Origin of the sequence: Streptomyces sp. NPDC087310, assembly GCF_044744405.1 — a bacterium.
In the GTDB taxonomy this organism is placed as follows: Bacteria; Actinomycetota; Actinomycetes; order Streptomycetales; family Streptomycetaceae; genus Streptomyces.
In genome coordinates this window covers 1-57,671 of record NZ_JBIUYF010000005.1, presented here as the reverse complement: position 1 = coordinate 57,671, position 57,671 = coordinate 1, and the positions used below count along the sequence as shown (strand labels likewise).

Below are 57,671 nucleotides of genomic sequence, written 5' to 3'. Positions count from 1 at the left end.
TGCCCGAGCAGCCGCAGCGCGGCGCGCGCGGCCCGTACCAGCCGCAGCCCGCGCACCCCGGCCTCGGCGTACGGCCGTACGGCGTAGGCGAGTTCGGCGGTGAGCCGGGAGGGCCGGAGCAACGCGTCGCGGGCCCGCGCCAGCTCCGTACGCATCCCCGGGTCCGCGACGGCGAGGAAACCGCCGGTCTTGGCGCCCACGTGCTTGGAGAGGCTGAACACGGCCGCGTCCCCGTACCCGCCGACGGGCCGGCCCCCGATCTCGCTGCCGATGGCGTGCGCGGCGTCCTCGATCAGCGGGATGCCCAACGCGTCGCAGCGGGCGCGCAGTTGGGGCGCGGGGTCGGGGTTCCCGTACAGATTGGTGGTGAGCACGGCGGAGAGCCCGCGCCAGACGGACTCCGGCACGGCCGCGGCATCGATCGACCCGTCGCGCGCGTTCAACGGCGCCTGCACGGGGCGCAGTCCGGCGGCGAGCACGACGAAGAGGATCACATCGTCGTTGACCGGCGACATCAGCACCCGCCCGCCGGGCGGGCACCAGTGGCGCAGCGCCACATACAGCCCGAGCCGGCACGACGGCATGTACAGACACTCCCTGCCGAGGCGTTCGCCCATCAGCGACTCCAGCACCCCGTACGGGTACGCCGAGCGCGCCGGGCGCACCGACGGCTCCGCCGGGCGGCCCTCCCCACGAGCCATTCCGCATCCCCCCTGCCCCGGCTCAATGTGTCCCATACCGGACGCCCCGTCAATAAGGCACGACCCCACGTGACGTCCGGCAGCGCTCTATCGGATCGGCTCGGACGGGCTCAGCTCAGCTCAGCGCAGCTCGGCGCGGAGAGCGGTGATGAACCAACTGAAGACCGGCGCGAGCGTCGGCGGTACCGGCCAGCCGTTGACGGTCGACAGGAGTTGCCAGTAGCGCTCCGCCCTCGGGTCCGCTCCGGACTCCAGGCGGGCGACGAGCCACCGCCGCAGGTCGGCGTCGTCAGGGCGGCCGAACGTCTCGGCATAGAGAGCGGCGAGGGAGGCGACGACGGGCGCCGCCCGGTCGGACACCGGCCGGATTCCCGCCGCGAGAGCAGCGCCGACCTGGTCACGGACCGCCGTGGTCAGATCGTGGTGCAGGCCGGTCGTGTCGCCCTGTGCCCGCTCCGCCGCCTGGTGTTCCGCCATGGCTCGTACGGCGGTCCGGAAGTCCGTGTCCTGGCAGAGTTCGCCGAGTTCGACCCACGCCTCGACCTGTTCGGGGGAGGGGTCCTCGGGAAGTTGCGGCATGGCCGATCGCATCATGGCCACGAACTCCGGGTTGGCGTCGAGGCCGCCGAAGGTGTCGTCGATGAAGTCGGTCACCAGTCGCTGTCGTTCGGTGTCGGAGAGCTTGGTGAGTCTGTGCATGAGTTCCAACTCCTCAGGTGTGGGGCCACGCCTGGCCACCGCTCTCAGCACCGATCGCCGAAGTCGGAGCGTACGGATCTGCACGTCCAGGGCGTCGGCGTGGGCCGCCGCCACCTCAGGCACGGAGACCTCCCGGTCGAGAACCTTCCTGATGGCGGGAAGATCCAGACCGAGGTCGCGCAGGGTCCGTACGAGATCCAGACGGGTGACGGCGTCGATGTCGTAGAGCCGGTAGCCGGCCGGGCTCCGGCCGGTCGGCGGCACGATTCCCGCGTCGGAGTAGAACCGAATGGTCTTCACCGTCAGCCCGGTCCGTCGGGCGAGGTCACCAATCGCGTAGAGCGTGTCGCCGTTCATGACCTTCACCTTGGTGTCTCCCCTTACGGGAGACTCAAGCGGCCGGAGCTCTCCTGTTTTTCACGGATGCAGCGGGACGCGGTACACGGATACGTGGGAACGCGCATCGGCGGTGAATTCGGCCCCCACCCAGTCCGCGTGCCTGCTCTCCAGCTCGAATCCGGCGAGTTGGGCCATCAGGTCGAGTTCGGCCGGCCAGATGTAGCGGTGCGGGCTGCGGAAGAGCTGTGCCTCTCTGCTGTCGCCGAAGTGGAAGTGGTGCGACACGACGTGCTGACGCAGCACGTCGTACGTGTCCAGACCGATGTACCCGGTCTCGGAATGCCAGACGGTGGCCGCCTGGCCCGGCGGCAGTTTGCGCAGTTCGGGGACCCAGAGCTCGACCACGAACCGGCCGCCGGGGGTGAGATGGCGGGCGGCGTTGCGGAAGCACGCGACCTGTTCGGCCTGGGTGAGCAGGTTGGAGATGGTGTTGAAGACGAGGTAGACGAGTGTGTACTCGCCGGGGGCCGTGGCCGTCGCCATGTCACCGACGATCACGGGGATCGTCGCCTCGTCGGCCTTGGTGCGCAGGCGCTCGACCATCGGACGTGACAGCTCGATGCCGGTGACGGGCACCCCTCGCCCGGCCAGCGGAACCGCCACCCGGCCCGTCCCGACCGCGAATTCGAGCGCCGCTCCGTCACCCGCGAGGGCGGCGAGGCGGTCCACGGTGGGTGTCAGGATCTCGGGCGCGAACATGCCGACACCGGGTGTGTCGTAGCGCTGGGCGGTCTCTGTGTCCCAGATCTCTTCCTGCTGCATGCCTCCCACGTTCGGCACCGACCTCTGCGATGTCCAGTGATTTTACGTGAGGCGGTTGGGCGTCGAACCGGCCCGCGCATAGTCACGCCGTTCGGAAAGGCGGCCCAAGCGACGGGCCTTCTTGAACGCCGTGACGATGCGCGGGTCGGGGCAGGGGGATGTTCGGGTGGGCCGGTTACGGCCGCATCCGGGCCGGCATCGCACCGTGATCCCGGCCGCCCGCCGGGCCGAAGCGCACCGCCCGGGTTCCCCGGGCGGCAGGCCACGGCTCGTACGACGAACGGGCGCTGGGCTCAGCGCGCGAGGTGCCCCAGCGTCGCGCGGACCTGGTCCAGCGGGGCGTCCCCGACCGGGCGCAGGACCACGGTGTCGGCGCCCGCGGCCCACAGGCTCTCGATACGGCGGGCCGTCGTCGCCGCGTCGCCCGCCGCGAGGAAGACCTCTTCGGGCGGGATGCCCAGCCACCCGGTGTACTCCTCGATCACCGGCGCGACGGCCGCGGCGACCCGGTCGGGGTGGTCGTCCACGTACAGGTGCGTGAAGGCGATGAGTTCGTGCGGGCGCGGCGTGGTCGCGGACGCGCGGCCCTTCGCGATCGTGTCGAGCGCGGCCTTCAGTACGTCGGGACCCTGGCCCTCGGCCATGACCGTACCGTCGGCCACGCGCCCGGAGAGTTCCAGCGAACGGGGGCGTACGACACCGGCGACGAGCGGCGGCGCCACCTCCGGGGGGTGCACCAGACGTACGCCGTCGATGTGCACCGCGCGGCCGTCCACCGTCGTGGTCTCTCCGGCGAGCAGGCTCCGTACCGCCGTGATCGTCTCCTCCAGCAGCGCGAGCTTGGTGGGGGAGGCGGCGCCGACCTGGGCCATCCAGTCCGGGGAGCCGTGGCCGATGCCCGCGATGATCCGGCCGGGGAACACCCGTGCCAGCGTGGCGACTTCCATGGCGAGGAGCGCCGGGTTGCGCAGCGGCGCCGGCATGATGCCGAGGCCGACCCGCAGCCGCGTGGTGGCGGCCAGCGCGAGCGTCGCCGAGGAGACCGAGCCCGCCCAGGCGAGATCCTCCACGACCCACAGGTCGTCCACGCCGAGCTCCTCCACCGCGGTGGCGTACGCCGTGAGCTCCTCCGGGCGTCCGTCTCTGTCGAACATCACGCCGATACGGCGGGTGGCAGCGAATTCACTGGTCATCCGATGACCCTACTGAGCCCGGCGCGGGAGTTCGGCGGGTTTTCCACGACTGCCGCAGACCGACGCAGACCGCCGCCAACCGCCGCCGACTGACGCCGACCGCCCGTCCGTCACCGCGGCGCCGCACCGGCCGAACGACCCCGACGGACCTACCCTGTTGTGCGCGAGGGCGATGCCGGATTGGATCAGGGGGACCACCATCCAGCGAAGGGGACCCAGTTGACAGCCCGAAACGGTGTCAGATCCACGCAGTCAGCGTCCGCGAAGGTTATACGTATCGCCCGGACCGTACTGCCCACGCTGGCCGCGACCTTCGGCCTTCTCGCGGCCGCCGGCGGCACGTACACGGCGAGCGCCCAGCAGCCCGCGGAGTCCGCTCCCGCCGCTCCCGCCGCGCTCGCCGCCGAGTCCCTCAAGGTCATGGACTGGAACATCCAGGGCGGCCAGGGTTCCGACGGCGTCACCGACATCCAGCGCATCGTGAGTGTGATCGGGGCTCAGAACCCCGACGTCGTCACCCTCCAGGAGCTGCACGACAACACCGCCGTCGGCGGCCCCAACCAGTGGCAGGTGCTGCTCGACGCCTTCCCCCAGTACTTCGCGCACTTCGCCAAGAGCGACACCAACGCCCTGGGCGGCGTCGCGGGCAACCTCATCCTCAGCAAGTACCCGATCAAGGAGAAGCTGACCTTCCAGCTTCCGCAGTACCCGAGCGGCACCACCGCCGTCCTGCGCAGCCTCGGCGGTGCCCGGCTCGACGTCAACGGGACGGACGTACGCGTCTACACCACGCACCTCTCCGCCGGCGTCGGGACCGAGGCCACCGAGCGGCGCAACCGGCAGGCGCGCGCCGTCATCGACAAGGTGTCCGGGGCGCTGATGACGACCCCGATGCTGCTCACCGGCGATCTCAACGTGCGCCCCGACAACCAGATCAGGCCCTGGTTCGCCGCCGCCGAGTGGATCGACTCCTGGACCCGGGTGAACGCCAACACGGGCAGCGGCGCCGTCACCCACCCCGGGGACGGGCTCGACGACTCCCGTATCGACTACATCTACACGACGCCCGCGTTCGACGTCGGCGGTGCCCGCACCGTGACGACCAACGCCTCCGACCACCGGCCCGTCATCGCCGACCTGACCGTCCGCGCGGCGCCTGTCACCAGGACCGGGTCCGTGCTCGCGGGCGCCGACTCCCTCGCCGGATGGGCCCATCTCGCGACGCAGGGCGACGGCGGCGCCACCCTGCGGGTCTGCGACAACAAGGCGGACGGCTGGGGTGTACGCGCCTACGTGTACAGGACCTCGGGCGGCGCCCAGGTCCTGACCGGGGCGGACGGCGCGTACGCCGACCAGTGCACCACCTTCGCCACGGCGGCGGGGGCCGTGACGTCACCTGTCGTCAAGGTCTGCCTGTACCAGGCCGGTGTGGAGAAGGACTGCCGGCAGCGGCAGCTCACCTGATCGGGAGTGGGAAGCAGGTAACCGGGACCCGACAGCCGGATGCGCCCGTCCCCTCGTTCAGGGGGCGGGCGCACGGCGTGACGGAAAGGGGCAGCGAGGGGAGGGGCGCACTCCGGCCCGCTCACTCCTCCAGCGTCAGACCCTTTCTGAGCTTGACCAGGGTCCGGGTGAGCAGCCGCGACACGTGCATCTGCGAGATGCCCAGCTCCTCCCCGATCTCCGACTGCGTCATGTTCGCGACGAAGCGCAGGGAGAGGATCGTCCGGTCGCGCGACGGCAGCGTCGCGATCAGCGGCTTCAGCGACTCGACGTACTCGATGCCTTCGAGCCCGTGGTCCTCGTACCCGATCCGGTCGGCCAGCGCGCCCTCGGTGTCGTCGTCCTCGGGCTGTGCGTCCAGCGAGCTCGCGGTGTACGCGTTGCTCGCCGTCATGCCCTCGACGACCTCCTCCTTGGTGAGGCCGAGGCACTCCGCCAGCTCGCCGACGGTGGGCGCGCGGTCGAGCCGCTGCGCCAGTTCGTCGCCGGCCTTGGCGAGGTCGAGGCGGAGCTCCTGGAGTCTGCGCGGCACCCGTACCGACCACGACGTGTCGCGGAAGAAACGCTTGATCTCACCGATGATCGTCGGCATCGCGAAGGTGGGGAACTCGACGCCTCGGCTGAGCTCGAAGCGGTCGATGGCCTTGATCAGGCCGATCGTGCCGACCTGGACGATGTCCTCCATCGGCTCGCTGCGGGAGCGGAACCGGGAGGCCGCGAACTTCACCAGGGCGAGATTCAGCTCGACCAGGGTGTTACGGACGTACGCGTGCTCGTGGGTGCCCTCTTCCAGGGCCTCCAGGCGGGCGAAGAGAGTCTTCGACAGGGCCCGGGCATCCACCGCGCCCACCTCGTCGAAGGGCGGGATCTCGGGCAGGTCCATGAGCCCGTCGGAAAGGCCCTCGGACGGCCAGGTGACGTCGGACGGAGTGACGTCGGTCTCAAATGCTGCGGGCGGAGTTGCCGACGGCGCGTTCTGGGTACGCGGTTCGTCGAGCCGGGGTGACATGGTCTCCTCCATACGTTCTCGGCATATGGCTGCCGAAGCCGATACGTGTTGCTACGGTTTGCGGCGCCTCCAAAGCCGGTCGCGGTGGACGTGTCCCTACTAGCCCTACCCGGTAGGTACGTACCGTTGCAAGTGTTAATTGCGGCATATGTCCCTATTGTGGGGGAGTTTGGGTACCGCCTGACGTGTGAAAGGCGTAATGTTCGACGGACGTCATCAGCTTGTGATGACGTCGAGACGGACCACTGTCGGCATGATCGACACCATCGGCGAAGAGGGACGGGCATGGACCGCCAGACGGTCGGCAGCACGAACCGGGGCCGGCTTCAGGTCGGAGTTCGGGCCGAGGGCCGGAGCGAGGTAGTGACGGCGGCCGGTGAGTTGGATCACCATACGGCCGAGCTGTTGCGCGAACCCCTGGACGACGCCCTTGAGCGGGGCCGGGTACGCCTGGTGATCGACTGCTCACACCTGGAATTCTGCGACTCCACCGGGCTCAACGTGCTGCTCGGCGCCCGCCTGAAGGCGGAGGCCGCCGGAGGCGGGGTCCACCTGGCCGGGATGCTGCCCGTCGTCGCGAGGGTCTTCGAGATCACCGGCGCCGACGCGGTCTTCACCGTCCACGACTCACTCGCGGACGCCCTGGCCGACTGAGCACCGGCCCGGAGCGGGCCGGACCCGGTTCGCTCCGGCCCGCCCGCTCCGCGGCGACCCGGTCCGAGCCCGGCCCCGCCCACCGATCCGGCACCCCTTTCATGGCGTCTTTTCCGCCTTGTCGTGGCGCCGGAGGCCCGTGTGTTGCATGTGTCACGACGTCCGACCGGTGAAGTGGGTGTTGTCACGATTCGGAGGGGCAGAAGACCCCGGGCAGGCCCTGCGGGATCCTGTTGCTCGCATGATTGATGAAGTTGCATTGAAGATGAAGTTGCATGGAAGACGTACTGAAATTGACGTCGTACTGAAGTCGTACTGATGAACTCACGCATTGGTGAATCGGTGAGGTGAAGCGCTGATGAGCACCACCCGGCAGCCGCCGCCGGGCGACCTCGGCCCCGAGTCGGACCGGCCGGGGCATCCCCCCGTGGTGTCCGACGCGCGGGTGCGGACGCTCGTACTGGCCGGCGCCAGCGGTGTGGTCCCGCTTGCGCGTGACTTCACCCGCCAGGCGCTCCACGACTGGGGCTGGCTCCCGGCCGCGACCGCCGACCGCCGTGCGGCGGCGGAGGACGTGCTGCTCGTCGTCTCCGAGCTGGTCACCAACGCCTGCCTGCACGCCGACGGCCCCGAGGGGCTGCGCGTCGCGTTCACCGCGAAGGTGCTGCGCCTGGAGGTCACCGACCGGGGTACGGGCCAGCCCGCCCCCCGTACGCCGCACCGCGCGGGCCGCCCCGGCGGGCACGGCATGTTCATCGTGCAGCGCCTCTGCCTCGACTGGGGTGTCGTCAGGACGCCCGGAGCCGCCGGCAAGACCGTGTGGGCGGAGCTGTCAGCCCCGGCGTGACGCGCGTAGCCGTACCCGCCCGTACGTAGGCCGTACGCGGTGCCGTGCGCAGAGCACTACGCAGCCTGTGCGCGAGCGTGCGCCGGAGCCGCCGCACCGATGACCGGCGCGGCGGCTCTTTCCCGTACCCGTGGGTACGGGGACCCCAGGATCAGTGGCTCAGCGGATGTCGCCCATCAGCGACCTGACCTTCTTCCGGTACATGAAGACCGCGACCCCCGCCAGCGTGGCGAGCAGCGCCTCCAGCGCCACCACGCCCGTACGGCTCAGGTCTACGCCGCCGATCGAGAGCAGCCCGGTCACCGAGTCGCCCGCCGTCACCGCCAGGAACCAGACGCCCATCATCTGGCTCGCGTACTTCGTCGGCGCCATCTTCGTCGTCACCGACAGGCCCACCGGGGAGACGCACAGCTCGCCGACGGTCTGGATCAGGTAGATGCCCACCAGCCACATCGGGCTGACCAGGGTCCCCCCGCCCGCCATGACGAGCGGGATCAGGAAGAAGAAGAACGAGACGCCGATGAAGAACAGCCCGGCGGCGAACTTCACGACCGTGCTGGGCTCCTGGCCCCTGCGGTTGAGCCACAGCCAGAACCAGGCGATGACCGGCGCCAGCGCCATGATGAAGACCGGGTTCAGCGACTGGTACCAGGACGTCGGGAAGTTCAGTCCGAAGAGCGAGTCGGCCGCCTTCGTCGTGCCGAACGCCTGGACCGTCGAGCCGCCCTGGTCGTAGATCATCCAGAAGACGGCGGCGGCCACGAAGAACCAGATGTACCCGGACATCTTGGTCTGCTCGGCCGCCGACAGCTCCTTGTCGCGCTTGATCCGGATCAGTACGGCGGCCGGGATGGCCAGGCCCGCGAGGGTCAGCGGGACCATCGCCCAGTTGAGGGTGAAGTGGCCGCTGAGGACGACGGCGGCGTAGAAGACGGTCGCGATCAGCAGCCAGGTCATCCCCTTGCGCAGCCAGGTGGCGCGCTCCTCGCGGGAGAGCGGGGTGGGGACGCGGCTGCTCTCCGGGCTGAGGTGCTTCGTACCGAGCAGGAAGACGGCCAGGCCGATACCCATACCGACCGCGGCGAGCGCGAAGCCGAGGTGCCAGCTGTACTTCTCGCCCACGGTGCCGATGATCAGCGGTGCGAAGAAGGCGCCGATGTTGATGCCCATGTAGAAGACGGTGAATCCGCCGTCGCGCCGCGGGTCGTTCGGGCCGTCGTAGAGATGGCCGACCATCGTGGAGATGTTGGCCTTCAGCAGGCCGGAGCCGAGCGCCACCAGCGCCAGGCCGGCGAAGAAGGTCCCCGAACCCGGCAGGGCGAGGGTCAGATGGCCCACCATGATCGTGCAGGCCGCGATCGTGACCGTCTTGCGCGGCCCCCAGACCCTGTCCCCCAGCCAGCCGCCGGGCAGCGCCAGCAGGTAGACCATGGACAGGTAGATGGAGTAGATGGCCGTGGTCGTGGCCAGGTCCATCGCCAGCCCGCCGCCCTGAAGCCCCTTCGAGGCATCGGGTCCGCCGGAGATCAGGTAGATGGTGAGCAGTGCTCTCATGCCGTAGAAGCTGAAGCGCTCCCACATCTCGGTCATGAAGAGGGTGGCCAGGCCGCGGGGGTGGCCGAAGAAGGTCTTCTCCGTGCCGCCGGGTGCGCCGGGCGACTCGGGCGAATCCTTCGTCAGGCTGGACGCCATGGATCGATCCTTCGTGGGGGGTTGGCACATAAAAAGGACCTTCGGCGCTCAGCAGGCCAAAGGTCCCCAGGTGGTACTACAGGCGTCTCGCCACCATACGGCACCACAGAGCATGATATGGAAGGACTTGAGAGATGGATCACAGGTTTTCGTGCGGCTGAATGCCTACATTCGAAGGCTGATCATCAGATCGCACCGTAGGGCCGAAGGCGTGACGCCGAGACCCCTCCGCGCCTTGTCCACCGGGCGCCGGACGGTCCGCCGCGCCCCGGCGGACGTCGCCGAGCACTTCCCGGCTGCCGCCTTTTGCGGTCTACCATCACCCCATGACCCGTGTACTGCTCGCCGAGGACGACGCTTCCATCTCGGAGCCGCTGGCCCGCGCCCTGCGCCGGGAGGGATACGAGGTCGAGGTCCGTGAGGACGGTCCGACCGCGCTGGACGCCGGACTCCAGGGCGGCATCGACCTCGTCGTCCTCGACCTGGGCCTGCCCGGTATGGACGGCCTCGAAGTCGCCCGCAGACTGCGCGCCGAAGGCCACACCGCCCCCATCCTGGTGCTGACCGCCCGCGCCGACGAGGTGGACACCGTCGTCGGCCTGGACGCCGGCGCCGACGACTACGTGACCAAGCCGTTCCGGCTCGCCGAGCTGCTGGCGCGCGTACGGGCGCTGCTGCGGCGCGGCGCCGCGGACCCCGCTCCCGCCCCGGCCACCCACGGCGTACGGATCGACGTCGAGTCGCACCGCGCCTGGATGGGCGACGAGGAACTGCAGCTCACGGCCAAGGAGTTCGACCTGCTGCGGGTCCTGGTCCGGGACGCGGGCCGGGTCGTCACCCGCGACCAGCTCATGCGCGAGGTCTGGGACACCACCTGGTGGTCGTCCACCAAGACGCTCGACATGCACATCTCGTGGCTGCGCAAGAAGCTCGGCGACGACGCGGCGAACCCGCGCTACATCGCGACGGTACGGGGCGTCGGCTTCCGCTTCGAGAAGAGCTGACGGCCCGAGAAGAGCGAACGCCCCGGAGGGCACCGTGCGCCGTCGTCTGATCAACTCCACGCTCGCCGTGGTGCTCGTCGTCATCGCCGTCTTCGGGGTGTCGCTCGTCATCGTCGAGACCCGCACGATCAGCAACAGCGCCCAGGAGAGCGTGGACTCGGAGGCGCTGCGGCTGGTCAGCATCGTCGACAGCCGGCTGCTCGGCGGTGACCGCGTCACCGCCCGGATCCTCTCCGAACAGGTCGACCAGAAGCGGTACGCCCGGATCGAGATCCCCGGCCGGGCGGCCGTCGAGATCGGGACACGCCCGTCCGGCAGCGTCATCCGGGCGAAGGCCGAGGGCGAGGAGGGCGAGACCGTCACCGTCGAGGAGGCGCGCTCCTCGGTCACCCGCGAGGTCGGCCGTACGCTGCTGATCATCGGCGCGGTGGCGCTGCTGGCCGTCATCGCCGCCGTCCTGCTCGCGGTACGCCAGGCCAACCGGCTGGCCTCGCCGCTCACCGACCTCGCGGAGACCGCGGAGCGCCTGGGCTCCGGCGACCCGCGCCCCCGCCACAAGCGGTACGCGGTGCCCGAGCTGGACCGGGTCGCCGATGTCCTGGACTCCAGCGCCGAGCGGATCGCGCGGATGCTCACCGCCGAGCGCCGGCTCGCCGCTGACGCCTCGCACCAGCTCCGTACGCCCCTGACCGCCCTGTCCATGAGGCTGGAGGAGATCTCCGCCACCGACGATCTGGACACGGTCAAGGAGGAGGCGACCATCGCGCTGACGCAGGTCGAGCGGCTCACCGATGTGGTGGAACGGCTCCTCACCAACGCGCGCGACCCCCGGACCGGCTCCGCCGTCGCCTTCGACCTCGACGAGGTCGTCAAGCAGCAGATCGAGGAGTGGCGGCCCGCCTACCGCAGCGCGGGACGGGCCATCGTCTGCTCGGGGCGCCACGGCATGCGGGCCGTCGCGACCCCGGGCGCGGTCGCCCAGGTGCTCGCGGCGCTGATCGAGAACTCGCTGATGCACGGCGGCGGTACGGTCGCGCTGCGCACCCGGGTCACCGGGAACCAGGCGGTGATCGAGGTGACGGACGAGGGGCCCGGCGTCCCCGCCGACCTCGGGGCGCGGATCTTCGAGCGGACCATCAGCGGCCGGAACTCCACCGGGATCGGCCTCGCCGTGGCCCGGGACCTCGCGGAGGCGGACGGCGGGCGGCTGGAGCTGCTGCAACAGCAGCCGCCGATCTTCGCGCTCTTCCTCAGCCGGGAGGCCACCACACGCACGGCCCGCAAGGAGCCGGACCGCCCGGTCCGCTGAGGGCCGCGACAGCGGCTACGGGGCAGCGGGTACGGGACAGCGGCTACGGGTCAGCGGCCGAGGCGGCTGACCGCGGGCTCCTCGGCCGCCCCGCCGGCCACCCCCTGCGCCCCGCGCTCGGCCCCTTCGGCGTCGCCGGAGGCGGGCAGGGCCTGGAACACCCAGGTGCGGTACGACCAGAAGCGGAACAGCGTGGCTATCCCGATGCCGAGGAACTTGAAGACGTTGCTCTGGAGCGGGGAGTCCCAGCCGAAGCCGTACGTCGCCGCGTACAGCACCCCGTTCTCGATCACCAGCCCGACCGCGCTGAACAGCAGGAAGAGCGTCAGCTCGCGGGTACGGCGGGTCTTGTCGCGGTCCCGGTAGGTGAAGTAGCGGAACCCCACGTAGTTGAAGGCGATCGCGACGACGGTGGCCAGGATGCTGGCCCGGACCACGGGCAGCTCCGTCGTGTGCCGTACGAGGTTGAAGACCAGCAGGTTGACCAGCAGCCCCATGCCGCCCACCGCGCCGAACTTGGCGGCCTCGCGCACGAGCTTGCGCAGTCGCACGCGCAGTGCGCCCTGTTCGCTCATCAGCCTGCTCAGCCCCGTCCGGTCGCTGTCGGTGTGTGGTGCCGGTGATCGGCATCACCGTCGAACCATGCTAACCAGCGCTCTCCGGGGGCGCCCCCTTGTCCACAGCCCGGCGGGCCCTCGCGGAGGGTGCCTGTGGACAAGGGGGCGGGCCGGGCCGGACGGCGGCTACGCTAGGTACGTGACGTTCCCGGTAGTCGGCATGGTCGGCGGCGGTCAGCTCGCCCGTATGACCCACGAGGCGGGTATCCCCCTCGGCCTCAGATTCAAGCTCCTCAGTGACACGCCCCAGGACTCGGCGGCCCAGGTGGTGAGCGAGGTCGTCGTGGGCGACTATCGCGACCTGGACACGCTGCGTGACTTCGCGCGCGGCTGTGACGTGATCACGTTCGACCACGAACATGTCCCGGTCGAGCACCTCCGCGCCCTGGAGGCCGACGGTATCCCCGTCAGACCCGGCCCCGAGGCGCTGCTGCACGCCCACGACAAGGGCGTCATGCGCGCGCGGCTCACCGAACTCGACGTGCCCTGCCCGCGCCACCGGATCGTGGCCGACGCGGCCGACGCCGCCGCCTTCGCCGCCGAGGTGGGCGGCTTCCCCGTCATCCTGAAGACGGTGCGCGGCGGGTACGACGGCAAGGGCGTCTGGCTCGTACGGTCCCAGGCCGACGCCGAGGAGCCCTTCCGCGCCGGGGTCCCCGTCCTCGCCGAGGAGAAGGTCGACTTCGTACGGGAGCTGGCGGCGAACATCGTCCGCTCGCCGCACGGCCAGGCCGTGGCCTACCCCGTGGTCGAGTCCCGGCAGGTCGACGGCGTCTGCGACACCGTCATCGCGCCCGCGCCCGGACTCGACGAGGCGCTGTCGGGCGAGGCCCAGCGGCTGGCGCTGCGCATAGCCGCCGAGCTGGGCGTGGTCGGCCATCTCGCGGTGGAGCTCTTCGAGACGCGGTCCGCCGACGGCACCCCGGGCATCCTCGTCAACGAACTGGCGATGCGCCCCCACAACTCCGGGCACTGGACGCAGGACGGCGCGATCACCTCGCAGTTCGCCAACCACGTACGGGCGGTCCTGGACCTGCCGCTGGGCGACCCGCGCCCGCGCGCGCCCTGGACGGTCATGTGCAACGTCCTCGGCGGTGACTACCCCGACATGTACACGGCGTATCTGCACTGCATGGCCAGGGACCCCCAGCTCAAGATCCACATGTATGGCAAGGACGTGAAACCCGGCCGCAAGGTGGGGCATGTCAACACCTACGGCGACGACCTGGACGACGTGCTGGAGCGCGCCCGTCACGCAGCCGGCTACCTCAGAGGAACGATCACCGAATGACACCCCCTGTCGTGGGCATCGTCATGGGTTCCGACTCGGACTGGCCCGTCATGGAGGCCGCGGCCACGGCCCTCCACGAGTTCGAGATCCCGTACGAGGTCGATGTCGTCTCCGCCCACCGCATGCCGCACGAGATGATCGCGTACGGCGAGGACGCGGCGGGCCGGGGCCTCAAGGCGATCATCGCGGGCGCGGGCGGCGCGGCCCACCTGCCGGGCATGCTGGCCTCGGTGACCCCGCTGCCGGTGATCGGCGTCCCCGTACCCCTGAAGTACCTGGACGGCATGGACTCGCTGCTCTCCATCGTCCAGATGCCGGCCGGCGTCCCGGTCGCGACGGTCTCGGTGGGCGGCGCGCGCAACGCGGGCCTGCTGGCCGCCCGGATCCTCGCGGCGCACGACCCGGAGCTCCAGGACCGGATGCGCGAGTTCCAGCAGGAGCTGAAGCGGCAGGCGACGGAGAAGGGCCAGCGGCTGCGCGCGAAGGTCGAGGGCTCGGAGCACTTCGGGTTCGGCACGTGACGGCGCCGGAAGCCTCCGCCCACGAGGCCGGGGCCGAGGATGAGATTGGGGCCGAGGACCTCCTGGCGGCGGCCCGCGCCCTGCTGGCCGACGCCCCGGTGGTCGACGGCCACAACGACCTGCCGTGGGCGCTGCGCGAGAACGTACGGTACGACCTGGACCGCCTCGACATCGCCGAGGACCTCACGGGCCGCCTCCACACGGACATCCCCCGGCTGCGGCGCGGCGGCGTCGGCGGCCAGTTCTGGTCCGTGTACGTACGGTCCGACATGGCCGGGGACGACGCGGTCAGCGCGACGCTGGAACAGATCGACGTGGTCGGCCGGCTCCTCGCCCGCTACCCCGACGACCTGGCCCGCGCGCTGACGGCGGACGACATGGAGACCGCGCGGCGCCAGGGCAGGGTCGCGTCGCTGATGGGCGCCGAGGGCGGCCACTCCATCAACAACTCCCTCGCCACCCTGCGCGCCCTGCACACGCTGGGCGTCCGCTACATGACGCTCACGCACAACGACAACCTGCGCTGGGCCGACTCGGCCACGGACGCCCCGTCGGTGGGCGGGCTCTCGCCCTTCGGCCGTGAAGTGGTCCGCGAGATGAACCGGGTCGGCATGCTGGTCGACCTCTCGCACGTGGCCGCCACGACGATGCGCGACGCGCTCGCCGCGACGGCCGCGCCGGTGATCTTCTCGCACTCGTCGGCGCGGGCGATCTGCGACCACCCCCGCAACATCCCGGACGACGTCCTGGAGCGGCTGCCCGCCAACGGGGGCGTCGCGATGGCCACGTTCGTGCCGAAGTTCATCCTCCCGGCGGCGGTGGACTGGACCCGGGAGGCCGACGCGAACATGCTCGCGCACGGCCTGCACCCGCTGGCCACGACCGCCGACGCCATGCGGGTCCACGAGGACTTCGAGGCGGCGAACCCGCGCCCGGTCGCGACGGTCGCCACGGTCGCGGACCATCTCGACCACATGCGCGCGACCGCGGGCATCGACCACATCGGTATCGGCGGCGACTTCGACGGCACGGCGTTCACCCCGAAGGGCCTGGAGGACGTCGCCGGCTACCCGAACCTGATCGCGGAGCTGCTGGCCCGCAAGTGGTCGACGGCGGACATCTCCAAGGTGACCTGGGGCAACGCGGTCCGGGTGCTCCGGGCGGCCGAGGGCGTCTCGCGCACGCTGCGCAGAGAGCGCCCGGCGTCACAGGCGACGATCACCGACCTGGACGGCTGAGCCCCCGAGCCCGGCTGTACGAGGGCGCCCTCCCCGGCCCCGGGGAGGGCGCCCTCAGCCGTCAGCGGGCGCCCGCAGGCTTCCAGCGGCGCGCCGTCAAGGCGCCGTCACTCGGCGCAGAGACAGAACGGATGCCCGGCAGGGTCCGCATAGACCCGGAAGGACCGGTTCCGGTCCGTCGCGTCCAGCGGTACGGCACCCAGCGCCAGCACGCCCTTCTCCGCCACGTCCAGGTCGGGGACGCTCAGATCCAGGTGGAACTGCTGCGACCCCTCCGGCGCGGGCCACGCGGGCGGTACGAGGCCGGGCGCGGCCTGGAAGGCGAGCGGCGCGCCCGGGGCGCCCGTGAGGGTGACCCAGTCGTCGCCGTCCTCCCTGACCTCACCGCCCAGCACCTGGGCGTAGAAACCGGCGAGCGCGAGCGGGTCGGGGCAGTCCAGGACGACGGTGCCGAGTGTGGCGATGGCCATGGCGTTCGCTCCTCACGGATCGTGGTTACTGCTGGCTGGTTACTGCTAGATGGCCTCAATGGGTAACCGTTACTGCATGGTCCCCCATGAGAGGTAACGTCGCAACCATGAATGACCGTCCGCCCGCCCCCGGAGGGCTCGCCCTGATCCAGTCCCTGGTCAACTCGTGGGACATCGAGACGGGATCCGACCGGCTCACCACGGCGGACGGCCGGGCCGCCTTCGGGCTGGCCGAGCAGGACGTCCCGGCGGCCCGCGCCCTGCGCGAGGCCCTGCGCACCGCGTGCCTCGCGCACGCGGGCCTGCACCCCCGGGGCCGCTCCACCGCCACCCTGGACGAACTGCTGGCCGAGGCGCCGCTCCGTGTCGCCGTCGGGCCCGCGGGCGAGGTGGCGCTCCGCCCCGCGACCGCGCCCGACGCCCTGCTGTCCCGCGTCGCGGAGGCCATCGCGGCGGCGTCCGCCGACGGTACGTGGAGCCGGCTCAAGGCGTGCGAGGCGACGGACTGCCACTGGGCGTTCTACGACCGCAGCCCGGCCGGCCGTGGCCGCTGGTGCTCGATGTCGGTCTGCGGGGCCCGGGCCAAGATGCGCGCCTACCGCGCCAGACTCATGGACGGCGGCGGCGCGCCCCTCTGACGCGTACGTACGCGTCAGGCGCGCGGGCGCCCCATCGCGCGGTACGTCCACCCCGCCGCGCGCCACCGCTCCGGGTCCAGCGCGTTGCGCCCGTCCAGGATCAGCGGGCGCGCCGCCACCGCGGCCAGGGCCGCCGGGTCCAGCTCGCGGAACTCGCGCCACTCCGTCAGATGCAGGACGACATCGGCGCCGCGCACCGCGTCCAGCGCCGACTCCGCGTACCCCAGTGTCGGGAAGAGCCGCCGGGCGTTCGCCATGCCCTTCGGGTCGTAGACCGTGACCTGGCCGCCCTGGAGGTGGATCTGGCCCGCGACATTGAGCGCGGGGGAGTCCCGTACGTCGTCGGAGTCCGGCTTGAACGTCGCGCCGAGTACGGCGACCCGCTTGCCCAGGAACGACGAGTCGGCGCCCACCGCCTCCCGTGCCAGCTCCACCATGTGGCCACGGCGGCGCATGTTGATCGAGTCGACCTCGCGCAGGAACGTCAGCGCCTGGTCCGCGCCCAGCTCACCGGCGCGCGCCATGAACGCCCGGATGTCCTTGGGCAGACAGCCGCCGCCGAAGCCGATACCGGCGCGCAGGAACTTCTTCCCGATGCGCTCGTCGTGCCCCAGCGCCTCCGCCAGCTTCACGACATCGCCGCCGGCCGCCTCGCAGACCTCGGCCATCGCGTTGATGAACGAGATCTTCGTCGCCAGGAAGGAGTTCGCCGAGGTCTTGACCAGCTCGGCGGTCGGGAAGTCCGTCACCACGAAGGGCGAGCCCTCGCCGATGGGCGTCGCGTACACCTCGCGCAGCGTCCGCTCGGCCTTCGTGGTGCCCGTACCGTCCGTGCCACCCGTACCGCCCGTACCACCCGTACCGCGCACGCCGATCACGATCCGGTCCGGGCGCAGCGTGTCCTGCACGGCGAAGCCCTCGCGCAGGAACTCCGGGTTCCAGGCCAGCTCCACCTCGCGCCCGGCCGGCGCCACCTCCGCGATCCGGGCCGCGAGCCGGTCCGCGCTGCCGACGGGCACGGTGGACTTGCCGACGACCAGCGCGGGCCGGGTCAGATGCTTGGCCAGGCTCTCGACCGCCGCGTCGACGTAACTCATGTCGCAGGCGTACTCGCCGTGCTTCTGAGGGGTGTTCACGCAGACGAAGTGCACATCGCCGAAGTCCGCGACCTCCGCCCAGTCCATGGTGAACCGCAGCCGCCCCGTCGACCCCTCGATCCCGGCCACGTGCTTGCGCAGCAGCTCCTCCAGGCCGGGTTCGTACATCGGTACGCGGCCCGCCGAGAGCAGCTCGATCTTCTCGGGCACCACGTCGAGCCCGAGGACCTCGAAGCCCAGTTCCGCCATGGCCGCGGCGTGCGTGGCGCCGAGATAGCCGGTGCCGATCACGGTGATCTTGAGGGCCATGTGGGTGCTCCAAGGAGAGACGGGCGGTGTGCGGCCCGAGCATATCCGCGCGTCGGAAGCGCTCCGCAGGGGCACTTCTCCCTCAGGGGGAGGCTGTCGGCAAACTCACCTATGCCTGCGCCGCCACCGCCGTCTAAAATTGGGTTACTTAACGGTAGTTAGCATCCTGGGGAGTGAAAGACCGTGGCCGGACCGGCTGATTTCGACCTGTACCGCCCCTCCGAAGAGCACGACATGCTCCGCGAGACCGTGCGCGCGCTCTCCGAGGCGAAGATCGCGCCGTTCGCCGCGGCGGTGGACGAAGAGGCCCGCTTCCCGCAGGAGGCGCTGGACGCGCTGGTCGCGTCCGACCTGCACGCCGTCCACGTCCCCGAGGAGTACGGCGGCGCCGGCGCCGACGCCCTGGCCACCGTGATCGTCATCGAGGAGGTCGCGCGGGTCTGCGCCTCCTCCTCGCTGATCCCGGCCGTGAACAAGCTGGGCTCGCTCCCGGTGATCCTCTCCGGCTCCGAGGAGCTGAAGAAGAAGTACCTGCGCCCGCTGGCCCAGGGCGACGCGATGTTCTCGTACTGCCTCTCCGAACCGGACGCGGGCTCCGACGCGGGCGGCATGAAGACCCGGGCCGTACGCGACGGCGACCACTACGTCCTCAACGGCGTGAAGCGCTGGATCACCAACGCGGGCGTCTCCGACTACTACACGGTCATGGCCGTCACCGACCCGGAGAAGCGCACCAAGGGCATCTCGGCGTTCGTCGTCGAGAAGGACGACGAGGGCGTCTCCTTCGGCGCCCCGGAGAAGAAGCTCGGCATCAAGGGCTCGCCGACCCGCGAGGTCTACCTCGACAACGTCCGCATCCCCGCCGACCGCCTCCTCGGCGCTGAGGGCACCGGCTTCGCCACCGCGATGAAGACCCTGGACCACACCCGCATCACCATCGCCGCCCAGGCCCTCGGCATCGCCCAGGGCGCCCTCGACTACGCCAAGGGCTACGTCCAGGAACGCAAGCAGTTCGGCAAGCCGATCGGCGACTTCCAGGGCGTCCAGTTCATGCTGGCCGACATGGCCATGAAGCTGGAGGCCGCCCGCCAGCTCACCTACGCGGCGGCGGCCAGGTCGCAGCGCGTCACAGGGGGCGCCACCAAGGAGGACCTGACCTTCTTCGGCGCCGCGGCCAAGTGCTATGCCTCGGACGCGGCCATGGAGATCACGACGGACGCGGTCCAACTCCTGGGCGGCTACGGCTACACACGCGACTACCCGGTGGAACGCATGATGCGCGACGCCAAGATCACCCAGATCTACGAGGGCACGAACCAGGTCCAGCGCATCGTCATGGCCCGCAACCTGCCGTAGCCCCCGTCCCGGCCCCGGCCCCGTGCCGGGGCCCGGACGTATCCGTCCGGCGGACGTCGACCGGCCGCGGGCCCCCACGCCACCGCCGCCGGGCCAGGAGGCCGCGGCGGCGGAGAACGGGGAGCGGAGGAACGGAGGACGCGGGCGTCAGTCGCTGGTGACCGTGACCTTCTCGTCGTTGTTGAGCTGGTTCACCAGCTCCTTGACCTTCGCCTTGTCCCAGACCAGGTTGCCGCCCACGCTGCCCGAGATCGGCATGTTCATGGAGACCCCGTCGCCGCCCGTGATGCCCTTCATCGCGAAGAACATCTGGCCCAGCGACCAGAGCGACATGTCCTTGTCCACGATCAGGGTGTCCAGGCCCGCGCTCATCGTCGGGTAGAGCTTGAACGGGTTCAGGATCGTGCCCGGGGTGGCCGTCTGCGAGGCCAGGGCCGCCAGGAACTTCTGCTGGTTCTTCGTACGGTCCAGGTCACTGGCGGCGAACGCGTACCGTGTACGGACGAAGGCCAGCGCCTGTTCGCCGTCCAGGGTCTGCTTGCCCGCCTGGAAGTCGGCGCCCGACTTCTTGTCCTTGAACGCCTTCGGGATGTCCATCTCCACCCCGCCGATCGCGTCCACGATGTTGGCGAAGCCGGCGAAGCCGATCTCCACGTAGTGGTCGATGTACAGCCCGGTGTTGAACTCGACGGTACGGACGAGCAGCTCGGGGCCGTCCTCCGCGTACGCCGCGTTCAGCTTGGTCTGGCGGCCGGTGCTCGGGTACTCCTTGCCGGACTCCGAGCCCACGAACGACGGGATCGTCACATTCGAGTCGCGCGGCAGCGAGATCAGCGTCGGACCGTTCGACCCGTCGTGCAGGATCATCATCGAGTCGGTCCGCTTGCCCTCGGCGGAGCCCGTGTGGAGCTTCTTCTTGTCCTCGTCGGACATGCCCTCGCGGCTGTCGGAACCGACGATCAGATAGTTCGTGCCGTCGCCCTGGCTCGGCCGCTCGATGACCTTCGAGAGGTCGACCTCGCGCTTGAGCTTGCCGTCGGCCCAGAAGTACGTACCGATGGACGTGACCAGCAGCGCCACCACCAGGACCAGCGCGCCGATCTTGATCCGGCGCCCCCAGTCGGGCGCGTACCGCGGCCCGGGGGCCCCGCCGGGCTGCGGCGGGATGTAGCCGCCTCCGCCGCCCTGGCCGCCACCCGCGCCGGCGGGGGAGCCGTAGACCTGGCCCGTGTTGTACCCGCTGTCGTAACCGGCGCCCTGCCCCTGGCCGCGCCCCTGCGCCTGCTGGGGTACGCCGCCCCGCTGCACATGCGGCATGACGCGCGCGCCTTCGGGCTGTGTGCCTCCGCTGCCGCGCCCGTAACGGTCGTTGCGGTCGCCGGTCCGCCCATCGGGCCAATCATTCATGCGCACAGTGTGCCGGGCCGGTCTGTGTCCGATCCAGGGAGGTGGGAAATCGGACCAGGCCCGTTGCGAATCTGATGCAATGCGAACCGGAATGGAGCCCTTGTGAAGGTTTGACCTCGGGACGGCCGGCCGGACGGGCGGTCGGCCGGGCGGGCCGCCGGGCGGACAAGCGGGTTACGGGCAGACCGCCTGGTCGCCGGTGGTCGCGTCGAACTCACCCTTCGGGTTTTCCTCCGCCCGTACCGGAGTCACCGCCTTGAAGTCCGTCCCCGCCATCACCTTCAGCGTCGCGCCCTGCTGCTTCACCGCCCGCAGCTCGCTGCCCGGCAGCGCCGCCGCCAGGGACTTCGCCGAGCGGTCCCAGCGCGGGTCGTACATCACCACCGTCCGCCGGACGTCGTCGCCGTCCGAGGTGAGCGGCGAGCCGGTGGTACGGAATCCGGTGGCGTGCAGCGCGTCGTCGACCCGCTTGCCCAGACCGTCGGCCGGCGTCCCGTTGTAGACCTGTACGCGGATGTCCTGCGGGCTCACCTCGACGACCGTGGCCTCCCCGGCCGACGGGGAACCGGAGCCCGTCCGGCGCGGCGGTGCCAGCGGCTCGTCCTCGCGCAGCGCCTGGAAGAGCCGCTTGGACTTCACGGGGTCCCACTTCACCGTCGCGCCGACGCCCTTCACCGGGACCGAGGCGCCGCCCCCGGCCAGCGGTACGGACGTGAACTCCGACGAGGAGGGTGAGAAGCCGCGCATCGCCTCGTTGACGGCGAGCATCTGCTCGGCGCCGAACCCGGCGTCGGCCCTGACCGAGCCGAGGACCGTCGAGGTGACCTCCTTGAACCGCGCCGGGTTCAGCAGCACCCCGCTGCTGGTCGCCCGGGAGATCAGGGCGGCGACGAAGCGCTGCTGGCGCTGCATCCTGCCGAGGTCCGCCGCGCCGTCGACATGGCGGGAGCGTACGTACTGAAGGGCCTCGCCGCCGTTCATCCGGTGCGTGCCGGGCGCCAGATCGAGCCCGGTGTACGTGTCCTTCATCGGCCGGGTCGTGCAGATGTCCACGCCCTCCAGCGCGTCCACCGTCTTCATGAAGCTCGTGAAGTCGACCTCCAGGTAGTGGCTGATCTTCACGCCCGTCAGGTGCTCGACGGTACGGACGGTCAGACCGGGCCCGCCCTCCGCGTACGCCGCGTTCAGCTTGACCGGGTGCGGGGCGTGGTGCTTGCCCGTGGTGCCGTCGGTGTGCTCGGGCAGCTCGGCGAAGCTGTCGCGGGGGAGGCTCACCACACTGGCGCGCCGCCCGTCGGCCGAGAGATGGACCAGCATGATCGTGTCGGTGCAGTGGCAGGGCGCGCCGCCGAGGCGGTACTTCTGCCGCTCCTCCTCCGTGATCTTGTCGCGGCCGTCGGTGCCGACGAGCAGCAGGTTCAGCCCGCGGCCGGCGCCCGGCCGGTTCTTCATGTCCTTGAACGGGTCGATCCGGCCGATCCCGGTGTCCAGGCTGGTCATCACGGCGTGGCCGATCCCGCCCGCCCCCAGGACCAGGACGGAGAGCGCCGTCGCCATCCGCATCCCCCAGCGGGGCCGCCCGTCCTTCTTTCCCCCGCCCTTCCTCCGCCCGTCTTCCTTCCGGGCGTCCGGACGACGGCCTACGTCAGGACGGCGGGTGGTGCGGGTGGTGCGGGGCGGCGTGGGCACGGGAGACACCTCCGCGGTGAACAGGGCGAGCACGGGCGGGCACGGGCGAACACGGTGGGAGCGGACCGTGAGCACGGTAAGCCCATACGATCAGCGACGCCGGTCCGCAACCGGACGGCGCGCTTCGCTGTCCCCCGTTCGCGGTAACGTGGGCGGCCATACCGCCGTAGCCCGAAGGCCCCCGAAGGACCCCATGCCTGCCCTGCCTCCCGCAGTCTCCGTGATCATGCCGGTGCTCAACGAGGAACGTCATCTGAGGAACTCCGTCCGGCACATCCTGGAGCAGGAGTACGAGGGCGAGATGGAGGTGGTCATCGCCCTGGGCCCCTCCACGGACCGTACGGACGAGATCGCCGCGGAGCTGGTGCGGGAGACCGCGTCCCACGCGCGCGCCCAGGTGCGGACCGTGCCCAACCCGACGGGCCGCACCCCCGCCGCGCTCAACGCCGCGATCAAGGCGTCCAAGCACCCCGTCGTCGTACGGGTCGACGGCCACGGCATGCTCTCGCCGAACTACATCGCGACCGCCGTCAGGCTGCTGGAGGAGACCGGCGCCCAGAACGTCGGCGGCATCATGCACGCCGAGGGCGAGAACGACTGGGAGAACGCGGTCGCCGCCGCCATGACGTCGAAGATCGGCGTCGGCAACGCGGCCTTCCACACCGGCGGCGCGGCGGGCCCCGCCGAAACCGTGTATCTGGGTGTCTTCCGGCGCGAGGCGCTGGAGCGGCTCGGCGGCTACAACGAGGAGTTCATCCGCGCCCAGGACTGGGAGCTGAACTTCCGGATCCGCGAGTCCGGCGGCGCGATCTGGTTCTCCCCGGAGCTGCGCGTCCAGTACCGGCCGCGCCCCTCGGTGCGCGCGCTCTCCAAGCAGTACAAGGAGTACGGCCGCTGGCGCCATGTCGTCGCCCGCTACCACTCCGGCTCGATCAACCTCCGCTACCTCGCCCCGCCGACGGCCGTCTGCGCCATCGCCGCGGGCCTCGTCGTCGGGGCGCTGCTCACGCCGTGGGGCCTGGTCGTGCCGGGCGGCTACCTCGCCGCGATCGTGGCCGGCTCCGTACCGGCCGGCAAGGGAATGGCGCCGAAGGCGCGGCTCCGGATCCCGCTGGCGCTGGCCACCATGCACATGTCGTGGGGGTACGGCTTCCTCACCAGCCCGAAGGCGCTCGCGAAGAAGGTCATCGCGAGCCGCCGCCCGGCGGCGCGGCCGGCCGAGGCCGCGGGCGCCGGAGTCGAGGCGGACGCGTAGCCGCCCGCCCCCGTACGAACCCAGGACGCCCCCTGTGCCCGTGCACAGGGGGCGTTCGCATGGGGGGCGTCCGTACGGGGATCAGAAAGCGGTACGTACGGGGATCAGAAGCGGTACGGCGCGTACACGTCCATGCACGCGTCCTTCTCCGAGCCGTTGAGGGCGTCCGCCGTGTCCGGGACCCCGCCCGCCTCCGGCTTGCTCTCCTTCGGGAAGGACGTACCGTCGCGCCAGTCGGCGCCCACGACGACCGTGACGCCCGAGACGTCCGTGGACCGCTTCACCGAACTCGTCGGAATCCCGAGGGCCTTGGCGACCGCCTGCGCGTTCCCCTCCAGATCCGCGCTCGGGTAGCTGACCGTGGTCTTCTCCTGCGGCGAGAGCTGCGCGTCCGCCCTGGCCAGCGTGTAGCCCTTGGCCACCAGGGCCTGGGTGACATCGGCGGCGCGGCCCTTCACGGGGGTCTGCTCGCCGCCGGTGCCGTTGCGGACGATCACACCGGTCTCGGCGGGCGGTGTGGTCGCCTCCTTGGCGGTGTTCTCCTCGGCCTTCTTCCGCTTGGCCGCCGCCTCGGCCGCCGCCTTCTCCTCGGCCGTGCCGCCGTTGCTGTCGAAGGCCACGTCGTCGCGGACCATCGTCCACAGGTCGTCCGCGTCGCTGTCGGCGACGAGATGGTTCGGGTCCTGGGGGTCCACCACGGTCGGCATCGTCGTCATGGTGAGCCGGTTCGTCGGCACGCTCTTGAGCTGCATGGCGAGGTCGAAGAGCTTCTTGACCGTGTCGATCTCCTCGGACACCTCCAGCGACTTCGTGGCCGCCTCGGCCAGACCGGTCAGCCGGGGCGCGTCGGTGAAGACGTTCTGCGACTTCAGCTCGCGGATCATCGCGTTCATGTACATGTGCTGGGCCTTGGCCCGGCCGAGGTCGCTCTCGAAGGCGTGCCGGGTACGCAGCCACTGAAGCGCCTGCTGCCCCTGGACGCGGTGCGTGCCCGCCGTGAGCTTGAGCCCGGAGCCGCCGGGCACACCGGGCAGCGGCCGGTCCCAGACGTTGTTCTTGACGCAGACCCCGACGCCGCCGATGGCGTCGGCCATCTTCACCACACCGGAGAAGTCGATCGTCATCCAGTGGTCGATGTAGACGCCGGTCATCTTCTCCCAGGTGGCGAGGGTGCAGCCGGGGCCGCCGCGCGCCAGCGTCTCGTTGATGATCGTGTTCGTCGCGGGGTGGACCGTGCCGGTCTCCGCGTCCTTGCACTCGGGTATGTCGACCCGGGTGTCCCGGGGGATGCTCACGACCGAGGCGTTCTTCCGGTCGGCGGAGACATGGACGAGCATCTGGACGTCCGCGAGGGGCGGGCTGCCCACGGAGCCCTTGCTTCCGCCGAGCTTGACGTTCTCCGGCTTGTTACGGCTGTCGGAGCCGAGCAGCAGGATGTTCAGCGGGCGCTGGCCCGCCGCGTTGGCCCCGGGCTTGTCCAGTCCGTCGGAGCCGCTGCTCCGCTCGCCGCTGCGGATGTTGCCGTTGAGGTGGCGGTAGTACAGGTAACCGGCGCCGGCCGTCCCGAGTATGAGGAGCGAGAGGACGGCGGTGGCCCAGCGCAGTACGCGGCGGACCAGCGGCCGGCGGCCCCCGGCGCTCTTCGCGGGCTTCCCCGCCTTTCCGGTCTTCCCAGGGTTCCCGGGCTGTCCGGCCTTCCCGGACTTTCCCGGATGCGCGGATGCCCCAGGCTTCCCGAGTTCCCCGGCCTCTCCGGGCTCCCCGTTCCCGGCGCCCTCGACGCCCGGAACTCCGCCCTCGCCGCCGTCGTACAGGCTGTCGTCCCAGCCCAGTTCCCCGGCGCGCGGGCCGCGTTCGCGCGCCCCGTCCCGCCGTACACCGCTCGTACCCACCGGATCCCCCTCAGGCCGGCCGTACGAGCCGGTGCCCACATGTCACTTGGAGCAGACCTGCTTGTCCGCTTCCACCTTCTGCACACCCTCCGGCGCCTTCGCCGATCCGGTGATGGGCACACCCGCGCCCTTGAAGTCGGCCCCGAGCGTCAGCGTCATCGCCTCAAGCCCCACGGCGTCCTCCGTGCCCGGCTTCAGGGCGGCTGCGGGCAGCCCCATCATCGCCGCGAGGGCGCGCGCCTGGTCCGCCTGGTTGGGCGCGTACTCCAGCGTCGTCTTCGACACGTTCGCCGGGGCGTTGCCCTTGTTGGAGGACTTCAGCACGCCCTCGGTGTTCTGGAGCCAGTTGAGCGTCTCCTGCGCCGAACCCTGCGGGCCGCCGCCGTTGAAGACATCGACCCGTACGTCGGCCGGATCGGCCTTGTCGCCCTTCAGCAGCGCTTCCTGCTTGCTCGCGGCGGCCTTCTTGTCCGCCTTCTCCTTCGCCTCCACCTCGGTCAGCGAGACATCGTTCTGCATCATCGTGAACAGCGGATTGGCCCGGGCCTCGTCGACCACGACGGTGGCCTTGACGACCTCCGCCGGGTTGTCGAGCACCGGCAGCGTGGTGAAGGTGATGTTCTTGGCCGGGACCTTGGCCAGCTCCTGGGCGAGGTCGCTCAGCTTGTTGATGCTGCCGATGCCGGTGTCCACCGTCAGCGCCTTGGTGGCCGCCTCCGCCAGCTTGAACAGCTTGCTGGGACTGGTCAGCGTGTCGCCGGACTTCATCGTCCGGATCATCGAGCTGAGGAACTGCTGCTGTGTCTGGATCCGGGTGAGGTCGCTCTCGTCGCCGAAGGCGTGGCGCGTACGGACGAAGGCGAGCGCCTGCTCCCCGTCGATGACCGTCTTGCCCTTGTCCAGCTTGAGATGGGACTTCGGGTCGTCGATGTCCTTCTCGACACAGACCTCGACCCCGCCGACCGCGGTGGACAGCGTCTTGACCGCGTTGAAGTCGGCCATCATGAAGTGGTCGACGGTGACGCCGGTCAACTCCTTGACCGTACGCATCGTGCAGCCGGGGTCCCGGTCGTCCTGGCCGAGGCTCGTGTTGAAACGGACCTGCGGCGTCCCGGGGATCACCGTGGTGCCGGACTCCGTCTTGGTCTCGCAGTCGGGGACGTCGGTGATCAGGTCCCGCGGGATGGAGAGCACCGTCGCGTTCGAACGGTCCTTGGAGACATGGAAGAGCAGTGTGGTGTCGGCGTGGCCGACACTGCCCTTGTCCCCGTACCCCTCGTTGCCCGCACCGGTCCGCTTGTCCGTGCCGATCACCAGGATGTTGACGGCCTGGTCCTTCTTGAAGCCGCCGCTGCCCGCGCCCTCGACATCGATCGTGGCGATGTTGCCGTTGAAGTGCTGGTACGCGGCGTACGCGGCGATGGAGCCGCCGACGAGGACGAAACCCATCACCCCGCCGGTCCACACCAGCGCCCGCTTCTTGCCCGCCTTCTTGGGCTTGCGCTTGCGCCGGCCCGGCGCGGCGGCGGCCGGGTCGGCCGCCGCTCCCTTGCCCGCGCGACGGCTGCGCTGACCGGGGACCTCGGCGCGCTGCGCCCCGTTCCCGCCGCCCCGGCTCCGGCCGCCCGACCGGGGGCCGGGGGGAGTGGCGGCGCCGTCCTCGGCGGCCGCGGTTCTCCTTCTGCCGCCGGTGGGGGCGGTGCGTGACGGGGCGGTCGGTGACTGCCCTTCGGAGTGGTCCAGTCGCAGCTCGTAGTTACCGGTCTGCGGGTTGAGGACCCACTGGTCGGCGGGGTCGATATTGTCCGCCTGTCCACGGCTTTGCGCATCCACGGTTGCTTGAATCCTCCGTCGGTGCCACGCGAGTCGTCTTCCCCGGAAGACGCTCGGTTTTCGATCCAGCAGTGCGCGACCATGCGGCCGGATGCACCGGATCGCGTCACACTATCCGCCTAGTTCAACGTCAAGCGACGTCCGTGACAAATTCCTCACCCCTTACAAGCGGGCAATCTGCCCAATCTCCATGGAGTGTGCGCTTCTCCTTGCCCATTGCTTTACCCGCACATGCCCGCCTCGGCATTGGAGCCCGTGAAAGTGGGCTCCGACGTCGCACGCGGAGAGGGCGCCCCGGTGCCCGGCTCCGCATCCGATGCCGAGCCCGGAGCGGAGGCCGACGGGGAGCCCTCAGGGGTGTCCGACGGCGACGCGGTGTCCGACGGTGAGGTGGTCGTGGCGATCTCGACGGGTTCGTCGTCGCGCAGCCGCTCGAAGAGCTTCTTCGCACTGGACTCGACGAGTTCGTCGCGATTGGGGTCCAGGGTGTACGGCTGCCGGGGCACGGTCAGGAACTGGACCTTCTCCGTCGGCACGCCCCGCATCGAGCTCGCCAGGTCGTACAGGTCGCCCAGGCTGTTCAGCCCCGCGTCGGTGGTGATGGACTTCGTCACCGCGTCCAGCACCGGGTAGAGCCGCGTCGGATTGAGCAGCACCCCGTTGCTCTGCACCTTCTTGAACAGGGCACCGAGGAAACGCTGCTGCCGGTCCATGCGCTGGGTGTCGCTGCCGTCGCCGATGCCGTGCCGCGCCCGTACGTACCCCAGCGCCTGCTCGCCGGTGAGCTTCTGGCGGCCTTCGGGGAGCTTGAGATGCGCCTGCTCGTCGTCGACCGGCTCCTTCAGGCAGACCTCGACACCGTCGACCGCGTCCACGGTGTCCTCGAAGCCACTGAAGTCGATCACGATGTGGTGGTCGACGCGGATGCCGGTGAGCTTCTCGATCGTACGGATGGTGCACGCGGCGCCGCCGAACTGGAAAGCCCAGTTGAACTGCGCGAACTGCTCCCGCGTACGGCTGCCGTCCGAGGAGCGGCAGCTCGGTATGTCGACCATCAGGTCGCGCGGTATCGACATGGCCGTCGCGCTCTCCCGGTCGGCCGCGAGATGCAGCAGGATCGCGGTGTCGGAGCGCTGTGAACCGCCGTCGTCCCGCCCGTACCTGCCGTTGCCCTTGCCGGCCCGGCTGTCGGAGCCGATCAGCAGGATGTTCTGCGCGTCCAGGGCGACCGGGGTGGGGCGTTCCTTCTCGTACGTGCGGAGTTCGGCGGCGGCGGAGGTGTCGGTGGTGATGTTCCGGTCGAGCTTCCGGTACGCCCACCAGCCCGCGCCGGAGGCGCCGAGCAGGAGGACGGAGGTCCCGGCCGCGACCCAGCGCAGCCAGCGGCGCTTGCGGCGGGGCGGTACGGCGGCCTCGGCGGTGTCTTCCGCGGTGTCCTTCGCGGCGGCCTCGGCGGCCTCGGCGGTGTCTTTCGCGTCGCCTTCCGCGTCGTCCTTCGCGTCGCCTTCCGCGCTGTCGGCAGTGCTGTCGGTACGGAGCGCGGTGCCCGCCTCGGTCTCCTCGGGGCCCTCCGGAGCGGTGGAATCCGTGGACCTCTCCTCCGGTTCGGGCGGCGTGCCAGCACTTTCGGTCACGTCTTCGTCCATCCTTCAAGGCGTCGGCGACGCACACAGGCCGCCGGTCGCTGTCGTAGACGGGCGAGCACCACGCTTGGTTGTGCTGTGCGTTGCACGTTTCGCCGATCATGTGCTGCGGTTTGGTCACGGCGCCGGAAGCCGTGTCCGCTGTGCACCTGACAGGCGGTTTCCGCCTTGTCACGCGGTCATTGCACAGTCATTGCGCAGCCATGACGAAGGCGTGGCAAACCCGTCGCGCAGTCATGGTGAAGCCGTCCTTGAAGGAGGACGAGGCGCGTCACACGACGCTGTCGGTCACCCGCTCACTGGCCACGCGCTCCGCGAGCGCCGGCGCCGGCAGCGTGTCGAGATGGCGGCACAGGACGACGGAGCCGCCCGCGGCGAGCGGTGCGAACAGACCCGCCGACAGTCCCTCCCAGCTCTCGTACCCGAGCCCCGACAGCAGCCGCGAGCCGGGCCCGAGCCCGCGCTCCCGCGCGTCCGCGCGCGCCCGCGCGACCAGCGCGGCCGAGGTCAGCTCCGTACCGCCGATGCGGAGCGCGGGCGCGTCCGGGTCCACCGGGGCGTACGGCGCGAAGCGGTCGCCCTGGCCCGGCACCTCCACGGCGTAGTCGGCGAAGCCCTCCGGAGGCCGCGGGAACCGGCCGCCGAGCGGGCGCAGCGCGAGCGCCATCCGCTCGCCGGTGCAGGCGCGCGCCGCGGCGAGCGCGTCGGGGTCGGGGCCGCTGACCACGAGGTCGGCCGCGGCCGGGTCGCCGCCGATCTCGACGGTCACGCCGACCGAGGAGCAGGCGAGCAGCCAGACGGCGCTCTGCCAGTGCGCGGGGAGCAGCAGCGCCAGCCGGTCGCCGGGCTCCGCCGACAGGTCGCCCTGGAGCAGGTTGGCGGTCTTGGACACCCAATTGGCGAAGGTGGCCACGGACAATTCGACGCGTTCACCGGTGGCATCGTCGTAGAAGGTGACCAAGGGGCGGGCCGGGTCCGCGGTGAGAGCGGATCGCAGCAGGTCGGCGGGGGTACGGTCGCTGGCGTTCACCCGGGAAAGGGTACGCGGGCGGCCGACGCGGCTACCGCCGTACCGGTGACGCCGTACACCGGTTGGACCGACGGGCCGTCAGTTTCCCCGGCGCGCGCGGCGGGCGGGACGCGCCGAGGATCGGCCCATGCGTGCCTACCTTGCAACCTCGATCGGCGTGGCGTGCACCGCCGTACTCGTTCTCCCGCTGTCGCTGCCGTCGGGCGCGCTCGCCGCGTCCTCGGCAGCCCCACCGTCCGGTCGCGACGCCGGCCTCTGGACCGGCCCGCGGGCCCACCCCGGCGCGGCGGCCGTGCCGGGCTCCACCGAGTCCGTACCGCTGCGGCCCCTCGGCTCGACCCGGGCGCCGGGCGCCGTCGCGGAACAGGGGGTGGTCGCGCGGGACGTACGGCCCTTCTCGCTGCTCGGCGTCGTCTGGGACAACGCCGACGACGAACTCCGCGGCACGGTCCAGGTCCGTACCCGCGCGGCCGGCACCCACGTCTGGTCCGACTGGCAGGACGTCGAGACGCACAACCAGGAGCACGGCGCCGACCTCGGGACGCAGGAGCGCGACTCCGGGACCGTACGCGGCTCGACCGCGCCGCTGTGGGTCGGCGGCTCGGACGGCGTGGAACTGCGCGTACGGGCCACCGAGGAGGAGGACGAGACAGGACCGGCCCGCTCGCTGCTGCCGCAGGGGCTGCGCCTGGAGCTGATCGACCCGGGCGAGGAGCCGGACCGCCAGCCGGACGCCCCGTCAGATGCTCAGCAGGGCATGGAGTCCGGTGCGGCGACCGGGACCCCGGCGAGCCTGGAGACGGGAACGTCCCCCGCGAGCGGCACCATGACCGGCGAGCTGGCGGGCGGCGCCACCATGTCCGCCGAGGACATGGCCAGTTCGGCCGCCAACGAAGGGCTCGCCGAACTGGGCGCCGCCGAGATCCCCGCCCTGACCAAGGCGGCGGTCGAGGCGCAGGTGCCCGAAGCCGCCGCGAAGCCGTACGCCGCGCCGCGCCCGCGCATCATCACCCGCAAGGGGTGGGGCGCCAACGAGTCGCTGCGCGAGAAGCGGTTCGGCTACACCAGCACGGTGAAGGCGGCGTTCGTGCACCACAGCGCGACCGGCAACAACTACACCTGCAAGCAGTCACCCTCCGTCCTGCGCGGTATCTACCGCTACCACGTCAAGAGCAGCGGCTGGCGGGACATCGGCTACAACTTCGCCATCGACAAGTGCGGAAACATCTACGAGGGGCGCGCCGGGGGCGTGGCCAAGCCGGTGCTGGGCGCGCACACGCTCGGCTTCAACACCAACACCACGGGCATCGCCGTCCTCGGGTCGTACAGCGGCACGAATCCGCCGTCGGCGGCCACCACCGCCGTCGCCAAGCTCACCGCGTGGAAGCTCGGTCTGCACGGCAGGAACCCGCGGGCCAAGGTCACGCTGACGTCCGGGGGGAGCGGGAAGTACGGCAAGGGCAGGCGCGTCAGCCTGAACACCATTTCCGGTCACCGGGACGGGTTCAGCACCGACTGCCCGGGGAGTCGTCTCTACGGGAAGCTCGGCACCGTACGCGCGTCGGCGGCCAGGTACCAGGGCCGCTGACGCCGGGTCGGACGCCACCACTGGTCGGTTCTTCGCGCGTACGCCTGTATGTATGTGCGTATGTACGTATGCACGAGGAACCGGCCCCAGCAGGAAGCGGAGACGACACGGTGACTGAAGCGATCCTTCTGGTCGGCGGCAAGGGCACCCGGCTCAGGCCCCTGACGGCGCGTACCCCGAAGCCCATGGTCCCGGCGGCGGGCGTCCCGTTCCTCACGCACCAACTGGCGCGGGCCAGAGCTGCGGGCGTCGAGCATGTCGTCCTCGCCACGTCGTACCTCGCCGAGGTCTTCGAACCGTACTTCGGGGACGGCTCCTCCCTCGGGCTGAGCCTGGAGTACGTGACCGAGCGCGATCCGCTCGGCACGGGCGGAGCCCTGCGCAACGTGGCGTCGCGGCTGCACTCGGGCCCCGACGAACCGGTGCTGATCTTCAACGGCGACATCCTGACCGGCCTCGACATCCGGGCCCTCGTCGCGACGCACACCGCGTCGGGGGCGGATGTCTCGCTGCACCTCACCCGGGTCCCCGACCCGCGCGCCTTCGGTCTGGTGCCGACGGACGAGGACGGGCGGGTGACGGCGTTCCTGGAGAAGCCGCAGACGCCCGAGGAGATCGTCACCGACCAGATCAACGCGGGCGCGTACGTCTTCCGGCGCTCGGTGATCGACGCCATACCCGCGGGCCGGCCGGTCTCCGTGGAGCGGGAGACCTTCCCCGGCCTGCTGGCCGCCGGGGCCCACCTCCAGGGCATGGTCGACTCCACGTACTGGCTGGACCTGGGCACGCCCCAGGCGTTCGTACGCGGCTCCGCCGACCTCGTCCTGGGCCGCGCCCCGTCCCCGGCGGTGCCAGGACGCTGCGGCGACCGGCTGGTCCTGCCGACGGCCTCGGTGGCCGCCGACGCGAAGCTCACGGCCGGCACGGTGGTCGGCGCGGGCGCCAGCATCGGCGCGGGCGCGCGCGTCACGGGGAGCGCGCTCCTGGACGGCGCGGTGGTGGAACCGGGCGCGGTGGTCACGGACTCGCTGATCGGCGCGGGCGCGCGGGTGGGGGCCCGCACGGTCCTGTCGGGGGTGGTCGTCGGGGACGGCGCGGTGGTGGGCGCCGACAACGAACTGCGCGAGGGCGTACGGGTGTGGTGCGACGCGGTCCTCCCGGCGGGGGCGGTGCGCTTCTCGTCCGACGCGTAGGGCGGGCCCGCGGGGACCGGCGCGAAAGGGGCTGTCCGCCCGGGGACTACCCTCGTGGGGACCCCGACCCCCGAGGATCCCACCCGTGGCAGGACGCTTCGCCCCCCGCCCAGCGCGCCCCGAGCGCCCCGCGCGCACGCCGGGCGCCGTCGTGCCCGCCCCTGCCCGCTCCCCGGAGGGACTGCGCCGCCGCTGGACGCCCCCGGAGGGCGGGTACGACCTCGGGCTCACCCTGGGCCCCCTGCGGCGCGGCCCCGGCGACCCGACCTTCCGGGCCGAGCCGGGCGGCGCGGTGCGCCGGGCGAGCCGGACGCCCGCCGGGCCCGGCGCGCTGCGGCTCGTCGCGCGGGGCGGCGGCGTGGACGCCGAGGCGTGGGGGCCGGGCGCGCAGTGGCTGCTGGACCACCTCCCCGACCTGCTCGGCGGATCCGACGAGCCGGACGCCTTCGTACCGCGCCACCGGCTCCTCGTCGACGCCCTGCGGCGCAGGCCGGGGCTGCGGCTGTGCAGGACCGGGCTCGTACTGGAGTCGCTGATCCCGTCCGTGCTGGAGCAGAAGGTCACCACCGTCGAGGCGTACCGCGCCTGGCGCCTGCTGGTCCGCGCGCACGGCGAGCCCGCGCCGGGACCGCCCCTCGCCTCCGGTGAGCCGCTGTACGTCATGCCGGACGCCAGGACATGGGCGCTGATCCCCTCCTGGGAGTGGCACAAGGCAGGGGTCGACGCGAAGCGCTCCTCGACCGTGCTGCGCGCCGTACGGGTCGCCCGCCGGCTGGAGGAGGCCGCGGCGATGGAGCCGGAACGGGCCGCGGCCCGGCTGGAGCTGATCCCCGGCATCGGCCCCTGGACCTCGTCGGAGGTGATCCAGCGGTCCAACGGCGCCCCGGACGCCGTCACCGTCGGCGACCTCCACCTGCCGGGCATCGTCGGCCACGCGCTGGCGGACGACCGGCACGCGGACGACGCGGCGATGCTGGAACTCCTCGCCCCGTACGCGGGCCAGCGCCACCGGGCGACCCGCCTGATCCTCCTCAGCGGCCGCACCCCGGCCCGCCGGGCGCCCCGCATGCCGGTCCGCGACATCGCCCGCCTCTAGGACGCCTCCACAACGTCAACGTCCCGCCTGCCGGCTCCCGCCGCCCGCACGGCCACGGCGATGCCGAGGGCGGCCCCGGCGAGAGCGGCGAAGACCACGACGTTCAGCCATCCCGCGACGAGTTCGACCTGTGTGCCGTCGCCCCAGTGGCAGCGGGTGGACAGCGGAAGGTACCGCTCGACGATGGTCAGTTCGCCTCGGGGGCCCTCGTTGCCCAGGGAGACGCCCACCGCCCGGAAACAGGCGGTGCCCGTGCCCCCGCTGTCCCAGCCGACGGAGAGCCCGGCCACATAGGCAGGGAGCCCCGCGCCGAGACTCAGTGCGGCCAGCTCCACCCCGCGCCAGGGACTGCCGGCGCTACGGGAGAAGAACCAGCGTCTGCTGACGAGCAGATGGACGGCCTTGACCAGGAGCAGCCCGAGGCCGAACGGCAGGGCGATGACCACCGCGTTGATCAGGACGCTCACGAAGTCCACGGTCAGCCTCTACCGCACCTCGATGAACGTCTCCGCCGACCGTCCGGGCCGGTCCTTCGGCGGGGCCGCCGCGTGGCCCACCGCGACCGCGCCCATCGGGTCCCACGCCTCGGGCAGGTCCAGCACCTCCCGTACGACCTCGCGGCAGAACATCGTGGACGAGACCCACGCGGAGCCCAGCCGCTCACCGGCCAGCGCGACCAGGAGGTTCTGGACGCCCGCGCCCATCGCCACCACGAACATCTCGCGCTCCGCGCCGTCCCGCCGGGTGTCGCCGTACGTGTGCGAGCCGTCGGCCACCAGGCAGGGCACCACCAGATACGGCGCCTTGCGCAGCACGTCACCGCGGCGGACGCGGCGGGCGATCGACTCCTCGGACTTGCCGTCGCGGCGCAGGTCCGCGATCCACGCGTCGCGCATCGCGTCGAGGAGCCGCAGCCGGGCGGCCGGGGTCTCCAGGAGGACGAAGCGCCACGGCGTGGTGTGGTGCGGCGCCGGGGCCGTGATCGCCGCGGCGACCGCGCGGCGGACCGCGCCCGGGTCGACCGGCTCGTCGGTGAACTCGCGGACCGTACGGCGCTGGGTGACCGCCTCCCGTACCGCCTCCGAGGTGCCGAGCCGGAACATGTCGTCGGCGGCGACCCGCACCAGCGCGCGGGCGCCGGTGTCGGCGTTCGCGGTGTCTTCCGCGCTCTCCGCGTCGTCAGGGCCGTCAGGGCCGGACGCGGTGGCCGGGGTCACCAGGTGTCCCAGCCCGCTCACCACCGCCACCGGCAGGTTCTCCGCCTTGCCCTTCACCAGGTCCCCGGCCGCCGCCAGCTCGTCCGCGAGGGCCACGACCGTCGCGGACAGCGGATTGCCGTGTGCGTCCGTCCCGCCGCGCAGGTCCTCCAGGACCCGTACGCCCGCCGCCCCGATCGCCACATCGGTCAGTCCGTTGCGCCAGGGCCGTCCGAAGGTGTCCGTGACGATCACGCCGAGGTCCAGCCCGAGCGCGTCCCGCAGCCCGTCCCGTATCGCCCGCGCGGAGGCGTCGGAGTCCTCGGGCAGCAGCAGGACCGTCCCGGGCGCGGTGTTGGAGGCGTCGACCCCGGCCGCCGCCATGACGAGCCCCTGCCGGTTCTCGACGATACGGAGCGGTCCGCGCCGCGCGACGACCCGTACCGTCTCCGCGTCGATCGCCGCCTCGCGGTCCGTCGCCTCGACGATCCGGCCCTCGGCCTTGGAGACGATCTTCGAGGTGACCAGCAGGATGTCGCCGTCGGCCAGCCCGGTACCGCCCGCCGCGATCAGCTTCGCGAGGTCGTCGCCGGGGCGCACCTCGGGCAGCCCGGGCAGCGCGCGGACGGCGTACCCGTCCTCACCAGGGCTCATGCCCGTACCTCCTCGGCCAGCGCCAGCGCCTCGCGCGCCATGGCGGCGGTGGTGTCCACGTCCGTCATCATCAGCGGGACCGCCCGGCTGCGGATGCCCGCGCCCTCGATCGCCTCCACCGCGCCGGCGTCCACCGTGTCGACCAGCCAGCCGTCCAGCAGCCCGGAGCCGTAGTGCAGGGCGACGGCGGTCGCCGTCGACTCCACGCCGATCGCGGCGAGCACCTTGTCGGCCATCCCGCGCACCGGCGCGTCCCCGACGATGGGGGAGAGGCCGACGACGGGCACGCCCGCCTCGGCGATGGCCTCCCGTATGCCGGGCACGGCCAGGATGGTGCCGATGCTGACCACCGGGTTCGACGGCGGGAAGAGGATGACGTCGGCGGCGGCGATCGCCTCCAGCACGCCCGGCGCCGGCTTGGCCTGGTCGGCGCCGACGGGGACGATGGCCTGCGCGTCCACGGACGCGCGCAGCTTCACCCAGTACTCCTGGAAGTGCACGGCCTTGCGCTCGCCGTCGACGTCCACCGCGACATGGGTCTCGACGCGGTCGTCGGTCATCGGCAGCAGCCGCACTCCCGGCTTCCAGCGGGCGCAGAGCGCCTCCGTGACGGCGCTGAGCGGATAGCCGGCGCCGAGCATCTGCGTACGGACGATGTGGGTGGCGAAGTCACGGTCGCCGAGGCCGAACCAGCCGGGCCCCACGCCGTACGCCGCCAGCTCCTCCTTGATCAGGAACGTCTCGTCGGTACGTCCCCAGCCCTGTTCCTCATTGATGCCACCGCCGAGGGTGTACATCACGGTGTCGAGGTCCGGGCAGACCTTCAGCCCGAACAGATGGATGTCGTCGCCGGTGTTGCCGATCACCGTGACGTCCGCGTCGGGCGCGGCCTGCTTGAGGCCGCGCAGGAAACGGGCGCCGCCGATGCCGCCGGCCAGAACTACGATGCGCATGGGAGACAGTCTGTCAGCCGCAGGCTGATCGTTGAGGGGTGGTGGCCGGGCGACGGGTGGGCATGTCAGGCGGGTACGACATCCTGGGCCGCCGGGGCGCAGCGGGCCGAGTGCATCGGCATCTCGGTCAGCCCCGGGTAGTAGATGTGCAGGCTCACGGCCGGTTCGATCGCCGCGTTGACCACTTCGTGGACGTAACCGGGGGCGAAGACCCGCTGCGCGCCCGGCGCGAGCGTGCGGCTCCCGCTCTGCGAACGCTCCGTCAGTTCCCCGTCGAGCACCGTCAGTACGCCGGAGGAGCGGCCGTGGTCGTGTGATCCGCTGCCCTGTCCCGGCACCCAGGAGAGCAGCCAGACCTCGTAGCCGGGGCCGGTGCGCAGCCGGTGGTACCAGCGGCTGGTCGCGTCGTACTGGACGTGCGGGGCCCACTGGGCGCGGTCGGCCGCGAGGGTGCGGGCGAGGCCGGCGAATTCGGCCACGGTGACCGGGTGCTCCCGGGCGGGGCGGAGGAGGTGCTGGACCTCAAGGAGGTCGCCGGCGATCTGGATGTCGCTGTCGCTGTTCATGGGGTGCTGTGGTTCCTCGGCAGAGAAAGGGCGTGCGCTACCGGAAAAGGGAGGTGGGGGAGGTGCGGCCGGAGCCCGTGGGCTTCAACAGCCGGAACAGCTTGAACAGCAACAGCGCGCCTGGACAGCACTGCGGAATCCACGGAGGTGGGTCGCGGGGTGCGTGCGGTGCGCTGGCATGAGACCTAAGGTCGCGAATCCCGTTCCGGATGTCAACCCAATGACCGATTTGGCGGCAATGTTTCACCTCATCCGGTTACTCCGTCCGGAGAAAGGTTTGTGCAGGCGGAGGTGCGGACACATGGGGCAGCGACCGTGCTCGTAAACACCTCGGCGCCCTCGTGATCAGACTGTGATCCGGATCGCTTCCGCGATCGGACCCGCAACAAGATCGGGGTGCGTGACGTCTCTCCTCTCAGGAGGGAGTCGGGGGTGGTGGATGCGGTGATGCGGGCAGGCCAGTGGCATGTGTCAGGTTTTTGGTGATTTGAACACTTTCCGCATAGCCTTGGTTCCGCAGAGTGAATACCGGGCCCAATAGCAGATCTCGGCTTGACCGGACCGGAGCACACACTTGTAATTTCACTCGTGTCGTTCGGCCGAACTCGACAGCGGCCATACCCACGGGGACGCAAAAGACAGACGAGGGGCGCACATGACCGAGCTGTTCCAGCAACTGCTGGTCGAGGACGCGGAAGAGGAACTCGGCTGGCAGGAGCGCGCCTTGTGCGCCCAGACCGATCCCGAGTCCTTCTTCCCCGAGAAGGGCGGTTCCACCCGCGAGGCCAAGAAGGTCTGCCTCGCCTGTGAAGTCCGTTCGGAATGCCTTGAGTACGCCCTCGCCAACGACGAGAGATTCGGAATCTGGGGCGGGTTGTCCGAGCGCGAGCGGCGCCGTCTGAAGAAGGCCGCCATCTGAACGTCGTCCGGCCGGCCACGGGCCGCAACAGAGGAATACGACCGCACGATCCCTTACGTATATGGCACGGTCCGCAGTCTGCACCTCCCCGCAGACGGCGGACCGTTGTGTTTCCCGGCCGGGCGTCGCATGCCCGCGCGCCTTTCCGCGCCCCCGCGCCCGTCCGTACCCCCGCGCGCTCCGCCCCCGGGACCCGGCGGAGCGTCAGGTGCTCCGCCGGGCACATCGAGCGCCGGGCGCCCGGCGCGTATTCCTACCGTTAGTGTGGGGCCCCGTCCGAGACGCTCCCACGCCCCTTCGGGGCGACCCCCCGGCCGGAGGGCCCGCCACCTCAATGTCCCCCACCACCGCCGCGTTCGTTCCCGCCACCACCAGCGCCCCCGAGTTCCCGCGGCACGTCGTCACCGCGGTGCTCGTCGCCCACGACGGCGCGCGCTGGCTGCCCGACGCCCTCGCGGGCCTCCTCGGCCAGGAACGCCCCGTACAGAACGTCATGGCAGCCGACACCGGCAGCGCCGACGACTCGGCCCGGCTGCTCACCGAGGCGCTCGGCGACGAGCGGGTGCTGCACCTCGCGCGCCGCTCCGGCTTCGGCACCGCCGTGGAGGAGGCCGCCACGACGGCCGGGGTGCTCACCCCCGACGATCTGCCCTATCTGAAGCGGCCCGGCGGCTGGGACCCGGTCACCAGGACCTGGCGCGACGAGAACTACGACCTGCCCGAACTGCCGCACGGCGAACCGGTGCAGTGGCTCTGGCTCCTCCACGACGACTGCGCGCCCGCCCCCGACGCGCTCGCCGAACTCCTGCGCGTCGCCGACTCCGACGAGTACGCCGCCGTCGTCGGCCCCAAACTCCGCGGCTGGTACGACCGCAAGCAGCTCCTCGAAGTCGGCGTCACCATCGCCAACAGCGGACGCCGCTGGACCGGGCTCGACCGCCGCGAACAGGACCAGGGCCAGCACGACCAGGTCCGTACCGTCCTGTCCGTCTCCTCCGCCGGCATGCTCATCCGCCGCGACGTCTGGGACGAACTCGGCGGCTTCGACCGCAGACTTCCGCTCATGCGCGACGACGTCGACCTGTGCTGGCGCGCGCACGCCGCCGGACACCGGGTCCTCGTCGCCCCCGACGCCGTCCTGCGGCACGCCGAGGCGTCCGCGCGCGAGCGCCGTACCGTCGACTGCGCGGGCCGCTCCGTCGTCAACCCGCACCGCGTCGACAAGGCCGGCGCCGTCTACACCATGCTCGTCAACGCGCGGGCCGCCGTCCTCCCCTACGTACTCTTCCGGCTCGTCCTCGGCACGCTCCTGCGCACCCTCGCCTACCTGGTGGGCAAGGCACCGGGACAGGCCGTCGACGAGGTCACCGGGCTCCTCGGCACCCTGCTGCGGCCCGGACGGATCATCAGCGCCCGCAAGGAACGCGGCAAGGGCGTCGTAGAGGCGGCCGAACTGCGCCCCCTCTTCCCGCCCGCCGGGGCGACCGTCCGCGCCACCGTCGAACAGATCGCCGCGAGCCTCGGCGGCGACTCCGACCCCGACACCGGCGGCTCACGCCACGGCGCCGTCGAGTCGGGCCCCGGCGGCGACGACGCCGACTACATGGAGATCGAGCAGTTCGCCCGGCTGAAGAAGCTCGCGCACAAGCCGGGACCCGTACTCTTCGCGATCCTCCTCCTCGTCTCGCTCGTCGCCTGCCGCGGCCTCCTCGGCGGCGGCGCGCTCGCGGGCGGCGCCCTGCTGCCCGCGCCCGCCGACATCTCCGACCTCTGGTCCCGGTACGCCGACGGCTGGCACCCCGTCGGTACGGGCGTCACCGAGACCGCGCCGCCCTACCTCGCCGTACTGGCCGCCCTGTCGGTCCTCTTCCTCGGCTCCACGGGCCTCGCGCTGACCGTGCTCCTGGTCTGCTCGGTCCCGCTCGCCGGGGTCACCGCCTACTTCGCCTCCCGCTCGCTCGTCCCGTCCCGGCTGCTCCGCGCCTGGGCGAGCGTCGCGTACGCCTTCCTGCCCGCGGCGACCGGCGCGCTGGCCACCGGCCGGCTCGGCACGGCCGTCCTCGCCGTCCTGCTGCCGCTGCTCGCCCGCGCCGCCGTCTCCGCGTACGCGATGCGCGGCGGCGGCGACCCGCAGGCGCGCGGAAGCTGGCGCGCCACCTGGGCGTACGCCTTCCTGCTCACCTTCACGATGGCCTTCACGCCCGTCGTCTGGCCGCTGGCGCTGGTGCTCGCCCTCGGCGTGCTGGTGCTGCGCCGCCGTGACCTCGCCGGATACGGACCGCGCGTCCTCGCCGGGCTCGGCACGCCCGTCCTGCTCCTCGCGCCCTGGTCGTTCTCGCTGCTCACCGACCCGTCCGCGCTCTTCCGCGAGGCCGGCCTGGAGTTCGGTACGGGGACGGCCTCCCCGATCGACCTGCTCGGGATGAGCCCCGGCGGCCCCAAGGCCGTCGGCGGCGTCCTGATGGCCGGGATCGTGCTGGCCGCGCTGGCGGCGCTGCTGCGCGCCGAGCGGCAGTTCGCGATCGGCTCGGCGTGGCTGGCCGGGCTGGTCGCGCTGGTCTTCGCCGTGCTGTCCAACAACTCCGGCTGGGCCGGGCCCGCCACCCTCGTGTACGGGCTGGCGATGATCGCCGCGGCCATTCTCGGCGCGGACGGAGCGCGGATCAGGGTCGCCGCCGAGAGCTTCGGCTGGCGCCAGCCCGTCGCCGTCCTCATCGCCGCCGCCGCCGGACTCGCCCCGCTGATCGCCGCCGTCGGCTGGATGTTCAGCGGCGCCGCGGGTCCGCTGGAGCGCCGCGACCCGGTCCAGGTGCCGGCGTTCGTCGCGGAGGAGAGCGTCACCCGCGACCAGCCCCGCACCCTGGTCCTCGGCGGCACCTCGCCCGCCGAGGTCTCGTACTCCCTGGTCCGCGGCTCGGGCGGGCGGCTCGGCGACGCCGAGCTGACCGTGGCGGGCGGCGGCGACGCGCGGCTCGACAAGGTCGTCGCGAACCTCGTCGCGGGCTCCGGCGCCGACCAGACCGACACGCTCAGCGGGTTCGCGATCCGTTACGTCCTGGTACGGGACGGGGCCCCCGCCGAGACCGGCCGCACCCTCGACGCCACCCCGGGGCTGACCCGGCTGAGCCAGCTCGACGGCAGCGCGCTGTGGCGCGTGGACCGGCAGATCTCGCGCGCCACGATCGTCGACGGCAAGGGCGCGGGCGAATCGCTCGCCGTCGCCTCCGGGCCTGTCGAGGCACACACGGAGATCCCGGCGGGCGCCGCCGGGCGCGTGCTGCGGATCGCGGACCGGGCTGCCGAGGGGTGGCAGGCCACGCTCGACGGTGAGGCGCTGACGAAGAAGACCGTCGACGGCTGGGCCCAGGGCTTCGAACTCCCCGCCGAGGGCGGCCGGCTCGACCTCACCTACGAGGACCCGATCACCCACACCGCGTGGGTCTGGGCCCAGGGCGCGCTCGCCCTCGTCCTGCTGGTGCTCGCCCTGCCGGGGCGGCGCCGCGAGATCGACGACGACCTGCCCGAGGAGGACGTGGAGATCCCGGCGCAGCCGGTGGAGGGCGAGGGCCGCAGGGCCCGCCGCCTCCGCGCGGCGGCCGAGGCCGAGGAGGCCGCAGGAGCCGCCGGAGCCGTCGAGGCCGAGGCGGTCGCCGGGCCGGTGACCGCGGTGGCGGAGGAGGGACGGCAGCAGGCGTACGGGGCCGTGCCCGCGCAGCCGGCGTACGACGAGTGGGACAGCTCCACGTACGCCAACGCCAACACCGACGCGAACGCGAACGCGAACGTCAACCAGGACCCCTACCAGGCCGCGCCGTACGCCGAGGACCCGTACCAGCAGCAGTACCAGCAACAGCAGCAGCCCTATCAGGGTGACCCGTACCAGCAGCAGGGCCCGTACGCGGAGCCCGGCGCGTACGACCAGCAGCAGGCGTACGACCAGCAGCCGTACGACCCCTACGGGTACGGCCAGCAGCAGCCCTACACCGACGGCGACCAGAACGACCCGCGCCGGCGCCCCGACGGGAGCAGCAACCAGTGAACCGTACGACCCTCTCCCTCATCGCGGCCGCCACCGCCCTCGCCGCCGTCACCGGCTTCGCCTCGCTGTCCGCCCCGGCGGACGCGGACGCCACGGCAGCGGGCACCGTCGCGCGGCTCCCCGTGGAGCGCACCAGCCAGCTCTGCCCGGCGCCCAGCGTCTCGGACGTCGCGGAGACCACGTACACCTCCGTCACGCCCACCGGGAAGGGCGGCGCGGACAGCGAGCCCGCCGCCGACGCGGGCGGCTCCGCCGAACTCAGGGAGTCCACGGTCACGCTCGCCGAACCGGGCGGCACGGACGACGACAAGAAGGAAGACGACAAGAAGGAAGAGGAGAAGCAGGACGACGCGGCGAAGGGCTCCGCCTCGGACGGGAAGCCCTTCGTCACTCTCAAGGAGCCCGGCACCCCCGTCTCCGCCGAGTCGAGCGGCGCCAACTCGCCCGCGCTCGTCGGCACGGCCACCGGCCGCCTCGCCCCCGGCTGGACCACACAGCAGACCACCACGGTGAGCGTGGGCGGCGCGCGCGGACTGCTCGGAATGACCTGCACCGCGCCCGACACCGACTTCTGGTTCCCCGGGGCCAGCACCGAGCGCTCCCGCCAGGACTACGTCCACCTCACCAACCCCGACGACACCGTCGCCATCGCGGACATCGAGCTGTACGGGCCGGACGGCGCCCTCAAGTCCGAGACGGGGGAGGGCATTCCGGTGCCCGCCCGGTCCAGCGTCCCGGTGCTGCTCTCCACCCTGACCGGCGAGGCCGCGCCCAATGTGACCGTCCATGTCTCCACCCGCGCGGGCCGGGTCGGCGCGGCCGTGCGCGCCGCGGACGAAGCGGGCGGCAGCGACTGGCTGACCGCCTCCGGCACCCCGGCGGGCAGCGTGGTGCTGCCCGGCATCCCGGCGGACGCGACGGACGTACGGCTGGTGGTGCTCGCGACCGGGTCCGCCGACGCCGACCTGAAGGTGCAGCTCGCGACCCCCGACGGCACGATCACCCCGGCGGGACACGAGAGCCTGCACGTCAAGTCGCAGATGACGGCCGCGCTCGAACTGGGGGACATCACCAAGGGCGAGCCGGGCTCGCTGGTGCTCACCCCGTCCGGGAGCGCGGCCCCGGTGGTCGCGGCGCTGCGCGTGGTGCGGGGCAAGGGCGAGAAGCGGGAGATCGCGTTCATCCCGGCGACCGCCCCCATCGCGTCGCGCGCGACGGTGGCCGACAACCGCGCCAAGGGCTCGACGCTCTCGCTGACCGCCCCCGGCGCCGCGGCGAAGGTCAAGGTCACGTCCTCGCCGGGCACCGAGGGGGGCGAGGCGACGGTGGAGACGTACGACGTCAAGGCCCGGTCGACCCTGGCCGTCACCCCGAAGGCACCGGCCGGCCTGAAGGGCGCGTACGCGCTGACGGTCGAGCCGGAGTCGGGCGGCCCCGTGCACGCGGCGCGCACGCTGGCGCTGCCGGAGGACGGCATCGCGATGTTCACGGTGCAGACGCTGCCGGACGACCGGGGGACCGTGTCCGTACCGAGGGCCGAGGAAGACCTGTCCGTCCTCGACAACGGCAAGTAGCGCCTCGCGGCGAACGCCCCTCGGTAAGGGCTCCTCGGCGAACGCCCCTGGGTAAGAGCTCCTCGGCGAGCGCCCCTCGGTAAGCGCCCCTCAGCCCCTGGTACGGCCGGTCACTCCTGGCCGTACCGGGGGTCGACGGACTCGGGCGCCAGCCCCAGCAGGTCCGCGACCTGCTCCACGACGACCTCGTGCACCAGGAGCGCGCGGTCGTCGCGGTTCTTGGTACGGAGCTCCACCGGCCGGCGGTAGACGATGATGCGCGCCGGATGATCCTTGCCCGCGGGGGCCGAGCTGCCGAGCGGAACGCTGTCCTCCAGGGTGCTGGGCACCTCCATGACCAGGAAGTCGACATCGGCGAGCTGCGGCCAGCGCCGCTCCAGCCGGTCCACGGAGTCCCGTACGAGATCGCGGAAGGACTCCGAGCGGCTGATCGAGAGCGGCACCTGGGGCGGGGCGACCGGCCCGCGCATCCCGCGGCCGTGGCGGTCGCGGCGGCGCGGCCGTGGCTCGGGCGAACGGGGCGGTACTGGACTGTCCATCACTGACGCAGGGTAGCTCTCCACGGCGCCCCGTCAGCGAGGCTCGGACCCCGTCGGACCCCATGTCGCATATTGAACATTCAGGCCAAGCTTGGGCTCGGTTCCCGGCATACGCATGATCGTCGATCACGCCTTCCTTGACGGATTTGTCCCAAGTCGCGACCGCATCACGGGCTGTCGCCGACTCGTCACGTCTCTTCCCGTGCAGGTCAGGGCAGTTGATTCCAGCCAACTTGTGCGGGATATCACGCCGCGACACGGTGGAGTGACCTGGTGGCGAGTCGTCGCAGCCCGCTCAAGAGTGCGGTACCGTCCAACATCGTGAGCCCTGTACGTCGCTGTTCGCGCACCGCGTGCGGCCGCCCTGCTGTCGCGACACTGACGTACGTCTATGCCGACTCGACCGCGGTCCTCGGCCCGCTCGCCACCTACGCCGAGCCTCACTGCTACGACCTGTGCGCGGAGCACAGTGCGCGGTTGACCGCGCCGCGTGGCTGGGAGGTCGTCCGGCTGACGGACGGCTCGGCCCCCGCGCCGCCGAGCGGTGACGATCTCGAAGCGCTGGCCAATGCCGTACGGGAGGCCGCCCGCCCGCCGGAGCGCGCGCCCGACGGCGGCGGCAAGGGCGCACGCGGGGCGGATCCCATGGAGGTCGGGCGCCGGGGGCATCTGCGGGTGCTGCGCTCGCCCGAGTCCTGAGGCGTACGCGTTGCCGTTCCTGCCCGGATCCTGAGCCGCCCCTCTTGCCTGGATCTTGAGCCGCCTCCCTTGTGCGGATCCCGCTGGCGCGTGGGGGGCCCGGATCCCGCTGACGCGCGGCGGGTCCGGATCCCGCTCACGCGCGGGGTTTCCGCTACGGATCCTGCGCGGGGCATTGACCTCCACTTGGCGCGGACACGACCATTCCTCCACCCGTGAGAGATCACTTTCCGTATCGCGGAATTCCGGAGGACTGTCGTGTTCGTACAGCAACTGGAACCTGTCGCCGACTCGCTCGCACTCTCCGCCCTCGTCGCCGCGCTGCCCCTCGCCACCGTGCTGATCCTGCTCGGTGGCGTCCGTATGCGAGCCCACCTCGCCGGGCTCACCGGCCTCGCCGTCGCCGTACTCGTCGGGTGGTTCGCCTTCGCGATGCCCCTCGGCCAGACCCTCTCGGCCGGCGCGCAGGGCGTGCTCTTCGGGCTCTTCCCCATCATGTGGATCGTCGTCAACGCCCTCTGGGTCTACCGGATGACGGTCAGGACCCAGCACTTCGACATTCTGCGGCGCTCCTTCGGCCGCCTCTCCGACGACCCGCGCATCCAGGCGCTCGTCATCGCCTTCTGCTTCGGCGCGCTCCTCGAAGCGCTCGCGGGGTTCGGCGCGCCGGTCGCGATCTGCTCGGTGATGCTGGTGGCGCTCGGCTTCGACCCGGTCAAGGCCGCCGTCGTCTCGCTCGTCGCCAACACCGCGCCCGTGGCCTTCGGCGCGATGGGCACCCCGGTCGTGACGCTCGCCCAGGTCACCGGGTTGCCGCTGGACACGGTCGCCTCCGTGGTCGGCCGGCAGACCCCGCTCCTCGCCCTGATCGTCCCGCTGGTGCTCATCGGCCTCGTCGACGGCCGGCGCGGGCTGCGGGAGACCTGGGTGCCCGCGCTGGCGTGCGGAGTCGCCTTCGCCGTCGCTCAGTTCGCGGCCGCCAACTATCTCTCCGCCCAACTCGCCGACATCGCCGCCGCGCTGGCGGGGGCCGCGGCGCTGGTCGCCGTCCCCTCGGCGCGCCGGCCCGCGGCGGAGCCGGTACGCGCCGCCGTGCTCACCGGCGTACGGAGCGAGGACCTGGACCGCGACGACCCGCGCCCCGAAGTGGTGCGCGCCTACGCCCCGTACGCCCTGATCGTGGTGATCTTCTCCGTCGCGCAGATCCCGCCCGTCAAGGAGCTGCTGGCCAAGGCGACCCAGGTCTTCGACTGGCCCTTCCTCGATGTCGCGAACCCGGACGGGGAGCGCGTCGGCGCCAATGTCTTCACGCTGCCCCTCGTCGGCACCGGCGGCACGCTCGTCCTCCTCGCGGGGCTGATCACGGCCGTGGTGCTGGGCGTACGCGCGAGGGACGCGGCGCGCGAGTGGGCGGCGACCGTGCACGAACTGCGGTACGCGATCCTCACCGTCACCTCGGTGCTGGCCCTCGCGTACGTGATGAACCTGTCCGGACAGGCGGCGACCATCGGCCACTTCGTCGCGGCGGCGGGCGCCGGGCTCGCGTTCCTCTCCCCGATCCTCGGCTGGTTCGGCGTCGCGGTCTCCGGCTCGGACACCTCGGCCAACGCCCTGTTCGGCGCGCTCCAGGTGACGGCGGCGCACCAGTCGGGCCTCGCGCCGGAGCTGCTGGCCGCCGCGAACAGCTCCGGGGGCGTGCTCGGCAAGATGATCTCCCCGCAGAACCTGACCATCGCGTGCGCGGCGGTGGGGCTGGCGGGCAAGGAGGGGGACGTGCTCCGCAAGGTGCTGCCGTGGAGTCTGGGGCTGCTCCTGGTGATGTGCCTGATCGTGGTGGGGCAGAGTACGGCCGTACTGGGATGGATGCTGCCGTAACGGTGTCACCCGGCCGGGTAGTTTGAACCGACTTACCGCAATGAACCGAGCGCACTGAACCGACCGCAGTGACAGGAACCTCTGGAGGGCGTGACCGTGGCCGATGTTTCGCATGTGCCGCATGTGGCGAACGCGTCGAACGCAGCGAACGTAGAGAATGCGTCGAACGTAGCGAATGCGTTGAATGTGGAGAATCTGGCGCAGATCGTGAAGGCGTACGACGTGCGAGGGGTGTACCCGGACCAGCTCGACGACCGGCTCGCGGAGCTTTTCGGCGCCGCCTTCGCCGAGGTCACCGACGCCCGCGCGATCGTCGTCGGCCACGACATGCGGCCCTCCTCGCCCGGTCTCGCGGCGGCCTTCGCCCGGGGCGCCCTCGCGCGCGGGGCGGACGCCACCCTCATCGGGCTGTGCTCCACGGACCAGCTCTACTTCGCGTCCGGGAACATGAACGTCCCCGGCGCGATGTTCACGGCGTCGCACAACCCGGCCCGGTACAACGGCATCAAGATGTGCCGCGCGGGCGCGGCGCCGGTGGGCCAGGACACGGGGCTCGCGGAGATCCGCGCCCTGGTGGAGAGTTGGCTGCGCGAGACGCAGGGCGGCGCGGCGGGCACGGCTGAGGTACCGGAGACGGCGGGAACCCTCACGCAGCGTGACACGTTGGACGATTACGCCGCGTATCTCCTCTCCCTCGTCGACCTCTCAGCGATCCGCCCGCTGAAGGTCGTCGTGGACGCGGGCAACGGCATGGGCGGCCACACGGTCCCGACCGTCCTCGCCGGGCTGCCGCTCGATGTCGTGCCCCTGTACTTCGAGTTGGACGGTACGTTCCCGAACCACGAGGCCAACCCCCTGGACCCGAAGAACATCGTCGACCTCCAGGCCCGCGTCCTCGCCGAGGGCGCCGACCTCGGCCTGGCCTTCGACGGCGACGCGGACCGCTGCTTCGTCGTGGACGAGCGCGGCCGGGGCGTCCCCCCGTCCGCGATCACCGCCCTGGTCGCGGCCCGCGAACTGGCCAAGCACCCGGGCTCGACGGTCATCCACAACCTGATCACGTCCCGGTCCGTCCCCGAGGTCGTCAGGGAGAACGGCGGCACGCCGGTCCGTACCCGCGTCGGTCACTCCTTCATCAAGCAGGAGATGGCCACCACGGGCGCGGTCTTCGGCGGCGAGCACTCCGCGCACTACTACTTCCGCGACTTCTGGAACGCGGACACGGGCATGCTCGCCGCGCTCCACGTCCTGGCGGCCCTGGGCGGCCAGGACGGCCCGCTCTCGGAGCTGGTCTCCTCGTACGACCGCTACACGGGCTCGGGCGAGATCAACTCCACGGTGGACGACCAGAAGGCGCGGATGGCGGCCGTCCGCGCGGCGTTCGCGCCGCGCGACGGGGTCACCCTGGACGACCTGGACGGCCTGACGGTGGAGTCGGCGCACTGGTGGCTCAACGTCCGCCCCTCCAACACGGAACCGCTGCTGCGCCTGAACGTCGAGGCGCGGGACGAGGAGACGATGGTGAAGCTGAGGGACGAGGCCCTGACCCTGATCAGGGACTGACCCCTACCGGCCCGGTCCGTGACCCGTGTCCTGGCCCCCGCGCGTGCCCCGTGGCCGCCCCGCACACACCCGCCGTCCCCCGCCCGGGGACGGCGGGTACGGGGCCCACCGGCGGTAGGCTGACAAGCGTCTATCCACCTGTTCGAAGGGACACCCACCCCATGCCGCTCGAAGCCGGCCTCCTGGAGATCCTGGCCTGCCCGGCCTGTCACGCGCCGCTCAGCGACCGCACCGCGGCCGAGACCCCCGAGCTGGTCTGCACCGGCGCGGAGTGCGGCCTGGCGTACCCGGTCAGGGACGACATCCCGGTGCTCCTCGTGGACGAGGCACGCCGCCCCGCGTAGGCCGCGCCGGGCGCCGCCCCGCGCCGCCCCGCGGCAGTACGCCCCGTACCCCTGTAGCCCCGTACCAGCCCTGCGTACACCCGTACCAGCCCTGCTCACGTGCCACACCAGCGGAGGCCCACCCCTCATGCTCGACGAGTCGCTGCTCGACGCCCCCGACGCGCTCACCCGCGCCGACCACCGCGGTCTGCTCCGTGACGCCGCCGAGGCCGGGGCCCGGGTCCGTACCGCCCTGCGGCACACCGCCGAGGCCGGGGTCGGCGCACTGGCGCCGGAGGGCCGCCCCCGCGCCGTACTGATCGCCGGTTCCGGCGCCGCCGCGACCGGGGCCGCCGACCTCGTGGCCGCCCTGACCGACGGGGCCGCGCCCGTGACCCGGCTCCGTCCCACCGGCGTCGCCCCCGCCGCGGGCGCCCTGCGCTGGGCGCTTCCCGGCTGGGCCGGCCCCGTGGACCTGCTGCTGATCGCCACCACGGACGGCAGCGAGCCCGGCCTGGCGCTCCTCGCCGAACAGGCGTACCGGCGCGGCTGTACGGTCGTCGCCGTCGCGCCGGGACACTCCCCGCTGGGCGAGTCGCTCGGCGGTACGCACGGACTCCTCGTACCCATGGCGACGGCACCGAACGAGTGGGCCGACTCCGTCGAGGAGGACACCCGCGTGACCGGGCCCGGCGCGCTCTGGGCCCTGCTCGTCCCGCTGCTCGCGCTCCTCGACCGGGTCGGGCTGCTCACCGCGCCGCCGGAGACCCTCCAACGCGTCGCCGACCGGCTGGACCGTACGGCGGAACGCTGCGGCCCGGCCGTCGTCACCTACAGCAACCCGGCCAAGACCCTCGCCGCCGAACTGGCCGACTCCCTCCCGCTGATCTGGACGGAGGGGACGGCCGCGGCCCCCGCCGGGCGCCGCTTCGCCGCCGTACTGGCCGAGCTGACCGGCCGCCCCGCCCTCGCCGCCGAGCTGCCCGAGGCGATCCAGGCCCACGGCGCGCTGCTGGCCGGCGACTTCGCGGGCGGCACCGAGCCCGACGACTTCTTCCGCGACCGGGTCGAGGAGAGCCAGGCGCTGCGCGCCCGGGTCGTGCTGCTCAGGGACCGCCCGGTCGGCGGCCTGACCGCCGCCCCCGCCGCGCGCGAACTGGCGCTCGGCCACGACACGGCCATCAGCGAACTGGAGCCGGAGGAGGGCACGGAGATCGAAGCCCTCGCCGAGGTGATCGCCGTCACGGACTTCGCCACGGTCTACCTGGCGCTCGCCGCGGGCGCCACCCCCGCCTGACCACCCGACGCCCCCCGCGGCTGACCCGGCGCCCCCGCGCACACCGTCCCTCAGGGCACGCGCCCGCGCGCCCGCACACCCCTCAGCGCTGCGGCACCACCACCACACCACCGCGCCGCCACCCAGCCACCACCCCCACGCCACCGCGCCGCCACCTCGCACCAGAAGGCTCACCCCATGGACCGCCTCTCCAACACCGTGCGCCCCTACGCCTGGGGTTCGACGACCGCCATCCCCGACCTGCTCGGCACCCCTCCCACGGGCGAGCCGCAGGCCGAGATGTGGCTCGGCGCCCACCCCGGCGCCCCCTCGCGGCTCGACCGCGGCCACGACGACGGCGACCAGGCGCTCTCGGACGTCATCGACGCCGACCCCGAGGCGGAGCTGGGCACGGCCACCACGCGGAAGTTCGGCCCCCGGCTGCCCTTCCTGCTCAAACTGCTCGCCGCGGGATCGCCGCTCTCCCTCCAGGTGCACCCCGACCTCGCCCAGGCGCGGCAGGGATACGCGGACGAGGAGCGCCGCGGCGTCCCGATCGACGCCCCGCACCGCAACTACAAGGACGCCAACCACAAGCCCGAACTGATCTGCGCGCTCACCCCCTTCGAAGGGCTCTGCGGCTTCCGCGCCCCGGAGGACGCCGCCGACCTCCTCGCACGGCTCGACGTCGACGCGCTCAAGCCGTACGTGGACCTCCTGCGCGCCCACCCCGAAGAGGCCGCGCTGCGCGAGGTCCTGACCGCCGTGCTGGGCGCGGACCCGGACGAGATGGCCGCCACGGTCACCGAAGCCGCTGCCGCCGCCGACCGGCTCGGCGGCGCGTACGCCCCGTACGCGTCGATCGCCCGCCACTACCCGGGCGACCCCGGCGTCATCGCCGCCATGCTGCTGAACCACGTACAACTCCAGCCGGGCGAGGCGCTCTTCCTCGGCGCCGGTGTGCCGCACGCGTACCTCGACGGGCTCGGCGTCGAGATCATGGCCAACTCGGACAACGTCCTGCGCTGCGGCCTCACCCCCAAGCACGTGGACGTCCCCGAACTCCTCCGCATCGTGCGCTTCGAGGCGACCGAGCCGAACATCCTGCGCCCCGAGGCGTCCGCGTCCGGCGAGGAGCTGTACGAGACGCCCATCGACGAGTTCCGGCTCTCCCGCTTCACCCTCGCGCCGGGCGCCGCGCCCCGCGACCTCACGGCGGCCACCCCGCAGATCCTGCTCTGCACGGCGGGCGCCCCCGAGGCGGGCGGCCTCGGGCTGGCACCCGGCGGCGCGGTCTTCGTACCGGCGGGCGAAAAGACCGAACTGTCCGGTACCGGCACGGTGTTCCGTGCCACAGTCGTGGCCTGATCCACCCACCGCCCCGGCGGCTGCAACAATGTCCCGCCGTACCGCGGCGCCAGGGCCGCAGACCAAGGAAGGGACACCACGCACCCATGAGCGCGTCCGGCGGAACCAAGGCGATCGTGGCGGCGCTCGGCGCCAACCTCGCGATCGCAGTAGCCAAGTTCGTGGCATTCGCCTTCAGCGGGTCCTCGTCGATGCTCGCGGAGGGCGTGCACTCCCTCGCCGACTCCGGCAACCAGGGGCTGCTGCTCCTCGGCGGCAAGAAGGCCAAGCGCGAGGCGACGCCGGAGCACCCCTTCGGCTACGGGCGCGAGCGCTACATCTACGCCTTCCTCGTCTCCATCGTGCTGTTCTCGGTCGGCGGCATGTTCGCGATCTACGAGGGCTACGAGAAGATCAAGCACCCGCACGCGATCGAGGCGTGGTACTGGCCGGTCGGGGTGCTGGTCTTCGCGATCATCGCCGAGTCGATCTCCTTCCGTACGGCCATCCAGGAGTCGAACGCCCTGCGCGGCTCGCTCTCCTGGAAGAACTTCATCCGCCGGGCCAAGGCGCCCGAGCTGCCGGTGGTCCTGCTGGAGGACTTCGGCGCGCTGATCGGTCTGGTCCTCGCCCTCGGCGGCGTCGGCATCTCCCTGGCGACCGGCGACGGCATCTGGGACGGCATCGGCACGCTCTGCATCGGCATCCTCCTCATCGTGATCGCCCTGGTCCTCGCGGCCGAGACGAAGTCCCTGCTGCTCGGCGAGGCCGCGGGCACGGAGGACATCGACAAGATCAAGAACGCGATCGTCGACGGTGATGTCGTGACCGGCATCATCCACATGCGTACGCTCCACCTCGGCCCCGAGGAACTGCTGGTCGCGGCGAAGATCGCGGTCGAGCACGACGACACGGCCGCCGAGGTGGCCGCCGCGATCAACGCGGCCGAGTCCCGCATCCGCGAGGCCGTCCCGATCGCCCGGGTCATCTACCTGGAGCCGGACATCTACAGCGCCTCGGACGCCGCCGCGGGCACCAACCCGGCCAAGGACGCCAAGGACGCCAAGGACGCCAAGGACACGGACGGCCCCATGACCCCGGGGACCCCGGGCGCGCCGGAGTAGCACAGCCGGCGGCACGCCGTGGTGGCCGACCGCTGAGGCCCACCACGGCGGCCACCACGGCAGCCCACCTGCGTGGCCCGCAGCGGTCCACGCCGGCCCACCCGGCGGAGACCCTCTCCCTCCCTCGATCCGCTCCCTTCCTGGTTCGGCTGTAGCTCACTGGGCCGATCGGTGTAGATTCGTGACCAGAGCCAGACGTCGCTGCTGATGGCGGTCGGGCGGTCCGTGCTGTGGACCGGCCGAGGGAGAGAGGGCCTCCGACGGACTGCCCCGCGTAGCCCGGGCATTCGTATGCCCGCCGCCGCAGAGTCAGCCGTACGTACCCACCCTCGACCCGATTTACGAGGAGCAGCTCGCTATGACGACTGTCGCCAACCGACAGGACTTCAAGGTCGCCGACCTCTCGCTCGCCGAGTTCGGCCGCAAGGAGATCACGCTCGCCGAGCACGAGATGCCCGGCCTGATGTCGATCCGCAAGGAGTACGCGGCGACGCAGCCCCTGGCCGGCGCCCGTATCACCGGCTCCCTGCACATGACGGTGCAGACCGCGGTCCTCATCGAGACCCTGACCGCGCTCGGCGCCGACGTCCGCTGGGCGTCCTGCAACATCTTCTCCACCCAGGACCACGCCGCCGCCGCCATCGCGGTCGGCCCCGAGGGCACCCCGGACGACCCCAAGGGCATCCCCGTCTTCGCCTGGAAGGGCGAGACGCTGGAGGAGTACTGGTGGTGCACGGAGCAGGCCCTCACGTGGCCCAACACGCCCACCGGCGGCCCGAACATGATCCTGGACGACGGCGGTGACGCCACCCTCCTGGTCCACAAGGGCGTCGAGTTCGAGAAGGTTGGCGCGGCCCCCGACCCGGCGACGGCGGACAGCGAGGAGTACGGCTACATCCTCGGCCTGCTGAACCGCACCCTCTCCGAGAACCCGCAGAAGTGGACCCGGCTGGCGTCCGAGATCCGCGGCGTCACGGAGGAGACCACGACCGGTGTCCACCGCCTGTACGAGATGCAGCGCGACGGCGCCCTCCTCTTCCCGGCGATCAACGTCAACGACGCGGTCACCAAGTCCAAGTTCGACAACAAGTACGGCTGCCGCCACTCCCTGATCGACGGCATCAACCGCGCCACCGACGTCCTCATCGGCGGCAAGGTCGCGGTCGTCTTCGGCTACGGCGACGTCGGCAAGGGCTGCGCCGAGTCCCTGCGCGGCCAGGGCGCCCGCGTGATCATCACCGAGATCGACCCGATCTGCGCGCTCCAGGCGGCGATGGACGGCTACCAGGTCTCGACGCTGGACGACGTCGTCGGCATCGCCGACATCTTCGTCACCACGACCGGCAACAAGGACATCATCATGGCCTCGGACATGGCCAAGATGAAGCACCAGGCGATCGTCGGCAACATCGGCCACTTCGACAACGAGATCGACATGGCCGGCCTCGCGAAGATCGACGGCATCGTCAAGGACGAGGTGAAGCCCCAGGTCCACACCTGGACCTTCCCCGACGGCAAGACGCTCATCGTCCTGTCCGAGGGCCGCCTGCTCAACCTGGGCAACGCGACCGGCCACCCCTCCTTCGTGATGTCGAACTCCTTCGCGGACCAGACCCTGGCCCAGATCGAGCTCTTCACCAAGCCGGAGGAGTACCCGACCGACGTCTACGTGCTCCCCAAGGCCCTGGACGAGAAGGTCGCCCGTCTCCACCTCGACGCGCTCGGGGTGAAGCTCACGACGCTCCGCCCGGAGCAGGCCGCGTACATCGGTGTCGAGGTCGAAGGCCCGTACAAGCCGGACCACTACCGCTACTGATCCACACCCCGGCTCCCGGGACTCCGCACGTCACAGAACAGGCCCCCGCACCCCCGTGTCGGGGGCTTGTTCCGTGCGTGACGTGTGCGCCGGAGCGCCGACCTACGGTGTGCTGTCAGCCGCCGAGTACGCGAAGGACCTGAAAGACCCCATGCCCCGCGGCCGTTATTCGCTCCATGACCCGCACGACCACACCCCTCTCGGTGACGAACACTTCCACTGCGCGCCCGGCCCCTCCGGCTGGCGCTACGTCTCCCAGATCACGACTCCCTCCGGCGACCACGCGGGCTCCGTCGATCTGGCCCTCGACGAGCTCGGCCGCCCCATCCGTCTTCAACTCCACGCGGCGAGCTGGCAGATCCGTGGCGCCGCCCTCGACGGCGTCAGTTGGGTCCGAACCGACCCCACCGGCACCTACGCCACGGAAGGCAACGTCAACGCGCACGCCTTCACCGGAACATCCCCCGCCTTTCTCGTCGCGACGACCCGCCTCCTGCGTCTCACCCCTGATACGCCCACGACGCGCGTCCGCCTCGTGGCCTTCACGGACCCGGTCCTCGCCCCTCGCACGCTCGACCAGTCCTGGGCCCTGGTGAACAGTGAAGCGCACGCCACTGACAACGGCCCCCTGATCGTGGACGAGTACCAGGTCAGCGCCCTGGACACCGGTGAACAGCACACCGTTCACATCGCCGGCGACGTGGTGCTCTCGGCGCCGGGCATCGAGCTGGAAGACCTCGAAACCCCGCCGTCACCGCCGACCTGACGCCGAGGCCGGCACCCGCGCCCTGCCTACGCGGGCGGGGCGAACCCCGTGGCGGTCGGCGACGAGGCACCGTCCGCGGGGCCTGCGGACGGGACGGGCGACGGCGCGGAGGGGGAACCTGCGGGAGGGTCCGCAGGCTGGGGGAGGGGCGCCACGGGAGAACCGACCCCGGTCCCCGGGACGCCAGGAGCCGGCCCCGGACGGGCGCCGGGGCCGAAGGCGCGCCGCGCGTCCCGGGCCTGCCGCTCGCTCACCACCGCCGCCAGATACGCGCCCGCGGGCACCTCCCGGGGTGCCGGGGCGCCCGTACACGCCGCGAGATCACCCGCCAGACGCTCGGCCATCGACCGGCTCACCCCCGGGTCGAGCTGCCCCATCCGCGTCAGGTACTGGCGTATCGCGAGCCACAGATCGTCCGGCACGGCAGAGAGATCCAGCTCCGCGAAGCGCCCCACGAGCCACGGCGGAGGCGGCGGCACGGCAGCCGTGTGCGGCGTCGGCACCCTCTCCCGTACGACGAGCGTCCCCGCGAACACGTCCCCGATCCGCCGTCCCCGCGCCGACACCAGCGACGCGACCGAGGCAACGACCCCGACCGAGAACAGGATCTCCACCACGCCCATCGCCCCGCGCACCAGGGCGTGCCGGAACCGTATGGGCCCGCCGTCGTCCCGTACGACCCGCAGCCCGCAGGCCATCTTGCCCAGCGAACGCCCGTGGCTGAGGGTCTCCACGGCGATCGGACCACCGACCAGCACCAGAAGGAACGAGGCGACGGCCAGGGCGGCGACCGCCGCCTCGTCCAGCGAACCGGCCGACAGCACGATGCCGACCGACACCGCCAGATAGGCCGCCCCCGCCACCGCGAGATCGATCGCCGTCGCCAGCGCACGGCTCGGCAGCCGCGCCGGACGCAGCCCCAGTACGACCGCGTCGCCCGTCACAAGCTCATCCACCGGTGCCCACCCTTCGCCGACCTTCCCCGCCCTGGAGAAAGGCCAGTCTGCCAAGCTGGCCCACAACGCGCCGCAGTCAGCCGTGCCGACGCCGGCGGTACGGACCTACGCACCCAGTGCCTGGAGCAGCAGCCGACCATGGACCTCGATGTCTTCGTGACCAGCCACCGCGCCGAGTGGGACCGCCTGGACCACCTCCTGGGACGCGGCCGGCGCCTCACCGGCGCCGAGGCCGACGAACTCGTCGCCCTCTACCAGCGCACCGCCACGCATCTCTCGCTGATCCAGTCCAGCGCGCCGGACCCCGTACTCACCACCCGCCTCACCCAGCTCGTGGCCCGGGCCCGCGCGACGGTCATCGGCACACGCCGCGCCGGCTGGCGGGACGCCGCACGATTCCTGACCGCGGGGTTCCCCGCCGCCGTCTACCACGCCCGGCGCTGGTGGATCCCGACCGCGCTCCTCTCCACTCTCCTCGCGGCCGTCATCGGCTGGTGGACAGGCGCCCACCCCGAGGTGCAGGCGGCGATCGCGGCGCCCGAGGAGCTGCGCCAGATGACCCGCCCGGGCGGTGAGTACGAGACGTACTACTCCAGCCACCCGGCGGCGTCGTTCGCGGCGCAGGTCTGGACGAACAACGCGCAGGCCGCCGCCATGTGCCTCGTCCTGGGAGCCTTTCTCTGCCTGCCGGTGATCTGGATCCTCTTCGTCAACGTCCTCAACCTGGGCGTCGGCATCGGGCTGATGTCCTCGGCGGGCCGCCTCGACACGTTCCTCGGCCTGATCCTGCCCCACGGCCTGCTCGAACTGACAGCGGTCTTCGTCGCCGCCGGCACGGGTCTGCGCCTCGGATGGACCCTGATCGACCCAGGCCCGTACAGCCGCCGAACGGCCATGGCCCAACAGGGCCGTGCGGCGCTCGGCATGGCCCTCGGCCTGGCGCTGGTCCTCTTCGTGTCGGGCGTGATCGAAGGCTTCGTCACCCCGTCCGGCCTGCCCACCTGGGCGCGCATCGCCATAGGGGTCGTCGCCGAACTGGCCTTCCTCGCCTACGTCTACATCCTCGGCGGCAGGGCGGCACGGGAGGGCGAGACGGGCGACCTGGAGGCCGCGGACCGCAGCGCCCGACTTCCTGTCGCCGCCTGATGTGCGTGGGGCGTACTCGACCTGTTAGTCTCCTCTTCGCCCCACAAAAGCCGTTGACACGGTCGGAGTGGGGAGGTAGATTTAAACGGTTGCCTCGGAGTTGGACAAGCTCTAGGTCCACCGAACAACATCTATGCGGCTTCCGGTGGGATTTGATTCCTGCGGAGCCCTTCTCGATTCGACAAGCAGATGATTCCGGCCGGTGAAATTCGGCCGCCTTGCTTCTGCTAAAGTCGGGTCCGTCGAAAGACAAAAGGCTAATCCAAAGGCCACTGGAATTCCTGAGGCAGAACACGCCGAATGGATCTGGTAGAGTCGGAACCGCTGGAAAGGGAAAGCGCGAAAGCGAAGAACTGGAAAGCGAACCCCGCTCCGACGGGGAATCGGACACGAAAGAGTCTGATA

General features: G+C 71.6%; 48 protein-coding genes (1 of these 48 running past the window's edge). 27 read left to right on the top strand and 21 right to left on the bottom strand.

Going from position 1 to position 57,671, the window contains the following annotated elements:
- The 4 genes from ACIO3P_RS19515 to ACIO3P_RS19500 all read right to left on the bottom strand — a co-directional run.
- On the bottom strand, positions 1-617 hold the 5' portion of the coding sequence (locus tag ACIO3P_RS19515) for a DegT/DnrJ/EryC1/StrS family aminotransferase (RefSeq protein ID WP_401853232.1). Its footprint begins 541 nt before the window's first position; 617 of the gene's 1,158 nt are visible here — the first part of the coding sequence; its start codon is at positions 615-617; its stop codon lies off the left edge, out of view.
- A gap of 204 nt (positions 618-821) precedes the next feature.
- Entirely contained in the window at positions 822-1,757 is a 936-nt protein-coding gene (locus tag ACIO3P_RS19510) for a MerR family transcriptional regulator (RefSeq protein WP_401852627.1), read from the bottom strand.
- Between the two features lie 60 nt (positions 1,758-1,817).
- A complete protein-coding gene (locus ACIO3P_RS19505; RefSeq protein ID WP_329823497.1) occupies positions 1,818-2,561 on the bottom strand; it encodes a class I SAM-dependent methyltransferase in 744 nt (247 codons plus the stop codon).
- A gap of 293 nt (positions 2,562-2,854) precedes the next feature.
- Entirely contained in the window at positions 2,855-3,754 is a 900-nt protein-coding gene (locus ACIO3P_RS19500; RefSeq protein ID WP_401852624.1) for an LLM class flavin-dependent oxidoreductase, read from the bottom strand.
- A 219-nt stretch (positions 3,755-3,973) separates the two neighbouring features.
- On the opposite strand from ACIO3P_RS19500, the gene ACIO3P_RS19495 reads away from it, so the two are divergent.
- Positions 3,974-5,218 (top strand): endonuclease/exonuclease/phosphatase family protein, encoded by a 1,245-nt coding sequence (locus ACIO3P_RS19495; protein ID WP_329823501.1) that lies wholly within the window; start codon positions 3,974-3,976, stop codon positions 5,216-5,218.
- 121 nt (positions 5,219-5,339) lie between these two features.
- Here ACIO3P_RS19495 and ACIO3P_RS19490 read toward each other — a convergent pair whose 3' ends face one another.
- Complete coding sequence (locus ACIO3P_RS19490; RefSeq protein ID WP_401852621.1) at positions 5,340-6,266, bottom strand: RNA polymerase sigma factor SigF; 927 nt, start codon at positions 6,264-6,266, stop codon at positions 5,340-5,342.
- Positions 6,267-6,551: 285 nt separating this feature from the next.
- Between ACIO3P_RS19490 and ACIO3P_RS19485 the strand changes: the two genes are divergently transcribed.
- The gene (locus ACIO3P_RS19485) at positions 6,552-6,920 is read left to right on the top strand and encodes an STAS domain-containing protein (protein ID WP_329823505.1); all 369 of its coding nucleotides are present in this window, start codon (positions 6,552-6,554) and stop codon (positions 6,918-6,920) included.
- Between the two features lie 358 nt (positions 6,921-7,278).
- Positions 7,279-7,767, top strand: a complete 489-nt coding sequence (locus tag ACIO3P_RS19480) for an ATP-binding protein (RefSeq protein ID WP_329823506.1) — start codon at positions 7,279-7,281, stop codon at positions 7,765-7,767.
- 159 nt (positions 7,768-7,926) lie between these two features.
- Here the strand turns inward: ACIO3P_RS19480 and ACIO3P_RS19475 are convergent, their stop codons facing one another.
- Entirely contained in the window at positions 7,927-9,459 is a 1,533-nt protein-coding gene (locus tag ACIO3P_RS19475) for an oligopeptide:H+ symporter (protein WP_329823507.1), read from the bottom strand.
- Positions 9,460-9,785: 326 nt separating this feature from the next.
- On the opposite strand from ACIO3P_RS19475, the gene ACIO3P_RS19470 reads away from it, so the two are divergent.
- On the top strand, positions 9,786-10,463 hold the full coding sequence (locus ACIO3P_RS19470) for a response regulator transcription factor (protein ID WP_329823508.1): 678 nt from the start codon (positions 9,786-9,788) through the stop codon (positions 10,461-10,463).
- A gap of 34 nt (positions 10,464-10,497) precedes the next feature.
- Positions 10,498-11,772: an ATP-binding protein gene (locus ACIO3P_RS19465; RefSeq protein WP_329823509.1), complete on the top strand. Its 1,275-nt coding sequence runs from the start codon at positions 10,498-10,500 to the stop codon at positions 11,770-11,772.
- A 50-nt stretch (positions 11,773-11,822) separates the two neighbouring features.
- Here the strand turns inward: ACIO3P_RS19465 and ACIO3P_RS19460 are convergent, their stop codons facing one another.
- The gene (locus ACIO3P_RS19460; protein ID WP_401795721.1) at positions 11,823-12,347 is read right to left on the bottom strand and encodes a GtrA family protein; all 525 of its coding nucleotides are present in this window, start codon (positions 12,345-12,347) and stop codon (positions 11,823-11,825) included.
- 181 nt (positions 12,348-12,528) lie between these two features.
- Between ACIO3P_RS19460 and ACIO3P_RS19455 the strand changes: the two genes are divergently transcribed.
- Genes ACIO3P_RS19455 through ACIO3P_RS19445 form a run of 3 tightly spaced genes read left to right on the top strand, consistent with a single transcriptional unit; the run spans position 12,529 to position 15,439 of the window.
- Positions 12,529-13,680 (top strand): 5-(carboxyamino)imidazole ribonucleotide synthase, encoded by a 1,152-nt coding sequence (locus tag ACIO3P_RS19455; RefSeq protein WP_329823512.1) that lies wholly within the window; start codon positions 12,529-12,531, stop codon positions 13,678-13,680.
- A complete protein-coding gene (purE, locus tag ACIO3P_RS19450; protein ID WP_329823514.1) occupies positions 13,677-14,201 on the top strand; it encodes a 5-(carboxyamino)imidazole ribonucleotide mutase in 525 nt (174 codons plus the stop codon). The genes ACIO3P_RS19455 and purE overlap by 4 nt, the downstream gene beginning before the upstream one ends.
- A gap of 44 nt (positions 14,202-14,245) precedes the next feature.
- Positions 14,246-15,439 carry a dipeptidase gene (locus ACIO3P_RS19445; RefSeq protein WP_329823565.1) on the top strand — a complete coding sequence of 398 codons (1,194 nt, stop codon included), beginning with the start codon at positions 14,246-14,248 and terminating at the stop codon, positions 15,437-15,439.
- A gap of 107 nt (positions 15,440-15,546) precedes the next feature.
- Here ACIO3P_RS19445 and ACIO3P_RS19440 read toward each other — a convergent pair whose 3' ends face one another.
- A complete protein-coding gene (locus ACIO3P_RS19440) occupies positions 15,547-15,909 on the bottom strand; it encodes a VOC family protein (RefSeq protein WP_401795733.1) in 363 nt (120 codons plus the stop codon).
- A gap of 107 nt (positions 15,910-16,016) precedes the next feature.
- On the opposite strand from ACIO3P_RS19440, the gene ACIO3P_RS19435 reads away from it, so the two are divergent.
- A complete protein-coding gene (locus ACIO3P_RS19435) occupies positions 16,017-16,547 on the top strand; it encodes a CGNR zinc finger domain-containing protein (protein WP_329823517.1) in 531 nt (176 codons plus the stop codon).
- Positions 16,548-16,561: 14 nt separating this feature from the next.
- On the opposite strand, the gene ACIO3P_RS19430 is transcribed toward ACIO3P_RS19435, so the two are convergent.
- Entirely contained in the window at positions 16,562-17,953 is a 1,392-nt protein-coding gene (locus tag ACIO3P_RS19430; RefSeq protein WP_401852616.1) for a UDP-glucose dehydrogenase family protein, read from the bottom strand.
- A 183-nt stretch (positions 17,954-18,136) separates the two neighbouring features.
- Here ACIO3P_RS19430 and ACIO3P_RS19425 point away from each other — a divergent pair, with 183 nt between their 5' ends.
- Positions 18,137-19,309 carry an acyl-CoA dehydrogenase gene (locus ACIO3P_RS19425; protein WP_329823519.1) on the top strand — a complete coding sequence of 391 codons (1,173 nt, stop codon included), beginning with the start codon at positions 18,137-18,139 and terminating at the stop codon, positions 19,307-19,309.
- Positions 19,310-19,456: 147 nt separating this feature from the next.
- Here ACIO3P_RS19425 and ACIO3P_RS19420 read toward each other — a convergent pair whose 3' ends face one another.
- Together ACIO3P_RS19420 and ACIO3P_RS19415 are read right to left on the bottom strand one after the other, a co-directional pair.
- The gene (locus ACIO3P_RS19420; protein ID WP_329823520.1) at positions 19,457-20,716 is read right to left on the bottom strand and encodes an LCP family protein; all 1,260 of its coding nucleotides are present in this window, start codon (positions 20,714-20,716) and stop codon (positions 19,457-19,459) included.
- A gap of 174 nt (positions 20,717-20,890) precedes the next feature.
- Positions 20,891-22,279 (bottom strand): LCP family protein, encoded by a 1,389-nt coding sequence (locus ACIO3P_RS19415; protein ID WP_329823567.1) that lies wholly within the window; start codon positions 22,277-22,279, stop codon positions 20,891-20,893.
- A 319-nt stretch (positions 22,280-22,598) separates the two neighbouring features.
- Between ACIO3P_RS19415 and ACIO3P_RS19410 the strand changes: the two genes are divergently transcribed.
- Positions 22,599-23,660 carry a glycosyltransferase family 2 protein gene (locus ACIO3P_RS19410; protein ID WP_401852614.1) on the top strand — a complete coding sequence of 354 codons (1,062 nt, stop codon included), beginning with the start codon at positions 22,599-22,601 and terminating at the stop codon, positions 23,658-23,660.
- 104 nt (positions 23,661-23,764) lie between these two features.
- Here ACIO3P_RS19410 and ACIO3P_RS19405 read toward each other — a convergent pair whose 3' ends face one another.
- The 4 genes from ACIO3P_RS19405 to ACIO3P_RS19390 form a co-directional block, all read right to left on the bottom strand.
- The gene (locus tag ACIO3P_RS19405; RefSeq protein WP_401852611.1) at positions 23,765-25,552 is read right to left on the bottom strand and encodes an LCP family protein; all 1,788 of its coding nucleotides are present in this window, start codon (positions 25,550-25,552) and stop codon (positions 23,765-23,767) included.
- A gap of 42 nt (positions 25,553-25,594) precedes the next feature.
- The gene (locus ACIO3P_RS19400) at positions 25,595-27,385 is read right to left on the bottom strand and encodes an LCP family protein (RefSeq protein ID WP_329823522.1); all 1,791 of its coding nucleotides are present in this window, start codon (positions 27,383-27,385) and stop codon (positions 25,595-25,597) included.
- Positions 27,386-27,606: 221 nt separating this feature from the next.
- Positions 27,607-29,019 (bottom strand): LCP family protein, encoded by a 1,413-nt coding sequence (locus ACIO3P_RS19395; RefSeq protein WP_401852609.1) that lies wholly within the window; start codon positions 29,017-29,019, stop codon positions 27,607-27,609.
- A 280-nt stretch (positions 29,020-29,299) separates the two neighbouring features.
- The gene (locus ACIO3P_RS19390; protein ID WP_401852607.1) at positions 29,300-30,058 is read right to left on the bottom strand and encodes a TIGR03089 family protein; all 759 of its coding nucleotides are present in this window, start codon (positions 30,056-30,058) and stop codon (positions 29,300-29,302) included.
- Between the two features lie 127 nt (positions 30,059-30,185).
- On the opposite strand from ACIO3P_RS19390, the gene ACIO3P_RS19385 reads away from it, so the two are divergent.
- The 3 genes from ACIO3P_RS19385 (at position 30,186) to ACIO3P_RS19375 (ending at position 33,935) form a co-directional block, all read left to right on the top strand.
- Positions 30,186-31,646, top strand: a complete 1,461-nt coding sequence (locus ACIO3P_RS19385) for a peptidoglycan recognition protein (RefSeq protein ID WP_329823526.1) — start codon at positions 30,186-30,188, stop codon at positions 31,644-31,646.
- 110 nt (positions 31,647-31,756) lie between these two features.
- Positions 31,757-32,839: an NDP-sugar synthase gene (locus ACIO3P_RS19380; RefSeq protein ID WP_329823527.1), complete on the top strand. Its 1,083-nt coding sequence runs from the start codon at positions 31,757-31,759 to the stop codon at positions 32,837-32,839.
- An 85-nt stretch (positions 32,840-32,924) separates the two neighbouring features.
- Positions 32,925-33,935, top strand: a complete 1,011-nt coding sequence (locus ACIO3P_RS19375) for a DNA-3-methyladenine glycosylase family protein (protein WP_401795754.1) — start codon at positions 32,925-32,927, stop codon at positions 33,933-33,935.
- On the opposite strand, the gene ACIO3P_RS19370 is transcribed toward ACIO3P_RS19375, so the two are convergent.
- The 4 genes from ACIO3P_RS19370 to ACIO3P_RS19355 form a co-directional block, all read right to left on the bottom strand.
- Positions 33,932-34,402, bottom strand: coding sequence for a hypothetical protein (locus tag ACIO3P_RS19370; RefSeq protein ID WP_401795757.1), 471 nt, complete (start codon positions 34,400-34,402; stop codon positions 33,932-33,934). The genes ACIO3P_RS19375 and ACIO3P_RS19370 overlap by 4 nt on opposite strands.
- Positions 34,403-34,420: 18 nt before the next feature.
- Positions 34,421-35,785 (bottom strand): coenzyme F420-0:L-glutamate ligase, encoded by a 1,365-nt coding sequence (locus tag ACIO3P_RS19365; RefSeq protein WP_401852604.1) that lies wholly within the window; start codon positions 35,783-35,785, stop codon positions 34,421-34,423.
- Entirely contained in the window at positions 35,782-36,738 is a 957-nt protein-coding gene (gene cofD / locus ACIO3P_RS19360) for a 2-phospho-L-lactate transferase (protein WP_329823530.1), read from the bottom strand. Before cofD ends, ACIO3P_RS19365 begins: the two co-directional genes overlap by 4 nt.
- A gap of 65 nt (positions 36,739-36,803) precedes the next feature.
- Complete coding sequence (locus ACIO3P_RS19355; protein WP_329823531.1) at positions 36,804-37,304, bottom strand: cysteine dioxygenase family protein; 501 nt, start codon at positions 37,302-37,304, stop codon at positions 36,804-36,806.
- Positions 37,305-37,959: 655 nt separating this feature from the next.
- On the opposite strand from ACIO3P_RS19355, the gene ACIO3P_RS19350 reads away from it, so the two are divergent.
- From ACIO3P_RS19350 to ACIO3P_RS19340, 3 genes are all read left to right on the top strand, one after another.
- Positions 37,960-38,223 carry a WhiB family transcriptional regulator gene (locus tag ACIO3P_RS19350; protein WP_030742398.1) on the top strand — a complete coding sequence of 88 codons (264 nt, stop codon included), beginning with the start codon at positions 37,960-37,962 and terminating at the stop codon, positions 38,221-38,223.
- Between the two features lie 334 nt (positions 38,224-38,557).
- The gene (locus ACIO3P_RS19345; RefSeq protein WP_401852602.1) at positions 38,558-42,262 is read left to right on the top strand and encodes a glycosyltransferase family 2 protein; all 3,705 of its coding nucleotides are present in this window, start codon (positions 38,558-38,560) and stop codon (positions 42,260-42,262) included.
- A complete protein-coding gene (locus ACIO3P_RS19340; protein WP_401852600.1) occupies positions 42,259-43,836 on the top strand; it encodes a DUF5719 family protein in 1,578 nt (525 codons plus the stop codon). Before ACIO3P_RS19345 ends, ACIO3P_RS19340 begins: the two co-directional genes overlap by 4 nt.
- A gap of 110 nt (positions 43,837-43,946) precedes the next feature.
- Here ACIO3P_RS19340 and ACIO3P_RS19335 read toward each other — a convergent pair whose 3' ends face one another.
- A complete protein-coding gene (locus ACIO3P_RS19335; protein ID WP_329823571.1) occupies positions 43,947-44,375 on the bottom strand; it encodes a metallopeptidase family protein in 429 nt (142 codons plus the stop codon).
- Between the two features lie 273 nt (positions 44,376-44,648).
- Here ACIO3P_RS19335 and ACIO3P_RS19330 point away from each other — a divergent pair, with 273 nt between their 5' ends.
- The 9 genes from ACIO3P_RS19330 to ACIO3P_RS19290 all read left to right on the top strand — a co-directional run bounded on the left by ACIO3P_RS19330 (position 44,649) and on the right by ACIO3P_RS19290 (position 55,164).
- Positions 44,649-45,074 (top strand): DUF3499 domain-containing protein, encoded by a 426-nt coding sequence (locus ACIO3P_RS19330; protein WP_329823534.1) that lies wholly within the window; start codon positions 44,649-44,651, stop codon positions 45,072-45,074.
- A gap of 258 nt (positions 45,075-45,332) precedes the next feature.
- Positions 45,333-46,949, top strand: coding sequence for an L-lactate permease (locus ACIO3P_RS19325; protein WP_401852598.1), 1,617 nt, complete (start codon positions 45,333-45,335; stop codon positions 46,947-46,949).
- Positions 46,950-47,129: 180 nt separating this feature from the next.
- Entirely contained in the window at positions 47,130-48,512 is a 1,383-nt protein-coding gene (locus ACIO3P_RS19320; RefSeq protein ID WP_401852596.1) for a phosphomannomutase/phosphoglucomutase, read from the top strand.
- Between the two features lie 161 nt (positions 48,513-48,673).
- A complete protein-coding gene (locus tag ACIO3P_RS19315) occupies positions 48,674-48,856 on the top strand; it encodes a Trm112 family protein (RefSeq protein ID WP_329823538.1) in 183 nt (60 codons plus the stop codon).
- A 127-nt stretch (positions 48,857-48,983) separates the two neighbouring features.
- Positions 48,984-50,132, top strand: coding sequence for an SIS domain-containing protein (locus tag ACIO3P_RS19310; protein WP_401852594.1), 1,149 nt, complete (start codon positions 48,984-48,986; stop codon positions 50,130-50,132).
- Between the two features lie 177 nt (positions 50,133-50,309).
- The gene (gene manA / locus ACIO3P_RS19305; RefSeq protein WP_329823540.1) at positions 50,310-51,479 is read left to right on the top strand and encodes a mannose-6-phosphate isomerase, class I; all 1,170 of its coding nucleotides are present in this window, start codon (positions 50,310-50,312) and stop codon (positions 51,477-51,479) included.
- An 86-nt stretch (positions 51,480-51,565) separates the two neighbouring features.
- Positions 51,566-52,582, top strand: a complete 1,017-nt coding sequence (locus ACIO3P_RS19300; RefSeq protein WP_401795780.1) for a cation diffusion facilitator family transporter — start codon at positions 51,566-51,568, stop codon at positions 52,580-52,582.
- A gap of 358 nt (positions 52,583-52,940) precedes the next feature.
- Positions 52,941-54,398 (top strand): adenosylhomocysteinase, encoded by a 1,458-nt coding sequence (gene ahcY / locus ACIO3P_RS19295; RefSeq protein ID WP_329823543.1) that lies wholly within the window; start codon positions 52,941-52,943, stop codon positions 54,396-54,398.
- 151 nt (positions 54,399-54,549) lie between these two features.
- Positions 54,550-55,164: a hypothetical protein gene (locus ACIO3P_RS19290; protein WP_329823572.1), complete on the top strand. Its 615-nt coding sequence runs from the start codon at positions 54,550-54,552 to the stop codon at positions 55,162-55,164.
- A gap of 26 nt (positions 55,165-55,190) precedes the next feature.
- Here ACIO3P_RS19290 and ACIO3P_RS19285 read toward each other — a convergent pair whose 3' ends face one another.
- Positions 55,191-56,120 carry an RDD family protein gene (locus ACIO3P_RS19285; protein ID WP_401852591.1) on the bottom strand — a complete coding sequence of 310 codons (930 nt, stop codon included), beginning with the start codon at positions 56,118-56,120 and terminating at the stop codon, positions 55,191-55,193.
- 138 nt (positions 56,121-56,258) lie between these two features.
- Here ACIO3P_RS19285 and ACIO3P_RS19280 point away from each other — a divergent pair, with 138 nt between their 5' ends.
- Entirely contained in the window at positions 56,259-57,266 is a 1,008-nt protein-coding gene (locus ACIO3P_RS19280; RefSeq protein WP_401852589.1) for a stage II sporulation protein M, read from the top strand.
- Positions 57,267-57,671: the final 405 nt, after the last annotated feature.

Coding starts and splice junctions, on each gene's coding strand:
- ACIO3P_RS19505 (WP_329823497.1), bottom strand. CDS start 2,561: ATGCAGCAGGAAGAGATCTGGGACACAGAGACCGCCCAGCGCTACGAC.
- ACIO3P_RS19485 (WP_329823505.1), top strand. CDS start 6,552: ATGGACCGCCAGACGGTCGGCAGCACGAACCGGGGCCGGCTTCAGGTC.
- ACIO3P_RS19345 (WP_401852602.1), top strand. CDS start 38,558: ATGTCCCCCACCACCGCCGCGTTCGTTCCCGCCACCACCAGCGCCCCC.
- ACIO3P_RS19385 (WP_329823526.1), top strand. CDS start 30,186: ATGCGTGCCTACCTTGCAACCTCGATCGGCGTGGCGTGCACCGCCGTA.
- ACIO3P_RS19310 (WP_401852594.1), top strand. CDS start 48,984: ATGCTCGACGAGTCGCTGCTCGACGCCCCCGACGCGCTCACCCGCGCC.
- ACIO3P_RS19350 (WP_030742398.1), top strand. CDS start 37,960: ATGACCGAGCTGTTCCAGCAACTGCTGGTCGAGGACGCGGAAGAGGAA.
- ACIO3P_RS19480 (WP_329823506.1), top strand. CDS start 7,279: ATGAGCACCACCCGGCAGCCGCCGCCGGGCGACCTCGGCCCCGAGTCG.
- ACIO3P_RS19460 (WP_401795721.1), bottom strand. CDS start 12,347: ATGAGCGAACAGGGCGCACTGCGCGTGCGACTGCGCAAGCTCGTGCGC.
- manA (WP_329823540.1), top strand. CDS start 50,310: ATGGACCGCCTCTCCAACACCGTGCGCCCCTACGCCTGGGGTTCGACG.
- purE (WP_329823514.1), top strand. CDS start 13,677: ATGACACCCCCTGTCGTGGGCATCGTCATGGGTTCCGACTCGGACTGG.
- ACIO3P_RS19510 (WP_401852627.1), bottom strand. CDS start 1,757: ATGAACGGCGACACGCTCTACGCGATTGGTGACCTCGCCCGACGGACC.
- ACIO3P_RS19420 (WP_329823520.1), bottom strand. CDS start 20,716: ATGAATGATTGGCCCGATGGGCGGACCGGCGACCGCAACGACCGTTAC.
- ACIO3P_RS19410 (WP_401852614.1), top strand. CDS start 22,599: ATGCCTGCCCTGCCTCCCGCAGTCTCCGTGATCATGCCGGTGCTCAAC.
- ACIO3P_RS19470 (WP_329823508.1), top strand. CDS start 9,786: ATGACCCGTGTACTGCTCGCCGAGGACGACGCTTCCATCTCGGAGCCG.
- ACIO3P_RS19300 (WP_401795780.1), top strand. CDS start 51,566: ATGAGCGCGTCCGGCGGAACCAAGGCGATCGTGGCGGCGCTCGGCGCC.
- ACIO3P_RS19475 (WP_329823507.1), bottom strand. CDS start 9,459: ATGGCGTCCAGCCTGACGAAGGATTCGCCCGAGTCGCCCGGCGCACCC.
- ACIO3P_RS19290 (WP_329823572.1), top strand. CDS start 54,550: ATGCCCCGCGGCCGTTATTCGCTCCATGACCCGCACGACCACACCCCT.
- ACIO3P_RS19415 (WP_329823567.1), bottom strand. CDS start 22,279: ATGCGGATGGCGACGGCGCTCTCCGTCCTGGTCCTGGGGGCGGGCGGG.
- ACIO3P_RS19365 (WP_401852604.1), bottom strand. CDS start 35,785: ATGAGCCCTGGTGAGGACGGGTACGCCGTCCGCGCGCTGCCCGGGCTG.
- ACIO3P_RS19315 (WP_329823538.1), top strand. CDS start 48,674: ATGCCGCTCGAAGCCGGCCTCCTGGAGATCCTGGCCTGCCCGGCCTGT.
- ACIO3P_RS19500 (WP_401852624.1), bottom strand. CDS start 3,754: ATGACCAGTGAATTCGCTGCCACCCGCCGTATCGGCGTGATGTTCGAC.
- ACIO3P_RS19435 (WP_329823517.1), top strand. CDS start 16,017: ATGAATGACCGTCCGCCCGCCCCCGGAGGGCTCGCCCTGATCCAGTCC.
- ACIO3P_RS19490 (WP_401852621.1), bottom strand. CDS start 6,266: ATGTCACCCCGGCTCGACGAACCGCGTACCCAGAACGCGCCGTCGGCA.
- ACIO3P_RS19440 (WP_401795733.1), bottom strand. CDS start 15,909: ATGGCCATCGCCACACTCGGCACCGTCGTCCTGGACTGCCCCGACCCG.
- ACIO3P_RS19355 (WP_329823531.1), bottom strand. CDS start 37,304: ATGAACAGCGACAGCGACATCCAGATCGCCGGCGACCTCCTTGAGGTC.
- ahcY (WP_329823543.1), top strand. CDS start 52,941: ATGACGACTGTCGCCAACCGACAGGACTTCAAGGTCGCCGACCTCTCG.
- ACIO3P_RS19335 (WP_329823571.1), bottom strand. CDS start 44,375: ATGGACAGTCCAGTACCGCCCCGTTCGCCCGAGCCACGGCCGCGCCGC.
- cofD (WP_329823530.1), bottom strand. CDS start 36,738: ATGCGCATCGTAGTTCTGGCCGGCGGCATCGGCGGCGCCCGTTTCCTG.
- ACIO3P_RS19430 (WP_401852616.1), bottom strand. CDS start 17,953: ATGGCCCTCAAGATCACCGTGATCGGCACCGGCTATCTCGGCGCCACG.
- ACIO3P_RS19280 (WP_401852589.1), top strand. CDS start 56,259: ATGGACCTCGATGTCTTCGTGACCAGCCACCGCGCCGAGTGGGACCGC.